At 74.2% G+C, this 41,801-nt stretch carries 38 protein-coding genes; 19 read left to right on the top strand and 19 right to left on the bottom strand.

From position 1 onward, the window contains the following. Together AB0D45_RS27230 and AB0D45_RS27225 are read right to left on the bottom strand one after the other, a co-directional pair. Positions 1-1,502: DEAD/DEAH box helicase (locus tag AB0D45_RS27230; protein ID WP_362463733.1), on the bottom strand; the 1,502-nt coding region annotated here is incomplete at its 3' end. A gap of 4 nt (positions 1,503-1,506) precedes the next feature. Next, positions 1,507-2,355 (bottom strand): class I SAM-dependent methyltransferase, encoded by an 849-nt coding sequence (locus AB0D45_RS27225; RefSeq protein WP_361603132.1) that lies wholly within the window; start codon positions 2,353-2,355, stop codon positions 1,507-1,509. Between the two features lie 364 nt (positions 2,356-2,719). On the opposite strand from AB0D45_RS27225, the gene rpsA reads away from it, so the two are divergent. From rpsA to AB0D45_RS27205, 4 genes are all read left to right on the top strand, one after another. Next, positions 2,720-4,237, top strand: coding sequence for a 30S ribosomal protein S1 (gene rpsA, locus AB0D45_RS27220; RefSeq protein WP_361603129.1), 1,518 nt, complete (start codon positions 2,720-2,722; stop codon positions 4,235-4,237). 174 nt (positions 4,238-4,411) lie between these two features. Next, positions 4,412-5,350, top strand: coding sequence for a PAC2 family protein (locus AB0D45_RS27215; protein ID WP_362463729.1), 939 nt, complete (start codon positions 4,412-4,414; stop codon positions 5,348-5,350). A 60-nt stretch (positions 5,351-5,410) separates the two neighbouring features. Then, on the top strand, positions 5,411-6,040 hold the full coding sequence (coaE, locus tag AB0D45_RS27210; RefSeq protein ID WP_362463727.1) for a dephospho-CoA kinase: 630 nt from the start codon (positions 5,411-5,413) through the stop codon (positions 6,038-6,040). Between the two features lie 135 nt (positions 6,041-6,175). Beyond that, positions 6,176-6,529, top strand: coding sequence for a tetratricopeptide repeat protein (locus AB0D45_RS27205; RefSeq protein WP_361603121.1), 354 nt, complete (start codon positions 6,176-6,178; stop codon positions 6,527-6,529). 30 nt (positions 6,530-6,559) lie between these two features. On the opposite strand, the gene AB0D45_RS27200 is transcribed toward AB0D45_RS27205, so the two are convergent. Further along, a complete protein-coding gene (locus AB0D45_RS27200; RefSeq protein WP_362463724.1) occupies positions 6,560-6,820 on the bottom strand; it encodes a DUF6343 family protein in 261 nt (86 codons plus the stop codon). A gap of 61 nt (positions 6,821-6,881) precedes the next feature. Continuing rightward, the gene (locus AB0D45_RS27195; protein ID WP_362463722.1) at positions 6,882-7,496 is read right to left on the bottom strand and encodes a hypothetical protein; all 615 of its coding nucleotides are present in this window, start codon (positions 7,494-7,496) and stop codon (positions 6,882-6,884) included. Positions 7,497-7,755: 259 nt separating this feature from the next. Between AB0D45_RS27195 and AB0D45_RS27190 the strand changes: the two genes are divergently transcribed. Continuing rightward, the gene (locus tag AB0D45_RS27190; RefSeq protein ID WP_362463719.1) at positions 7,756-10,623 is read left to right on the top strand and encodes a DEAD/DEAH box helicase; all 2,868 of its coding nucleotides are present in this window, start codon (positions 7,756-7,758) and stop codon (positions 10,621-10,623) included. After that, positions 10,620-11,825: an SWIM zinc finger family protein gene (locus AB0D45_RS27185; protein WP_362463717.1), complete on the top strand. Its 1,206-nt coding sequence runs from the start codon at positions 10,620-10,622 to the stop codon at positions 11,823-11,825. The genes AB0D45_RS27190 and AB0D45_RS27185 overlap by 4 nt, the downstream gene beginning before the upstream one ends. On the opposite strand, the gene AB0D45_RS27180 is transcribed toward AB0D45_RS27185, so the two are convergent. Then, positions 11,806-12,354 (bottom strand): hypothetical protein, encoded by a 549-nt coding sequence (locus AB0D45_RS27180; RefSeq protein WP_361603106.1) that lies wholly within the window; start codon positions 12,352-12,354, stop codon positions 11,806-11,808. The genes AB0D45_RS27185 and AB0D45_RS27180 overlap by 20 nt on opposite strands. A 126-nt stretch (positions 12,355-12,480) precedes the next feature. On the opposite strand from AB0D45_RS27180, the gene AB0D45_RS27175 reads away from it, so the two are divergent. Next, positions 12,481-13,188: a chaplin gene (locus AB0D45_RS27175; RefSeq protein ID WP_362463714.1), complete on the top strand. Its 708-nt coding sequence runs from the start codon at positions 12,481-12,483 to the stop codon at positions 13,186-13,188. On the opposite strand, the gene AB0D45_RS27170 is transcribed toward AB0D45_RS27175, so the two are convergent. Further along, a complete protein-coding gene (locus tag AB0D45_RS27170) occupies positions 13,181-13,840 on the bottom strand; it encodes a DUF2293 domain-containing protein (protein WP_362463711.1) in 660 nt (219 codons plus the stop codon). The two genes, AB0D45_RS27175 and AB0D45_RS27170, sit on opposite strands and share 8 nt — an antisense overlap. Before the next feature lie 123 nt (positions 13,841-13,963). On the opposite strand from AB0D45_RS27170, the gene AB0D45_RS27165 reads away from it, so the two are divergent. Beyond that, the gene (locus tag AB0D45_RS27165) at positions 13,964-14,338 is read left to right on the top strand and encodes a cupin domain-containing protein (RefSeq protein WP_361603097.1); all 375 of its coding nucleotides are present in this window, start codon (positions 13,964-13,966) and stop codon (positions 14,336-14,338) included. 10 nt (positions 14,339-14,348) lie between these two features. Beyond that, positions 14,349-14,996 (top strand): uridine kinase, encoded by a 648-nt coding sequence (locus tag AB0D45_RS27160; RefSeq protein WP_362463708.1) that lies wholly within the window; start codon positions 14,349-14,351, stop codon positions 14,994-14,996. Between the two features lie 93 nt (positions 14,997-15,089). Here AB0D45_RS27160 and AB0D45_RS27155 read toward each other — a convergent pair whose 3' ends face one another. Together AB0D45_RS27155 and AB0D45_RS27150 are read right to left on the bottom strand one after the other, a co-directional pair. Further along, positions 15,090-16,001, bottom strand: a complete 912-nt coding sequence (locus tag AB0D45_RS27155) for a PfkB family carbohydrate kinase (protein WP_362463706.1) — start codon at positions 15,999-16,001, stop codon at positions 15,090-15,092. Further along, on the bottom strand, positions 15,998-16,942 hold the full coding sequence (locus AB0D45_RS27150; RefSeq protein WP_361603088.1) for a pseudouridine-5'-phosphate glycosidase: 945 nt from the start codon (positions 16,940-16,942) through the stop codon (positions 15,998-16,000). Before AB0D45_RS27150 ends, AB0D45_RS27155 begins: the two co-directional genes overlap by 4 nt. A 246-nt stretch (positions 16,943-17,188) precedes the next feature. Here AB0D45_RS27150 and AB0D45_RS27145 point away from each other — a divergent pair, with 246 nt between their 5' ends. Further along, entirely contained in the window at positions 17,189-17,569 is a 381-nt protein-coding gene (locus AB0D45_RS27145; RefSeq protein ID WP_362463702.1) for a cupin domain-containing protein, read from the top strand. An 89-nt stretch (positions 17,570-17,658) separates the two neighbouring features. Here AB0D45_RS27145 and AB0D45_RS27140 read toward each other — a convergent pair whose 3' ends face one another. From AB0D45_RS27140 to AB0D45_RS27130, 3 genes are all read right to left on the bottom strand, one after another. Next, a complete protein-coding gene (locus AB0D45_RS27140; protein WP_361603082.1) occupies positions 17,659-18,960 on the bottom strand; it encodes an MFS transporter in 1,302 nt (433 codons plus the stop codon). 169 nt (positions 18,961-19,129) lie between these two features. Then, positions 19,130-19,693, bottom strand: coding sequence for a methylated-DNA--[protein]-cysteine S-methyltransferase (locus AB0D45_RS27135; protein WP_361603079.1), 564 nt, complete (start codon positions 19,691-19,693; stop codon positions 19,130-19,132). A gap of 111 nt (positions 19,694-19,804) precedes the next feature. Next, positions 19,805-20,707 (bottom strand): glycerophosphodiester phosphodiesterase family protein, encoded by a 903-nt coding sequence (locus AB0D45_RS27130; RefSeq protein ID WP_362463699.1) that lies wholly within the window; start codon positions 20,705-20,707, stop codon positions 19,805-19,807. Between the two features lie 247 nt (positions 20,708-20,954). Here AB0D45_RS27130 and uvrB point away from each other — a divergent pair, with 247 nt between their 5' ends. From uvrB to AB0D45_RS27110, 4 genes are all read left to right on the top strand, one after another. Beyond that, a complete protein-coding gene (gene uvrB / locus AB0D45_RS27125; protein ID WP_362463697.1) occupies positions 20,955-23,114 on the top strand; it encodes an excinuclease ABC subunit UvrB in 2,160 nt (719 codons plus the stop codon). An 88-nt stretch (positions 23,115-23,202) separates the two neighbouring features. After that, positions 23,203-23,781, top strand: a complete 579-nt coding sequence (locus AB0D45_RS27120) for a TerD family protein (protein WP_361603072.1) — start codon at positions 23,203-23,205, stop codon at positions 23,779-23,781. Between the two features lie 47 nt (positions 23,782-23,828). Further along, positions 23,829-25,793 (top strand): TerD family protein, encoded by a 1,965-nt coding sequence (locus AB0D45_RS27115; protein WP_362463694.1) that lies wholly within the window; start codon positions 23,829-23,831, stop codon positions 25,791-25,793. Positions 25,794-26,051: 258 nt separating this feature from the next. Beyond that, positions 26,052-27,032, top strand: coding sequence for a TerC family protein (locus AB0D45_RS27110; RefSeq protein ID WP_362463691.1), 981 nt, complete (start codon positions 26,052-26,054; stop codon positions 27,030-27,032). Between the two features lie 61 nt (positions 27,033-27,093). On the opposite strand, the gene AB0D45_RS27105 is transcribed toward AB0D45_RS27110, so the two are convergent. The 5 genes from AB0D45_RS27105 to AB0D45_RS27085 form a co-directional block, all read right to left on the bottom strand. After that, positions 27,094-29,211 (bottom strand): hypothetical protein, encoded by a 2,118-nt coding sequence (locus AB0D45_RS27105; protein WP_362463689.1) that lies wholly within the window; start codon positions 29,209-29,211, stop codon positions 27,094-27,096. 85 nt (positions 29,212-29,296) lie between these two features. Next, positions 29,297-29,659 carry a hypothetical protein gene (locus tag AB0D45_RS27100; protein WP_362463686.1) on the bottom strand — a complete coding sequence of 121 codons (363 nt, stop codon included), beginning with the start codon at positions 29,657-29,659 and terminating at the stop codon, positions 29,297-29,299. A gap of 382 nt (positions 29,660-30,041) precedes the next feature. Then, a complete protein-coding gene (locus AB0D45_RS27095) occupies positions 30,042-31,325 on the bottom strand; it encodes an MFS transporter (protein ID WP_362463683.1) in 1,284 nt (427 codons plus the stop codon). 143 nt (positions 31,326-31,468) lie between these two features. Beyond that, positions 31,469-32,125, bottom strand: coding sequence for an MBL fold metallo-hydrolase (locus AB0D45_RS27090; protein WP_362463680.1), 657 nt, complete (start codon positions 32,123-32,125; stop codon positions 31,469-31,471). 9 nt (positions 32,126-32,134) lie between these two features. Next, positions 32,135-32,830: a maleylpyruvate isomerase family mycothiol-dependent enzyme gene (locus AB0D45_RS27085; RefSeq protein ID WP_362463677.1), complete on the bottom strand. Its 696-nt coding sequence runs from the start codon at positions 32,828-32,830 to the stop codon at positions 32,135-32,137. Positions 32,831-33,018: 188 nt separating this feature from the next. Between AB0D45_RS27085 and uvrA the strand changes: the two genes are divergently transcribed. After that, positions 33,019-35,994, top strand: coding sequence for an excinuclease ABC subunit UvrA (gene uvrA / locus AB0D45_RS27080; RefSeq protein WP_362463674.1), 2,976 nt, complete (start codon positions 33,019-33,021; stop codon positions 35,992-35,994). 358 nt (positions 35,995-36,352) lie between these two features. Here uvrA and AB0D45_RS27075 read toward each other — a convergent pair whose 3' ends face one another. Next, positions 36,353-37,003, bottom strand: a complete 651-nt coding sequence (locus AB0D45_RS27075; protein ID WP_362463671.1) for an NAD(P)H-binding protein — start codon at positions 37,001-37,003, stop codon at positions 36,353-36,355. Between the two features lie 65 nt (positions 37,004-37,068). On the opposite strand from AB0D45_RS27075, the gene AB0D45_RS27070 reads away from it, so the two are divergent. After that, a complete protein-coding gene (locus AB0D45_RS27070) occupies positions 37,069-37,674 on the top strand; it encodes a TetR/AcrR family transcriptional regulator (RefSeq protein WP_362463669.1) in 606 nt (201 codons plus the stop codon). Here AB0D45_RS27070 and AB0D45_RS27065 read toward each other — a convergent pair. Beyond that, a complete protein-coding gene (locus AB0D45_RS27065) occupies positions 37,664-38,557 on the bottom strand; it encodes a carbohydrate kinase (protein ID WP_362463666.1) in 894 nt (297 codons plus the stop codon). The genes AB0D45_RS27070 and AB0D45_RS27065 overlap by 11 nt on opposite strands. An 83-nt stretch (positions 38,558-38,640) precedes the next feature. Between AB0D45_RS27065 and AB0D45_RS27060 the strand changes: the two genes are divergently transcribed. After that, a complete protein-coding gene (locus AB0D45_RS27060; RefSeq protein WP_361606714.1) occupies positions 38,641-39,072 on the top strand; it encodes a Rieske (2Fe-2S) protein in 432 nt (143 codons plus the stop codon). A 20-nt stretch (positions 39,073-39,092) separates the two neighbouring features. Here AB0D45_RS27060 and AB0D45_RS27055 read toward each other — a convergent pair whose 3' ends face one another. After that, a complete protein-coding gene (locus AB0D45_RS27055) occupies positions 39,093-40,052 on the bottom strand; it encodes a hypothetical protein (protein ID WP_362463663.1) in 960 nt (319 codons plus the stop codon). Between the two features lie 236 nt (positions 40,053-40,288). On the opposite strand from AB0D45_RS27055, the gene AB0D45_RS27050 reads away from it, so the two are divergent. After that, positions 40,289-40,909: a papain-like cysteine protease family protein gene (locus AB0D45_RS27050; RefSeq protein WP_361606708.1), complete on the top strand. Its 621-nt coding sequence runs from the start codon at positions 40,289-40,291 to the stop codon at positions 40,907-40,909. A 5-nt stretch (positions 40,910-40,914) separates the two neighbouring features. Continuing rightward, positions 40,915-41,700, top strand: a complete 786-nt coding sequence (locus AB0D45_RS27045) for a hypothetical protein (RefSeq protein ID WP_362463735.1) — start codon at positions 40,915-40,917, stop codon at positions 41,698-41,700. Positions 41,701-41,801 lie beyond the last annotated feature (101 nt).

The raw sequence follows: 41,801 nt of genomic DNA, 5'->3' as shown, positions 1-41,801 counted from the left end.
CTCTGGGGAGGCGACCCACGGCGACCGAGGTGACCGAGGCGGTGACGGGCATGTGGTTCGACTCCGGGCGGGTCTGTCTGGACCTGCTGGCCACTGCGCGCGTCCCCGTACTCCCGCGGCGGCTCCTCGCTCAGCAGCGCCACCACCTCCGCGGCCCGCCGCGCGCCCAGCGCCCCGGCGCCGTCCAGCAGGGCCCGCGCCAGCCGCGGGTGCAGCCCCAGCCGGGCCATCCGCAGCCCGCGCGGGGTCGCCCGCCCGGCGCCGTCCACCGCGCCGACGGCCACCAGCACCTCCCGGGCGGCGGCCATCGCTCCGGCGGGCGGCGCGTCCAGCAGCGCCAGCCCGGCGGCGTCCGGGTCGCCCCAGCAGGCGGCCTGGAGCGCGAACTGCGCCAGGTCCGCGATCCGGATCTCGGGGGAGGGGAAGGCGGGCAGCCGCCCGTCCTCCGCCTCGGACCAGCAGCGGTACACCGTCCCCGGCGCCTCGCGTCCCGCCCGGCCCGCCCGCTGCCGGCCGGCCGCGCGGGAGGCCCGTACGGTCGCCAGCGCGCCCAGCCCCCGGGCGTGGTCCACCCGGGGCTCGCGGGCCAGCCCGGAGTCCACGACCACGCGGACGCCCGGCACGGTCAGGCTCGACTCCGCGACGGCGGTGGACAGGATCACCCGGCGGTGCGCCGAGGCGGTCAGCGCCGCGTCCTGCACCGCCGCCGGAGCCCGGCCGTGGACCTGGAGCACCTCCGCGTCCATGCCGGCCAGCTGCCCCGCGACCCGGGCGATCTCGCCGACGCCGGGCAGGAAGCACAGCACGTCGCCGGACCGTTCCGCCAGGGCCCGGCGCACCACCGAGGCCACGTGCGCGAGCTGCGCCGGATCCACCCGCATCCCGTGCGGCGGCCGCACCGGCCGGGCCGGCGGCGCCCACACCGTCTCCACCGGGTGCGCCACCCCGGCGGCCTCCACCACCGGCGCGTCCCCCAGCAGCCGGGCCCAGCCGGCCGCGTCGGTCGTCGCCGAAGCCGCCACCAGGCGCAGCTCCGGGCGCAGGGTCTCCCGTACGTCCAGCAGGAAGGCGGCGACGGTGTCGGCGTCCAGGTGCCGCTCGTGGCACTCGTCCAGGACCACCACGTCGACGCTGGCCAGCTCCTGGTCGCGCTGGAGGCGCTGGAGCAGCACCCCGGTGGTCACCACCTCCACGACCGTGTCCCGGCCCACGGCCCGCTCGCCGCGCACGGTGAAGCCCACCGCCCCGCCGACGGCCCCGCCCAGCAGCCACGCCATCCGCCGAGCCGCCGCCCGGGCGGCGATCCGGCGGGGCTCGGCGACCACGACCCGGCGCCGTGGCCCGCCGCCCACCAGGCCGGCCAGCACCAGCGGCACCAGCGTGGTCTTGCCGGTGCCGGGCGGCGCGCAGAGCACCGCGGTGCCGTGGGCGTCCAGCGCGGAGACGAGCGCGGGCACCGCCTCCCGTACGGGAAGGGCGTCGAGGGAGGCCTGGCGGATCAAGGGATCAGTCCCTCTCGCACACGAAGATCGCGGTGCCGGGGATCAGGTTGCCGCGCAGCGGGGACCAGCCGCCCCACTCCTGGGCGTTCCAGGCGGGCCACTCCGGCTCGACCAGGTCCACCAGGCGGAACCCGCCCGCGACCACGTCCCGGACCCGGTCGCCGAGGGTGCGGTGGTGCTCCACGTACACCGCGCGGCCCTGTTCGTCCTGCTCGACGTACGGCGTCCGGTCGAAGTAGGAGGCGGAGACCGAGAGCCCCTCGGGGCCCGGCTCGTCGGGGAACGCCCAGCGGAGCGGATGGGTGACGGAGAAGACCCAGCGGCCGCCGGGCCGCAGGACGCGGTGCACCTCCCGCATCACGTTCACCGGGTCGGCGACGAAGGGGACGGCCCCGTACGCGGAGCAGGCGAGGTCGAAGGAGCCGTCGCGGAAGGGCAGCCTCCCCGCGTCGGCCTCCACGAGCGGCACGTCGCCGCCGATGCGCAGGGCGTGCTGGAGCTGGCGGTGGGAGAGGTCCAGGGCGACCGGGCGGGCGCCCCGGGCGGCGAGCCAGCGCGAGCACTGCGCGGCGCCGGCGCCGATCTCCAGGACGTCCTTGCCCTTGAGGGAGGCGGCCGGGCCCAGCAGCGCGGCGTCCGCCTCGTCGAGGCCCTCGGGCCCCCAGACGAAGCGGTCGTCGCCCAGGAACGCGCCGTGCTCGCTCTGGTACTCGTCGGCGTTGCGGTCCCACCAGCCGCGGCTCGCGCGGCTGCTCTCCGCCTCGCCCGCGTCACGCCGCGTGGCCTCGGCGTCCTCCTCGGCGGCGCCGGCCGTCCCGGGCGCGTCTTCGGGGGCGTAGTCCTCTTGGTTCATGGGGCCCGTCGTCGTAGTCTGCGTATGGCTGGAAGATGCGGCTGGCGGGAAGTTTGCGGATCGCTCATCGCCGCGTCACCGCCCACGAATTGCGCCGGTTATGCGGTGATCTGCCCGCGGTGTGCGCCTTCGCGCATTGACCCTGTCCGGCTGCCCCCGTATGCTACAAGTTGCGCTGCGAGCCTGTGCTCCTCAGACCTAGCAGGCTGCGCTTGCTTCTGTTGATGTCCCCTCGGTTTTCGAGGCCCTACCGCTCCAGCGGATTCGGGGCTTCCTTGGCTGTCCGGCTTCGGCAGATGCCGATAAGGGCTCCCGGCGTAGCAGTACCTACGACTTTCTGTCCGTAACCGGAGCCCTTTCCCACATGACGAGCAGCACCGAGACCACCGCCACCACCCCTCCGCAGGTAGCGGTCAACGACATCGGCGACGCGGACGCGTTCCTCGCGGCGATCGACGAGACGATCAAGTACTTCAACGACGGCGACATCGTCGACGGCGTCATCGTCAAGGTGGACCGGGACGAGGTTCTCCTCGACATCGGTTACAAGACGGAAGGCGTGATCCCGAGCCGCGAGCTCTCGATCAAGCACGACGTCGACCCGAACGAGGTCGTCAAGGTCGGCGACGAGATCGAGGCCCTGGTTCTCCAGAAGGAGGACAAGGAAGGCCGCCTGATCCTGTCCAAGAAGCGCGCTCAGTACGAGCGTGCCTGGGGCACGATCGAGAAGATCAAGGAAGAAGACGGCATCGTCACCGGTACCGTCATCGAGGTCGTCAAGGGTGGTCTCATCCTCGACATCGGCCTCCGCGGCTTCCTGCCGGCCTCCCTCGTCGAGATGCGCCGCGTCCGCGACCTCCAGCCCTACGTGGGCAAGGAGCTCGAGGCGAAGATCATCGAGCTGGACAAGAACCGCAACAACGTGGTCCTGTCCCGCCGCGCCTGGCTCGAGCAGACCCAGTCCGAGGTTCGCCAGACGTTCCTCACCACCCTGCAGAAGGGTCAGGTCCGCTCCGGCGTCGTCTCCTCGATCGTCAACTTCGGTGCCTTCGTGGACCTGGGCGGCGTCGACGGTCTCGTGCACGTCTCCGAGCTTTCCTGGAAGCACATCGACCACCCGTCCGAGGTCGTCGAGGTCGGTCAGGAAGTCACCGTCGAGGTCCTCGACGTGGACATGGACCGCGAGCGCGTCTCCCTGTCGCTGAAGGCGACGCAGGAGGACCCGTGGCAGCAGTTCGCCCGGACCCACCAGATCGGCCAGGTCGTCCCGGGTAAGGTCACCAAGCTGGTTCCGTTCGGTGCGTTCGTCCGCGTGGACGAGGGCATCGAGGGTCTGGTCCACATCTCCGAGCTGGCCGAGCGCCACGTGGAGATCCCGGAGCAGGTCGTCCAGGTCAACGACGAGATCTTCGTCAAGGTCATCGACATCGACCTCGAGCGTCGCCGGATCTCGCTGTCCCTGAAGCAGGCCAACGAGTCCTTCGGTGCCGACCCGGCGTCGGTCGAGTTCGACCCGACCCTGTACGGCATGGCCGCGTCCTACGACGACCAGGGCAACTACATCTACCCCGAGGGCTTCGACCCCGAGACCAACGACTGGCTCGAGGGCTACGAGACCCAGCGCGAGACGTGGGAGCGCCAGTACGCCGAGGCGCAGGTCCGCTTCGAGCAGCACCAGGCGCAGGTCATCAAGAGCCGCGAGGCCGACGAGGCCGCTGCCGCCGAGGGCGCTGCCGCCCCGGCCGCCGGTGGCAACGCCGGTGCGGGCGTCTCGGGTGGCGGTTCGTACTCCTCCGAGGGTGCGGACGAGACCTCCGGCGCCCTGGCGTCGGACGAGGCCCTGGCCGCGCTCCGCGAGAAGCTGGCCGGCGGCCAGAGCTGATCGCAGCGCATCGCACTCCGGTGTGAGCTGAGCTGAGCAGAACGACGAGGCCCGTCCCCTTCGGGGGGCGGGCCTCGTCGCGTTGCGTTTCTGTGAATGCGGCCAACCGGGGAATGGGGGCGCGACCTTGGACGTTCTGTGCAGAGAACACGGCGCGAGGGAGGAGTGGTGACGGTGCTTGATCCACAGGGTCTGTACGAATGGGATGCCAAGGGTCTGGCGGTGGCAGACCTGGCGCTCGCCCAGGACTCGGCCGGACTGGTCATGCTCTACCACTTCGAGGGGTACATCGACGCGGGCGAGACCGGCGAGCAGATCGTCGAACGGCTCCTGGACACCCTGCCCCACCAGGTGGTGGCCCGCTTCGACGCGGACCGGCTGGTGGACTACCGGGCGCGCCGCCCCCTGCTGACCTTCCAGCGCGACCACTGGACCGAGTTCGAGGAGCCCCGCCTGGAGGTGCGCCTCGTCCAGGACGCCACCGGCGCGCCCTTCCTGCTGCTCTCCGGCCCCGAGCCGGACGTGGAGTGGGAGCGCTTCGCCGTGGCCGTCCGGCAGATCGTGGAGCGGCTCGGGGTCCGGCTCTCGGTCAACTTCCACGGCATCCCGATGGGCGTGCCGCACACCCGGCCCGTCGGCATCACCCCGCACGGCAACCGCACCGACCTGATGCCCGGCCACCGCAGCCCCTTCGACGAGGCCCAGGTACCGGGCAGCGCGGAGTCGCTGGTCGAGTTCCGCCTCGCCCAGGCCGGGCACGACGTCCTCGGCGTCGCCGCACACGTACCGCACTACGTCGCCCGCTCCCCGTACCCCGACGCGGCCCTGACCGTGCTGGAGGCGATCACGGCCGCCACCGGGCTCGTCCTGCCGGCCGTCGCGCACGCCCTGCGCACCGAGGCGCACCGGACCCAGACGGAGATCGACCGGCAGATCCGCGAGGGCGACGAGGAACTCGTCAGCCTGGTCCAGGGACTGGAGCACCAGTACGACGCCGCGGCCGGGGCCGAGACCCGGGGCAACATGATCGCCGAAGCGGCCGAGATCCCCTCCGCGGACGAGATCGGCCGGGAGTTCGAGCGGTTCCTGGCGGAGCGCGAGGGCGAGGCGTAGCACGCTGCCCGACGCCGGCCGCTGTTCCCCGGCGGCGCGGCACCGCCTAGGGTGCTGACCATGCTGAAAGTGGGCCTGACGGGCGGAATCGGAGCCGGCAAGAGCGAGGTCTCGCGGCTGCTGGCGCAGTACGGGGCGGTCGTCGTGGACGCCGACCGGATCGCGCGGGAGGTCGTGGAGCCGGGCACGCCCGGGCTCGCGGCCGTGGTGGAGGCCTTCGGGGAGTCCGTGCTCACGGCCGACGGCCGCCTGGACCGCCCCGGTCTGGGTGCCGTCGTCTTCGCCGACCCGGCGAAGCTCCGGATCCTGAACGCCATCGTGCACCCGCTCGTGGGGGCCCGGTCCGCCGAGCTGGAGCGGGCGGCGGGGCCCGACGCGATCGTGGTGCACGACGTACCCCTCCTGGCGGAGAACGGGCTCGCGCCGCTGTACGACCTGGTCGTGGTCGTGGACGCGGCCCCCGGCACCCAGCTGGCCCGGCTGACCGCGCTGCGCGGGATGGCCGAGGAGGAGGCGCGGGCCCGGATGGCCGCCCAGGCCACGCGGGAGCAGCGGCTGGCGGTGGCCACCCTCGTGATCGACAACGACGGGCCGCTGGAGGCGCTGGAACCGCAGGTGCGCAAGGTGTGGGAAGAGCTCACCGAGCGGGCCGCGCGGAGCGCCGCCGAGGGCGCCGGGCCCGCGGAATAGGGGGAGCGGCGGGGTGCGTTGAACGCGCCCGTAGAGGGAAGGAAAGACACCGTGTCCGATACCACGCCCCCGCCGCCGTCCACCGGACCCGGATCCGGACCCGGGGAATCGTCCGGAGCCGGATCATCCGGTTCTGTGAGTCCCGAAACGCACGTCATCGACTACCGGGCCGCCGAGCAGCTGCTGGCCGCCCGGGACCCGCGCGGCGCGGTCCGGCTGCTCGACTCCGTCATAGCCGCCCACCCCGAGAACACCGCGGCCCGCCTCCTGCGCGCCCGCGCCTTCTTCGCGGCGGCCCAGCTGCGGCCCGCACAGCTGGAGTTCGAGCTGGTGCTGGAGCGGGAGCCGGACAACGCCTTCGCCCACTTCGCGCTCGCCCGCACCCACGAGCGGTCGGGGCGCCCGGAACAGGCCCGGCGCCACTTCCGGCTCGCCGCCGCCCTCGATCCGCAGCCCGAGTACCTGGAGGCGGCCCGCTTCGAGCGCTGAGCCGGCGCCCGGAAGGGGGACGCCGGCGGTTCAGCGGCTGCGCGGGGGTTCGTACGGGGGGACGTCCGGGCCCGGCTGGTAGTGGGGGCCCTGGTGCATGTGCCGGACGACGACGGCCAGGTCGACGGCCGCCACCAGCGCGAGCGCCGCGCAGGCGGCCGCCCACCCGGTGCGGGCGGCCAGCGAGAACGCGGCCGCCCCGCCGGCGGCCCAGACCAGCCCCCACAGGCTCAGCCAGAACCGCAGCCGCAGCGGACTGCGGGCGGTCACCGGCTCGTTTCCGGTACGCATGGCCATCACCTCGCCCTGGGTGGAAGCCTTGCTTCCATGGTCCCACGCGGGGTGGGGCGGGTCAGGGGTTGAGCTTGTCCACCGCCGTCGTGGTCGTCTTCCTGAAGGCGGGCACGGGCGCGTCGGGCAGGTTGCCCATCTGCCCCCACTTCACGACGGTCACGGTGGAGCCGTCGCGCCCGATCCCGTACAGGTGCACGCCCGGCTCCGAGTCCGGGACGGAGGCGCCGACCCCGTAGACGTGGGCGCCCTCTTCGACGGCCAGCCTGCCGTAGTCCTGCCAGGAGGCCGTCCCGCCCGGGTTCGCGCGCAGCCAGTCGGCGGCGCAGGCGGCCACCTTGCGCTCCAGAGCGGCCGCGAGCCTGGCCGCGGCGGCGTCCGAGGCGGCCCGTACGGAGATCTGCACGGCGCCCGTGTCCAACTCCGTACCGAAGGTCCGGTGCCAGCTGCCGCCCGCCGGCAGGACCCCGTCCAGGCAGAAGGGCGCGTTCTCGGGCAGCCCCCTGGTGACCTTGCCCGGGTACCAGGGGGAGGAGGGGTGCGGCGGCAGGTCGGCGCCGGCCAGGAACCCGGGTGCGGTGGCCGCCGTGGCGGTGGCCGGGGCGGTGAGGACGAGGGCTGCGGCCGCCGCGAGGACGGTGGTGGCGAGGGCCGGGGCGCTGGAACGTCGGAACACGGAGTCTCCCCCTGCGGGATGCGGTCGGGACGGTTCGGGACGCGGCCGGGGTACGACCGCCCGGAGAGCCTTCCCCGGCACGGGCCGCCGCCTGCGGTTCGGGACGGAACCGTGACACGGGGCATCCCCCGGCCGGGCCGGCGCCCACGGAGGGGGCCCGTATGCGCAGGTCAGCGGGGGTTGTCAGTGGGCGCGCCTAGACTCGGCTGGAGTGGATCCGCCATGACCGGGCGGAGCCGAGCAGCAGGGAGGGGGACCCGTGACCGCGCAGCCGCCGCCGCAGCCGTCGTCGCCGCGCCATGCCGCGGTGTTCCTCCCCGCCGCCGTACCCCGGGAGGGGCGGGTGGCCTTCTGGTGCCCCGAGGGCGGCCCGCTGCCCGAGACGGGGACCCCGTACCCGCTCAAGGTGGTCCGGCCGCACGGCGACGGCGTCCGCACCCGTGAGGTGCCCGCGGTGGCGCTGTCCGTGGCCGCCGCCCTGCCGGTGCTGGTGCGGGCGGCCCGCAGCCCCGCCGCCCACCCCGCGGCCCGCGCCTGGGGCACCGCCGCCACGCAGGCGCTCTCCCTCGCCGCCCGGGGCCGTCTGCTGCCCGGGCTCACCGCCGACGGTGTCGACGCCTGGCGCGCCGGGCCGCTGGACGCCGAGGACGTGGGGTACCTGCGCGCCGTCGCCGCCGCCCTGCCGTACGAGGCGTACGCCACCCCGCTCGCCGGCCGCCGCCCGCTCGCGCTGCCCGAACCGGAGGCCCTGGTGCGGGCCTTCCTCGACGCCGTCGCCGACGTGCTGCCCCGGACGCCCGCCGCGCCGTACGCCGCCGGCCGGCCCTTCGCCGCGCTGGAGCCGCAGCGGGTGCCCGGCATACAGGAGTGGGCCGCTCAGGTCGCGGCCGGCGCCGACGCGGGGGTGGGGATCTCGCTGCGGCTCGACCTGTCCTCCTTCCGCCTGTTCGACGAGGCCGAGCCCGAGGAGGTCCGCCGCGCCGGAGCCGCCGTGGTCCAGGTCCACAGCCTCGCCGACCCCACCCTGGTCACCGACGCGGCGCAGCTGTGGGCCGGGGCGGCGGCCGCCGGATTCGGCCCGCGCGCCCGGATCGACGCCGTGCTCGCGCTGCGCCGGGCCGCCCGGGTCTGGCCCCCGCTGCTGCGCCTGCTCGACCAGCCGGTGCCGGACGCCCTCGCGCTGTCCGACCCGGAGCTGGAGGACCTGCTGGGCATCGCCGCGACGCGGCTGGCGGCGGCCGGGGTGGTGGTGCACTGGCCGCGCGAGCTGGCCCGTACGCTCACCGCGACCGCCGTCGTACGGCCGGCCGCGCCCGGCTCCGCCACCGACGGCACCGCCTTCTTCGACGCGGCCGCCCTCTTCTCCTTCTCCTGGGAACTGGCCCTGGGCGGAGACCGGCTCACCCCGGGCGAGATGGACGCCCTCGCGCAGGCCCACCGGCCCGTCGTGCGGCTGCGGGACCAGTGGGTGCGGGTCGATCCCGCGCTCGTGCGCAAGGCGCGCAAGCGGGAGCTGGGACTGCTGGACCCGGTGGACGCGCTCGCCACGGTACTGACCGGCACGGCCGAGGTGGCGGGAGAGACGGTACCGGCGGTCCCCGTGGGGGCGCTGGCCGCGCTGCGGGACCGCCTGACCGGGGACCTGGCCCCGGTGCCGGCGCCCGCCGGCCTGAAGGCGACCCTGCGGGACTACCAGCTGCGGGGGCTGGCCTGGCTGGACCTGATGACCTCGCTGGGGCTGGGCGGCTGCCTCGCCGACGACATGGGACTGGGCAAGACGGTCACCCTGATCGCCCTGCACCTGCACCGGGACCGGCCCGAGCCCACCCTCGTCGTCTGCCCGGCGTCCCTGCTGGGCAACTGGCAGCGCGAGATCGAGAAGTTCGCCCCCGGCACCCCCGTACGCCGTTTCCACGGCGCGGGCCGCAGCCTGGACGGCCTGGCCGGCGGCTTCGTCCTCACCACGTACGGGACGATGCGGGCCGCGGCCGCCCGGCTGGCCGAGCAGGACTGGGGCATGGTCGTCGCGGACGAGGCCCAGCACGTGAAGAACCCGCACTCGGCGACGGCGAAGGCGCTGCGCACCATCCCGGCCCCGGCCCGCGTGGCCCTCACCGGAACCCCCGTCGAGAACAACCTCTCCGAACTGTGGGCGCTGCTCGACTGGACGACCCCGGGGCTGCTGGGCCCGCTCACCGCCTTCCGGGCCCGCCACGCCCGCCCGGTGGAGCACCAGCAGGAGGAGGACGGCGGGAACGAGGCGGCGGTGGCCCGGCTGGCCGCCCTGGTCCGGCCGTTCCTGCTGCGCCGCAAGAAGTCCGACCCCGGCATCGCCCCCGAGCTGCCCCCGAAGACGGAGACGGACCATCCGGTGTCCCTGACCCGCGAGCAGGTCTCCCTCTACCAGGCCGCGGTGGACGAGGCGATGGCCGTGATCGAGGCGAGCGAGGGCATCGAGCGCCGCGGCATGATCATGAAGCTGCTGGCCTCGCTCAAGCAGATCTGCAACCACCCCGCGCAGTACCTGAAGGAACCCGTCCCGCAGGAGCACGGCCGGAGCGGGCACGGCCCGCGGGGGGCCGAGCCGCGCATCGCGCACCGCTCGGGCAAACTCGCCCTGCTGGACGAGCTGCTGGACACGATCCTCGCGGAAGACGGCTCGGTCCTGGTCTTCACCCAGTACGTGACCATGGCCCGGATCCTGGAACAGCACCTCACCGCCCGCGGCATCCCCTGCCAACTCCTGCACGGAGGCACCCCCGTGCCCCGCCGCGAGGAACTCGTCGACCGCTTCCAGTCCGGTGAGGTGCCCGTCTTCCTGCTGTCCCTCAAGGCCGCCGGTACCGGCCTCAACCTCACCCGCGCGGGCCATGTCGTGCACTACGACCGCTGGTGGAACCCCGCCGTCGAGGAGCAGGCCACCGACCGCGCCTACCGCATCGGCCAGACCCAGCCGGTCCAGGTGCACCGCATCATCGCCGAAGGCACCGTCGAGGACCGCATCGCCGAACTGCTGGAGGCCAAGCGGGCCCTGGCCGACGCGGTCCTCGGCTCCGGTGAGTCGGCGCTGACCGAGCTGACCGACCGCGAGCTGGCCGATCTCGTCTCCCTGCGGAGGCCGGCGTGATCACCGCGCGGGACGACCGCCGCCGCACCTTCGAGACCGTTCCCCCGGGGGTGGAGGCCGCGACGTGGTGGGGCCGGGCCTGGGTGGCCGCCCTGGAGGCGCGCGCGCAGGACGCGGCCCGCCTCCAGCGCGGGCACGCGTACGCCGCCGAGGGCCATGTCGAGGCGGTCACGGTCACCCCGGGCCGGATCGTGGCCTACGTCCGCGGCAGCCGGGCCCGCCCCTACCGCACGGAACTGTCCCTGGGCGCCTTCGCCGACGCCGAGTGGTCCGCACTGCTGGAGACGGTGGCCGCGGACCCCTCGGCCCTCGCAGCCCTGCTGGAGCGGGAGGTTCCGCAGTCCCTCGCGCAGACCGTGCTGCCCGGCGCGGGTGAGCTCGTCCCGCGCTGCTCCTGCCCGGACACCGGCCGCCCGCCCTGCAAGCACGCCGCGGCCCTCTGCTACCGGGCGGCCCGGCTCCTCGACGCCGACCCGTTCGTCCTGCTGCTCCTGCGCGGCCGCGGCGAGCGCGAGCTCCTCGACGACCTGGCCCGGCGCAACGCCGCCCACGCGGCGCGCGAACAGCCCGACGCCGCGCCGGACTTCCCCGGCACCCCGGCCCGCGCGGCGCTCGCCCGCACGGGCCCGCCGCCGCTGCCGGCACCGCTCACCGCACCCGCCGCCGCCGGCCTGCCCCCCGCCTACCCCGCCGATCCGGCCGCGCCGGACCCGCTGGCCCTGGACCAGCTCGCCACCGACGCGGCCGCCCGCGCCCTGGCCCTGCTCGCGACCGGCGAGGACCCCCTCGCCGGGCTCACCCTCTGGCAGGACGCCGTCCGGCTGGCCTCCGGGCACCCCACCTCGGGCCTCACCGGCTCCGCCCGCACCCTCTACCGCGACCTGGCCCGGGCCACCGGCCGCAGCACCACGGACCTGGCCCGCGCCGCCGCGGCCTGGCGCCAGGGCGGCCTGCCCGCGCTCGTCGTCCTCGACGAGCTCTGGGACCCCCCGGCCGGCCCCTTCGACCGGGCCCGCCCCGCCCTGCTCGCCGCCGGCCAGGGCTCCTTCCGCCCCGAGCACAACCGCCTCACCGCCCGCACCCGCCAGCTGCGCCTGAGCCGCGAGGGCCTCTGGTACGCCTACGAGTCCCGCCCGGACGCCGCCGACTGGTGGCCCACCGGCACCCCGTCACCCGACCCGGTCACCGCCCTGCTGCGCTGATCCCGCCCGCCCAGGCGGCCAGGGTGGCGAAGTCCCGCTCGCGCAGCCCGTGGCGGGGGTGGATGCGCAGCAGGAGGCTCGGAGCCGGGTGGTGCGCGGCGACCCAGGCCCGGTCCTGCGCGGTGATCATGTCGTCGACCCAGGCGAACGGCCGGCCGGCCGCCCAGGCGAGGATCGGGCGGGTCTTCCAGAAGAGGCCGTCCGGGTCCCGGGCGAAGAGCTCCGGCCACTCCACCACCGGGAGATCGGCGGGGAGCCCGATGTGCGGGGCGATCAGGGTGTTGGCCTCGTGCGTCCAGGCCGTGGCCCAGGCGAGGTCGTAGGGCAGGGCCCGCAGCCGGGCGCCGTGGGCGGGATGCAGGCGCACCCGGACGCCGCGCCTCGCCCGGCGGGACCGCGGGTCGCGGTAGGAGAGCCAGACCTCCGGCCGCATCCGGTGGCTCGTATAGCCGCGCAGACCGGCGAGGCGGGACCGGAAGGGGTTGAGCGGGCCGTCCACGTCGAGCAGGAGGAGCGGTCGTTCCGTCATGACGTAGGCACTACCCAGTACACGATGGAGTGAAATGCCTATCGGCTCTATAACCCGAATGGGTTTACCGCGTTGTCTCCGGTGCGGGCGCGATGCCCTTGAACCCTCCGGAAGGCAGGAAAACTGATGCGTCACAGTCGTCGGAACGGCTTGATCGCGGCGATGGTCGCCGGTGGCGGACTGGCGGTCGCGGGGGTGGGCGGCCTCGCGCACGCCGACGCCGACGCGGCCGGGCAGGCCGAGCGCTCCCCGGGGCTGCTCTCCGGGAACCTGGTGCAGCTGCCCGTGCACACCCCGGTGAACGTGTGCGGGAACACCGTGAACGTGGTCGGCCTCCTCAACCCCGCCGCCGGCAACGGCTGTACGAACGCCGCGCCTGAGGCGGGGAAGCCGGACCCGCGGCCCTCCCATCCCTCGAAACCGGGGTCCGGCCACGGGGGAGGGGCGACAGCCGGGGGAAGCGCGCAGGGCTCCCCCGGCCTGCTGTCCGGCAACGGGATCCAGCTTCCCGTCGATCTCCCGCTGAACGTCAGCGGGAACTCGGTCAACGTCGTCGGCGTCGGCAACGGCACCCACGGGAACACCTCCGTGAACGGCGAGACCCCGACCGGCGGGAAGCCGGCCCAGCCGCCCGCCGTCCAGCCGCCCGCCGCCCAGCCGCCCGTCGCCCCGCGGCCCGCGACCCCTCCGGCACCGCCCGCCTCCTCCCACCAGGGGCAGGCTCCGGCGGCCCTGGCCCACACCGGTTCCGACGGCCTCGGCTACCTGGTGCCCGGCGGCGGTGCCCTGCTGCTCGGCGGAGCGCTCCTCTACCGCCGCTTCCGCCTCAACTGAGGGGCCCCGCGCGCCAGCCGTCCAGGATCGCGTCGATCCGCGCCGCCAGCCGGGCCCGCGCCGCGAACCGGGGCACCCCCGCCATCAGCAGCGCGTCGTACTCGGTGTCGGTGTGCCGCACCGCGGCCCGTACCGCCACCGACACCGCCTGCTCGTCGAGCGCCCGGCCGGCGGCGGTACGCCCGACCCGGCCGCTGCCGCGCACCGAGGCGTGGGCGGCGATCGCCTGGGCGCGGTCGGCCGGGCATCCGGGGAACAGCCGCCGTATCTCCGCGGCGAACGCCGCGGTGAACCGGACGTCCTCGGCCGCGCGGCGCAGCCGGTCCCGCTCCCGGCGGCGGGCCCGGGCATCGGCGTCGGCGAGGCAGGCGCGCTCGGCGCGGACCAGCGCGGCGTCCTCCACCAGCAGCCCCTGGCGCTCGTAGCGGCGGCGGCCGCGGTGCCGGCGCACCACGACGGCGTGCAGCGAACTGGCCTCGCGCGCCCGGCGCGTGAGCGCCGCGTCGCCGCGCGGCAGGTAGACGAGATGGCCGAGGTCGGCGCAGTCCAGGCAGCGGGGCACCCCGGACTCGCGGACGAGGTGCCGCAGCGGCCCCCGCCGGCACGCGGCGCAGTGGATCGGCTTCTGTACCTCGAAGACGACGAGACTCATGGGGTGGGGATACCGCCCGCCGAGCCCCTTATCACCTCGCGGGGCAAGGTCGTTGGTCTTTCATAAAATCCGACTGAATGTCATGAGGTCCGTCTACCGTGAGCCCCTGGCGAGGAGGAGCACATGGGGGGACGACAGGCGACGGCACGCCGCACGAGAGCGGCGGTGCCCTCGGGCCTCACCGGCCGGGAGGTCGTCATAGCACCTGGTGAGTGCACGGGATGGCACTACCACCACGTGCCGCTCATGGCGGTGGTCAAGTCCGGGACCCTGACCAGGTTCCTGCCCGACGGCACCGTCGAGGTGCATCCGGCGGGGGCCACCTTCGTCGAGCCGGCGGGTGTCCGGAACACGCACGCCGGCCGCAACCTCGGCTCCCGGCCCGTCGTCCTCCAGGTGACCTGCGCGCTCGCCGACGACGACCCGTGGTCGGTCCCCGCGCCGGCCCCGCCGGGCGCCGCGCCCTGCCTCTGCCCGGCGGCCGGCGCCCACGGCTGACAATGGTCCGGTGAAGCTCGAAGCGATCACCTGGCAGCGGATGGCCGAGCGGCTCGCCGGCCGCCTCGACGGCTCCCCGGCCCCCGCCGGGCAGGCGGCCTGGCAGCGCGTCGGCATCGACGGGGCGCCCGCCGCCGGAACCGGCATCCTCGCGGAGGAACTCGCCGGCGCGCTGCGCCTGCGCGGCCGGTCGGTGCTCGTGGTACCGGTCGGCGGCTTCCTGCGGCCGGCCTCGCTCCGCTACGAGTTCGGGCGCGAGGACGTGGACGCGTACCTCGGCGGCTGGTACGACACCGGAGCCCTGTGGCGGGAGGTGTTCGGCCCGACGGATCCCGGCGGCAGCGGGCGGGTCCTGCCCGACCTGTGGGACCCGGTGACCGACCGGGCCACCCGCAGCCCCTACGCCGAACTCCCGCCGGGCGGTGTGCTGATCGTGCACGGGCCGCTGCTGCTGGGGCACTGGTTCCCCTTCGACCTCAGCGTGCACATCAGCCTCTCCGCCGGTGCGCTGTCCCGCCGGACGGAGGAGTCCGAGCGGTGGACGCTGCCCGCGTTCGCCCGCTACGCGCGGGAGACGGACCCGGAGTCGGCCGCCGACGTGCTGGTCCGCGCCGACGACCCGCGGCACCCGGCATGGACGGGACTCCGGGACACCTAGGGGGTTTCCGCCCAGTCCCGCCTGCCTTGCGGGCGGTCGGCGCTACTGTGCGGACACCCCTAGGCCCGCGCCGCGACGCTCACCGGGCGGGGCCTACGGGCGGCCGCCCATGCGGGTCACCGCGCCGGCCGCCGCGCGGCAGCCCGCGCGGGCCGACTCCGCCGGGGTGGCCCCCGACAGGCGGGCCGAGAGGAAGCCGCCGGTGAAGGCGTCCCCGGCGCCCGTGGTGTCCACCGCCTCGGCCGGCTCCGCCTCGACCTCGGCGGTGATCCGGCCGCCCTCCGCGACGAGCGCTCCGCCGGTGCCCCGGGTGACCACCACCAGCGGCACCCGCCGGCTCAGCTCCTCGGCCGCCCGGGCCGTTCCGGCCGGCCCCCGCACCCCGGCCAGCAGCCGGGCCTCGTCCTCGTTCGGCAGCAGTACGCCGGCCCCCGCCACCGCCTCCAGGAACCGCTCCGGCCCCAGCTCGGCCAGGAACCCCGCCGAGGCGGGGTCCACGCTGACGGGCACCCCCCGCGCCCGGGCGGCCCGCAGCGCGACCAGGGCCAGCTCCCGGCTGCTGTCCGAGAAGAACAGGTAGCCCGACAGGTGCAGGTGCCCGGCACCGTCCAGCAGCGCCGGCACCCAGTCGGCCGGGCACAGCCGCAGCGAGGCCCCGCTGTCGGTGAGGAACGTGCGCTGCGCGTCCTCGCCGACCAGCGCCACCACCGTCCCCGTCGGCTCCGCCGGATCCACCACCAGCCGGGGCCGCACCCCCGCTTCGACCAGCGCCCGCTCGTGCCAGCGGGCCGACTCCGCACCCACCCGCGCGAGGAGGCGTACCTCCGCCGTACCCGTACGGGCCGCCCAGCAGGCCGCGTTGGCCCCTGCGCCGCCCGGGAGGGTGCGGATGCGGGCGGCGGTGTCGGTGGCCGGGGCCAGGGGTTCGCGGTGCACCGCCACCACGTCCGTCACCACGTCGCCGACCACCAGCAGCGCCCCCGGTGCGGACACCGCCCCCGTCATGCCCGGGCCGCCCAGGCCCGGGCGATGCGGGCGCCGAGCCGCACGTTGCCCCGTACCGCCGCCAGGTTCGCCTCCAGCGAGGCACCGCCGGTCGCGCGGACCAGGAACGCCAGCAGGAACGGCGTCACCGCCTGCCCCGTGATGCCCCGCTCCCGGCACTCGGCCAGGGCCTCGGCCAGCACCGCGTCGTGCAGCGCCGGATCCAGCTGATCCGCCTCCGCCACCGGATGGGCCACCAGCAGCGCCGACTCCGGTCCGCCCACGGCGTCCTGGGCGGCCATCACCGCAGCCACCTCCTCCGGCTCCTCCACCGTCCAGTCCACCGGCTCGCCGGAGTCGGCCAGGTAGAACCCGGGGAAGCGCTGCGTGCGGTAGCCGACCACACCGACGCCCAGCGTCTCCAGCCGCTGGAGCGTGGCCGGTACGTCCAGGATCGACTTGACCCCCGCGCACACGACCGTGATCCGGGTCCGGGCGAGCAGCGATAGGTCCGCCGACTCGTCCTGCGAGCGCGTCCACTCCCGGTGCACGCCGCCCAGCCCGCCCGTGGCGAACACCCGCAGCCCCGCCCGCGCGGCCAGCGACGCCGTCGCCGACACCGTCGTCGCGCCGGTCGCGCCCGCCGCGACGGCGGGAGCGAGGTCCCGGTGGCCCAGTTTGCGCACGCCCACGCCCGCCGCGATCCGCTCCAGCGCGGCCTTGTCGAGCCCCACCCGGGCCACGCCGTCCAGCACGGCCACGGTCGCCGGGACCGCGCCCTCTGCCCGGACCAGGGCCTCCAGTTCGAGACCCACCTCCAGATTGCGCGGGCGCGGCAGGCCGTGCGCGATGATCGTCGACTCCAGGGCGACGACGGGCCGGCGCGCGGCGAGCGCCTCGCGCACCTCGTCCGACAGGACCGGTCCACCGGACGGGGATGCAGTTGCTCCGTGCTGTGACATGTCCCCATCCCTGGCACGGGATCCGCGCCCCCAAACACCCCGGTCCCGCTCCGGCGCGAACCTGTCCGAGTAGCGTTCCCGCATCGGCCACCCGGGGCTTCGACGACGAACTCGATTCCGCCAGCCCGTGCTCGGTGCGCGCCCCCCTGGGGCGCGCGCGGTCGACGGAGTGACGCGTCGGACGCGCCCGTGCTGGACGCTCTGGTCACCCCGCGGGGCCGGTGGGCGGCCCTAGGGTGACGGATCATGAGCACCAGTGACCGCGGCCCCGCCGCCCCCGGCTCCTTCGCCGTGCCCGTCGCCGACCTCCCCGACTCCGAGCTGGAGGCCGAGGACCTCGACCCCGCACAGATCGTCTCCGGCGCCCCGGTCGTGACGGGCAAGGTGCTGTGGGAGTCGCCGGACGGCTCGCAGATCCGGGGGATCTGGCAGATCACCCCCGGGGTGGTCACCGACACCGAGGCCGACGAGCTGTTCGTGGTGGTCAGCGGCCGCGCCACCATCGAGGTCGAGGGCGGGGAGACGCTGGAGGTGGGCCCCGGCTCCGCCTGCGTGCTCCGGGAGGGCGACCGGACCACCTGGACGGTCCACGAGACGCTGCGCAAGGCCTACCACATCAACTGCTGACCCCGCCCGGGACGCCGTGCTGCCGCACGGCGCCCGTCGACCGGCGGGCGGGGACCGTCGTACCCGGGCCCCACCGGCCACGACACCGGCTAGGAGCCGGACTTCGGCGGCGCGGCGTGCCGCCGGGCTGTGAACAGGGCGAGCGCCGCCATCGGCAGGAGCAGCGCCGCGCCGATCGCGTTGAGCCAGCCGTAGCCGGCCTGGGCCATGACCAGGCCCGCTGCGGCGCCGCCCACGCCGGCCGCGGTGTTCATCGTCAGGTCGCTCAGCCCCTGTACGGCGGCCCGCGCGGCCTGCGGCACCGAGTCGGTCAGCAGCGCCGAGCCGGAGACCATCCCGGCGGACCAGCCGAGGCCGAGCAGGAAGAGGCCGGCGGCGCTCTGGGCGTGGTGGCCGTCCGCGGTGCCGGCGAGCAGCGCGGCGACCGAGAGCAGCCCGGCGGCGAGCCCGATCACGGACAGCCGGCCGAGGCGGTCGGCGAGCCAGCCCATGACCGGGGAGAAGGCGAACATCCCGGCGATGTGGCCGCTGATCACCAGGCCGACGAGCTTGAGGCCGGCGCCGTGGTGGCCGAGGTCGACCGGGGTCATGACCATGATCGAGACCATGGTGGTGTGCGACACGGCGACCGTCAGCAGCGCGAGCCGTGCCCGCGGCGAGGCCTTCACGGCGGCGAAGCCGGCGCGCAGGGAGCGGGCGTGACGGGACTGTTCGCCGGTCCCGGCCAGCGCGCGGGCGGTCAGCAGCGGGTCCGGCCGCAGGAACACGGCGATCAGCGTGCCGGTGAGGACGAAGACGGCGGCGGCCCAGACGAAGGGACCCGCCGTCTGGGGTATGGAGGTGCCGGCGAAGCTGTCGCTGGCCGGAGCGGAGAGGTTGGGGCCGAGCACCGCACCGAGGGTGGAGGACCAGACGACCAGCGAGATCGCGCGGGCCCGCCGGTCGGGCGCGGCGAGGTCGGCGGCGGCGAAGCGGGCCTGGAGGTTGGCGGAGGAGGCCGCTCCGAAGGCGGCCATGCCGAGCATCAGCAGCGGGAAGCTCTTGACCGAGGCGGCCAGGACCACCAGGGCCGCGCCGAGCGTGCCGATCGCGTACGCCACCACCAGGCCCGGCCGGCGTCCGCGCGCGGTCATCAGGGCGGCGAGCGGCAGCGAGACCAGCGCGGTGCCGATCACGGAGGCGGTGGAGGCGAGGCCGGACAGGGCCTCGGTGCCGCTGATCTCGGTGGCGAGTACGGGGGCCAGGGCGATGCTGATCGGCACACCCAGGCCGCCCAGCATCTGGCTGGCCATGAGCACGGCGGATATCCGGCGCTGCAGGCGGGGCAGCGCGGCCGCGTCGACCGGCGCGGCGCCCGTCGTACCGGCGGAGGTGCCGGGGGAGGCGGTCACGCCGCGCACCCCCGTCGCGGGAGTTCGGCGGGGGCGGACGGAGCGGGGCCTGGTGCGGAGGGAGTGGTCACGGCGGCAGTTTCCCACCGCGGGCCGCCCGGGGAAACCGGGTATGGACGATCGCGGTCCGGCCGGCACCGGCTGCCGGCGGGGCGGGAGACGGCGCAGGTCAGAAGAGGGGCTGCGGGAGCACGCCCTCCAGCGCGAGCAGGATCCGCTTGGTCTCCACGCCGCCCCCGAAGCCCCCGATCCCGCCGTCGTTCTCCACCACGCGGTGGCAGGGCACGACCACCGGCAGCGGATTCGAGCCCATGGCGTTGCCCACCGCCTGGGCCGCCCCCGGCTGTCCGGCCCGGGCGGCCAGCTCCCCGTACCCGACGACCGAGCCGTAGGGCACCGAGCGGTCGAGCTCCAGCAGCACCTGGCGGTTGAAGCCGGAGCTGAGCCGCCAGTCCAGCGGCAGCTCGAAGCGGCGCAGCGAACCGGCGAAGTACGCGTCCAGCTGTCGTATCGGCTCGGCCAGCAGCACCTCCTCGCCCGGGGCCGGGCGCCAGGCGTCGGCGCCGAGCCGGGAGACGAGCGAGCCGATCATCCGGCCGGCCCGGTCGGGGCCCGCGTGGAACTCGACCCGGACCAGGCCCTCGGGGGTCGCGGCCAGGAGCAGGGGGCCGATGTCGCTGGGGACGACGGTCCATTCGAGGTGCGGCCCGCGCGGCCGCTCGGTGCTGTCCACGCCCCCACGGTACGGCCCCCCACCGACAGCGCCGCCGCCCCGCCCCGGGAGGCCCGCCCCGCCTCGCCCGCGCCCCGCGCCGCCGTCCCCGGTCCGCCCCCGCCCCGCTCCTCAGAAGCCGGTCACGGCGTTCTGCACGACGTCGGGGGCGTTCGTGATGATCCCGTCCACGCCCATGTCCTGGACCCTGCGGGCCGTGGCCGCGTCGTCCACGATCCAGGTGTCCACCTCCAGGGCCCGGCCGTGGGCCCCCAGCAGCGCGTGGACCGCCCGCACCCAATCCGCCGAGATCGTCGTGTGCCACGGGTTGATCCGGTCCGTGAACTCCGCGTACCGCGGCAGGTCCGCCACGGCGGGGGTGCCCAGGAAGGCCGTCACCAGGTCCGGGCGCAGGCCGTGCACGGTCCGTACCGAGTCGGCGCTGAAGCTCTGCACCACCAGCCGGCGGGCCACGTGCTCCTCGTCGAGCCAGCCCGTCTCGTCCAGGAGCTCCAGCGTCTCCTCCTCGATCCCGGGGTAGAGCTCCGGCTTCTTGATCTCCAGCAGCAGCCGCTGCCGGTTCTGCTGGGCCCGCCGCAGGTACGCGCGCAGCGTCGGCACGCGGGCGCCCGCGAACCGCGGCGCGAACCAGCTCCCCGCGTCGAGCCGCGCGATCTCCGCCGCCGTGAAGTCCTTCACCCGCCAGGGCCGGCGGCCGGGGAAGAGCTCCTCGACGTCGGTGGTGCGGGCCAGGGTGTCGTCGTGGACCACCACCAGCTGGCCGTCGCGGGTCCGCTGGACGTCGTTCTCGACCCAGTCGAAGCCCAGCCGCCTCGCCAGGTCGACCGCCTCGAGGGTGTTCTCCGGGGCGTACGCGGAGGCCCCCCGGTGGGCGTACACGACGGGGACCAGCAGCCCGGTCGTGCCGGCGGGGGAGCCGGGGCCGGTGGCGGCCGGGGAGGCCGTCCCGCCCAGCACCGCGAGGGTGAGGCCCAGGATCGCGGCGGCGGCCGCGGCGGCGGGTCGGACGTACATGTGCTCTCTCCTCGGGTCGTGAGCCCTGTTCCTGCGTCAGACGGCGGCGCGGAGGCAGACGTTGTGGCGGTGCACTTCACGGCGGAGCGTTCACGGCGATCATCGGCGCGAAGATCACCGGGCCGCCACCGGACTACGACAAAAGGACCGGAAAGGGGGAGATCCGCTCCGCCCGCCGGACCTGTGGCGGGGCACCGCGGCCCGGCGGGGGGACGTGAGTGTCAGTGCGGAGTCGTACGGTGGAGTCATGCGGCCCGTATCGAAGATCGAACGCACGGTGGCACCCTTTGAGGTCGTCAGCCCGTACCAGCCCAGCGGTGACCAGCCGGCGGCCATCGCCGAGCTGGAGAAGCGCATCCGCGCAGGTGAGAAGGACGTCGTACTGCTCGGTGCGACCGGCACGGGCAAGTCCGCGACCACGGCCTGGATGATCGAGAAGCTCCAGCGCCCCACGCTGGTGATGGCGCCGAACAAGACGCTGGCCGCCCAGCTGGCGAACGAGTTCCGCGAGCTCCTGCCGAACAACGCCGTCGAGTACTTCGTCTCGTACTACGACTACTACCAGCCCGAGGCCTACGTTCCGCAGTCGGACACCTACATCGAGAAGGACTCCTCGATCAACGAGGAGGTGGAGCGGCTGCGCCACTCCGCGACCAACTCGCTGCTGACCCGGCGCGACGTCATCGTCGTCGCCTCCGTCTCCTGCATCTACGGCCTCGGCACCCCGCAGGAGTACGTGGACCGGATGGTCCCCCTCAAGGTGGGCGAGGAGATCGACCGGGACCAGCTGCTGCGCCGCTTCGTCGACATCCAGTACACGCGCAACGACCTCGCCTTCACCCGGGGCACCTTCCGGGTGCGCGGCGACACCATCGAGATCTTCCCGGTCTACGAGGAACTGGCCGTCCGCATCGAGATGTTCGGCGACGAGATCGAGGCGCTGTCCACCCTGCACCCGCTGACCGGCGAGGTCATCAGCGCGGACCGCGAGCTGTACGTCTTCCCCGCCAGCCACTACGTCGCCGGCCCCGAGCGCATGCAGAAGGCGATCGCCGGCATCGAGGCCGAGCTCGCCGAGCGCCTCGCCGAGCTGGAGAAGCAGGGCAAGCTGCTGGAGGCCCAGCGGCTGCGCATGCGCACCACGTACGACCTGGAGATGATGCGCCAGATCGGCTCCTGCTCCGGCATCGAGAACTACTCGCTGCACATGGACGACCGCGAGCGGGGCTCGGCGCCCAACACCCTCATCGACTACTTCCCCGAGGACTTCCTCCTCGTCATCGACGAGTCCCACGTCACCGTGCCGCAGATCGGGGCGATGTACGAGGGCGACGCCTCGCGCAAGCGGACCCTGGTCGACCACGGGTTCCGGCTGCCGTCCGCCCTGGACAACCGGCCCCTGAAGTGGGAGGAGTTCCTGGAGCGGGTCGGCCAGACCGTCTACCTGTCGGCCACCCCCGGCAAGTACGAGCTCTCCCGCTCCGACGGCTTCGTCGAGCAGATCATCCGCCCCACCGGCCTCGTCGACCCCGAGGTCGTGGTCAAGCCCACCGAGGGCCAGATCGACGACCTCGTGCACGAGATCCGCAGCCGGGTGGAGAAGGACGAGCGCGTCCTGGTCACCACCCTCACCAAGAAGATGGCCGAGGATCTCACCGACTACTTCCTGGAGCTCGGCATCCAGGTCCGCTACCTGCACAGCGACGTCGACACGCTGCGCCGCATCGAGCTGCTGCGCGAGCTGCGGGCCGGCGAGTACGACGTCCTGGTCGGCATCAACCTGCTGCGCGAGGGCCTCGACCTGCCCGAGGTGTCGCTCGTGGCGATCCTCGACGCGGACAAGGAGGGCTTCCTGCGCTCGGGGACCTCCCTCATCCAGACCATCGGCCGCGCCGCCCGCAACGTCTCCGGCCAGGTCCACATGTACGCGGACAAGATGACCCCGGCGATGGAGAAGGCCATCGAGGAGACCAACCGGCGCCGCGAGAAGCAGATCGCCTACAACACGGCCAGGGGGATCGACCCCCAGCCGCTGCGCAAGAAGATCAACGACATCGTCGCCACCATCGCCCGCGAGGAGCTGGACACCGAGGAGCTGCTCGGCACCGGCTACCGGCAGGCCAAGGACGGCAAGGGGCCCAAGGCCCCCGTCCCGGCGCTCGGCGGGGCGGCGACGGCATCGGCCAAGGGCGGCAGGGCCAAGGGCGGCAAGGCGGCCAAGGGCGCGGCGGCCGCCGTGCCGACCGACCGGCCCGCCGCCGAACTCGCGGCGCTCATCGAGCAGATGACCGACCGGATGAGGGGGGCGGCGGCGGAGCTCCAGTTCGAGGTGGCCGCCCGGATCCGCGACGAGGTGGGCGAACTGAAGAAGGAGCTTCGGCAGATGAGGGAAGCGGGCCTCGCCTGACCCGGGGGCGGTCAGTAGGGTGTGGAACCAGCCGCAGGTGCACGCTGCGGGCCCTTTTAGGGGGCGGGCTATGGAGAGGGGAACGCGCGTGACGGTCAACATGACCAAGGGTCAGGCCATCAGTCTGCAGAAGACGGACGGTGGCACGCTGACCGCGGTCCGGATGGGCCTCGGCTGGCAGGCGGCCAAGCGCCGGGGTCTGTTCGGCTCGCGGACGCGGGAGATCGACCTGGACGCGTCGGCGGTGCTGTTCGCCGACAAGCAGCCGGTGGACGTGGTGTTCTTCCGCCACCTCCAGAGCGACGACGGCTCGGTCCGGCACACCGGCGACAACCTCGTCGGCGGCGTCGGCCAGGGCGGGGACGACGAGGCCATCCTCGTCGACCTCCAGCGGGTCCCGGTCCACATCGACCAGATCGTCTTCACGGTGAACTCGTTCACCGGGCAGACCTTCCAGGAGGTGCAGAACGCGTTCTGCCGCATCGTCGACGAGACCAACGGCCAGGAGCTGGCCCGCTACACCCTCGACGGCGGCGGCCAGTACACCGCCCAGATCATGGCGAAGGTGTCCCGGGCCGGCGCCGGATGGCAGATGACGGCCCTCGGCAACCCGGCCAACGGCCGGACCTTCCAGGACCTGATGCCGGCGATCCTGCCGCACCTGTAAGAGCACGACGGGGACAAGAGAAGAAGGCACGGGGGAGGGGCTGCACGATGACGGCCGAACTGGTCCGGGGGCAGAACCTCCCCGTGCCCCACGAGAGGATCGAGGTCAGGGTCTCGGCGGGCACCCCGGTGCTCGCCCTGGCCGCGCTGGCCGACGAGGAGGGCCGCCTCGCGGGCCCCGGGGCGCTGGCCCATCCGGGAGCCCCGGCCCCGTCCTGGCTCGGGCTGCCGGGGGAGGCCGCCGACCGGCACACGCTGGCCGTCGACCTCGGCGCCGTCGCGGCGGAGGTCCACCGGATCGGCGTGCTCCTCGTGCTGCCGCCCGGCGGGCCGTCGCGCTTCGGCGCCGTGCCGGCCGCGCACGCCGCGGTGGCCGCGCCGGGCGGGCCCGAGTTCGCCGGCTTCACCCTCACCGGTCTCGACGCCGAGACCGCCGTGGTGGCCCTGGAGCTCTACCGGCGCCAGGGTGCCTGGAAGGTCCGGGCCGTGGGCCAGGGGTACGCCGACGGACTGGGCGCGCTGCTCACCGACGGCGGCCTGGCCGCGCCGCAGGCCGCCGAGCTGGCCGGCGCCGCCCTGCGCGCGGCCGCCCGGACCGCCGGGGACGGCCACGCCCTCGCCTCCCTCCCCCCGCAGGCCGGGGCGGAGCCGCAGGACGGCGGCGCCGGCCGGCCCCCCGCCCCGCAGGCGCCCGCGGCCGTCCCCGGACCGCCGGAGCCGGTCCCGGTCTCCGGGGCGCCCTACGCCGGCACCCCGGGGCCCGCGCCCGCCGCGGGACCGCCCACCATCGACTACGCCCACCCGCGCCGGCGCCGCACCAGCGCCGAGGCGCCCGAACCGGCCCCGCGCCCCGCGCCCGCCGCCGAGCCCGGCCGGCCCCCGGCCCCCGTCGCCGGGGACGCCGCCGGCTGGTCCATGGACGAGCGGCTCTACAACCAGGTCTGGGGCATGTTCGAGGACCTGGCCCGGACCGTCGCCGCCTACCGCAGCGCCGTCGACTTCGCCGACTCGCGCCTCGACCGCGAACTGGACGAAGCCCTGTCCGACCCGCGCCACCGCATCGGCGGCGCCGCGGACGCCGCCCGCGACACCGCCCGGGCCCGCCGCGACGACCTGGTCGCGCAGGCCCGGGCCGTCCTCGACCGGGACCTGGCCCAGCTGGTCGCCGAGTCCGAGGTGGTCGAGCCCGCGCTGCCGCCCGCGTACGCCCGCTGGGACAACCCCGTCTGGCACGGCCGGGACGTCCCCGAGGAGGCCCCGCTGGCGCTGCGCCTGGGCAACCTGAGCCTGCCCGAGATGCCCGGCCTGCGGATCCCGATGCTGATGCGGGTGCCGCTGGAGCGCGGCCTCTGGATCGACAACGGCCGTACCGGCTCCGAGGCCGCCATGGCGATGGACACCGACCGGCTGCGCCGGACCGCCATGGACATGGCCGTCGCGCACGCCGTGCGGCTGCTCGCGGTGCACCCGGCCGACCGGATCTCCGTCCACGTCATCGACGCCGCCGGGGCGGGCGCCGCCTCCCTGGCCCCGCTGGTGCGCGCCGGAGTGCTGGCGGCGCCGCCGGCCGCCGGCGCCGAGGGCGTCAGCCGGACCCTCGCGCAGCTCACGCGGCGCGTGGACCTCGTCCAGATGGCGCTGCGCGCCGACGCCCCCGAGGACCTGCCCGCGGACGTGGACCGGGCCGAGCAGCTGCTGCTGGTGCACGACTTCCCGCACGGCTTCGACGACCGGGCGGTGACCCAGCTGCGCTACCTGGCCGACGAGGGCCCGGCGGTCGGGGTGCACCTGCTGATGGTCGCCGACCGGGACGAGGCCTCCGCGTACGGGCCGCTGCTGGACCCGCTGTGGCGCTCGCTGATGCGGCTCTCGCCGGTGCCGGACAGCCACCTCGCCGACCCCTGGGTCCAGCACGCCTGGACCTTCGAGCCGGACCTGCCCCCGCAGGGCAGCACGGTCCTCGACCAGGCGCTGGACCGAGTGAGGGAGGCCCGCCGCGCGGCCCGCCCGTGAAGCGCCCATGACCGATCGGTGACCCCTTCTTGGGGAGCCCTTTACCTTTCACCCCTTCCGCCGGTACTGTGGGACCCGCGGAGGGGAGTATTCCTGCTATTTCTGCGCGGCGTGCCCGTCAATACGGACCTGTGTGCTGATGTGACGCAGTCGGTCCCGGGGCGCCGGCCCGCGGCCTCCCGGCCGCCGGGTGGAAGAGACCTCCGGCAGCGATGACGCTGACCCTGTGCTGAGCCATCCGCCGGAGGCGTGAATACCGTGGACGTTTCGATGAACCTGTGGGTGCTGACCGTTGCCGGTCTGTGCATCCTCATCGGCGCCGATTTCCTCATCGGCCGCAAACCGCACGACGTTTCGATCAAGGAAGCGGGCATCTGGACGGTCGTCTGGATCGTGCTCGCCGTCCTCTTCGGGCTCGGCCTGCTGTTCTTCGGCAACGGCCAGGCCTCCCAGGAGTTCTTCGCCGGCTTCATCACCGAGAAGTCCCTGAGCGTGGACAACCTCTTCGTCTTCGTCCTGATCATGGCGAAGTTCTCCGTACCCTCCCACCTCCAGCAGCGCGTCCTGCTGGTGGGCGTACTGATCGCCCTCGTGCTGCGCGCCGTCTTCATCGCCGCCGGCGCCGCGATCATCACCACCTTCTCGTGGGTCTTCTACCTCTTCGGCGCCTTCCTGATCTACACCGCCTGGAAGCTGATCCAGGAGGCCCGCAAGGACGAGGAGGACGAGGAGTTCGAGGAGAACCGCCTCCTGAAGACGATCGAGAAGAAGTTCGGCGTCGCCGACCGCTACCACGGCACCAAGCTCTTCATCCGCAGCAACGGCAAGCGCGTGCTGACCCCGCTGATGGTCGTCATGCTGGCCATCGGCACCACCGACGTGCTCTTCGCCCTGGACTCGATCCCCGCGATCTTCGGCCTCACCCAGGACCCGTACATCGTCTTCACCGCCAACGCCTTCGCCCTGATGGGCCTGCGCCAGCTGTACTTCCTGATCGGCGGCCTGCTCAAGAAGCTGGTCCACCTCAGCTACGGCCTGTCCGTCATCCTCGGCTTCATCGGCGTCAAGCTGGTGCTGCACGCCCTGCACGAATCCGGGGTGCACGTCCCGCAGATCTCGATCCCGCTCTCCCTGGGCGTCATCTGCGGCGTCCTCGCGATCACCACCGTCACGAGCCTGATGGCCTCCAGGAAGCAGCAGGCCGCCGAGGAGGCGCAGGCCAAGAGCGTCGACGCCTGACCGGCGGCCGCACGCCCGACGGGCCCGGGAGCACGCTCCCGGGCCCGTCCCGTCTTCGCCGCTACAGCGGGCCGAGGTCGGCGATCGTCTCCGGGATCTTCCGGAGCCGGCGGAGTATCGCGGTCACCCGCACGGCGAGCTCGTCCGCTTCCGTCGTCTCCAGTGCGTGGTCCAGGCCCGCCGCCGTCGCCGCCTCCCCCACGTCCCTGACGTTCTCGGCCAGGTCGGTCACCGCCTCGGCGGTCGTGGTGACCTGGCGCTCCAGCTCCTGCAGCAGCCGGCGCAGCGTCTGGGTCGGCGTCTCCTCCGGGGCGTCGGCGGATCCCGCGGGGTCCGCGACGTGTGAGCCGACGCCCGCGTCCGCTTCGGCCGTCCCCGGATCGGAGCCGTCGCTGCCGCCAGGACCCCGCCTGGTGTACGCACGGGTGCCGGACTCCTTCGTGAAGGTCCGGTTGAACCAGGCCCGCGTGGCGGTGCCGTTCGCCGGGGCACCCGTCGCGTCGACCTGGCTCGGCTTGCGGTCGCCCTCGTTCATGGCGGCGAAGATCTCCCGCAGCAGCCCGACGGCCATCACCGGGTTCTTGCGCATCGCCTCCAGGACGTTCGACACGGTACGGCGGACCTTCTGCGCCTCCTTGCCCTCGTCGTCCTCGCGCTGGCCGGCGATCGAGCCGCGGTCGGCGTCGATGATGTCGAACGCGGCCAGCCAGTGGGGGGTCCGGAAGAGGAGCAGCTCCTCGAACGCCTCGCGGTCCGTGTCGGCCGCGGCGAGCAGCTCCGGGAGCCGGCGGCCGGACAGCGTGACGCCCTTGTGGCCGTGCGCCTTCGTGAGGACCTCCGCGACACGGGGGTTCCACGGGCCGGCGAAGGACTCCGAGGTCAACGCGGACCAGGCCCGGACCCGCCGGTTGATGTCCTTGCCGACGAGCTGCGACGCCGCTGGCTCCCCCAGGGCGGAACGGATCTGTGCACGCTTGGCGGCCTGCGACTGCACGGGGAACAGCTCCGTGAGCAACCGCATCGACCGGATGTCGCGCAGCTCCGCGGTCGTCGCGTCGGCGGGAAGGCCCGGGAGCTCGGTCACCGGGGCGAGGCCGGCGAGTACGTCGGCGGTCCGGTCGTCGAGCAGTCCGTGGGCGGAGTACGCGCCGAGCACACCGCGCCCCAGGGCCCGCCCGCGGTCGTTGGGCCCGAACTCGAGCGGCGGGTGGACGTGGTCGCGGCGGTTGCTGCCCTGCACGATGCGGAACAGGCGCTCGGGCGCGGACGAGCCGATCACCAGGTGCGACTCGACCGAGGCGATCGCCTTGGCGCGGTGCGCCCGGCTGTCCGTGTGCCCCGCCTCCTCGGCGGCGGCGTACTCCTGGTTGAGGAGCTCCGACAGCGCGGCCAGCCAGTAGCTCGGATTGACCGAGATGCGGTTGTCGTCCTGCCCCAGCTTCTTGAAGGGGACCCCGGTGAGCACCTCGGAGGACGAGACCTCGAAGAGCTGCTGGCGGTACTTCGTCCGGTTGTTGCCGCGTACGGCCATCCAGCCCCAGTAGGACGAGGGGTAGCGCGACCGGCCGTCCGGCTGCTCCGGGGGCTCCTCGCTCAGGCCGAAGTGCTGGGCGACGTACATACCGGGCTCGACCTGGCCGTTGAGGGCGAGGTCCTCCATCAGGTCGTACGTGCGCATGCCGTCGTGGTTCTCCAGCGAGTTGGCGGCCTGGTCCACCCTCGCGACCAGCGCGTCACGGGTGACCGCGGTGCTCTCCAGGGCCGTGAACGTCCGCTCGGACCCGTCTTCCGTCAGCCGCGTCCACGGCTTGACGCGGGAGGGGGTGGGGGAGCCGTGGGGCTGGGCGGGGTTCACCACGGAGTGCCATTCGGAGCTGATGCGTTCGTTGTGCTCCCATACGACGCCCCCGACGCCGTGCATGTTCACGGTCGCCAGCATCATCTGGCCGGCGTCGGTGCGGACCCATCGGTACCGGTCCGGCCGCAGCCGGCGGACGCCGTCGGGTTCGTCCTCGGGATTCGTCAGGGAGTCCTTGGGGCGGACGACGAACGGCGCGATGTTCTCCAGTGCGGCCCTGGGGGCGGTGACGCCCTTGGTGGCCAGGACGGCGTCCACCCACTTCTCCTGCCATTCACGGGTGGGAGGCTGGGGGAAGGGGCCGGGGGGCGGCGTGGACATGGTCGGTTCTCCACTCTGCGGGACTGGCTCGAGACGGCGGCGCCCGGCCGCCGTACGGCGGAGTCCGCACGGCGGCCGGGCACGGTTACTTCTTCAGGAAGAGCGCCACGACGGCTGCGGCCGCGGCCAGCCCGGCGATGACGACCGTGACCACCTGGATCGGCCAGCGGCGGCTCTCCAGCGCCCTCAGGCGGGACTCGTGGTCCGTGATCCGGTCGGCGGCATCCCGGATCCCGTCGAGCTTCGAGGACATGGTGGCGAGGGAGTCCCGCACGGCCCGCAGCTCCGAGTGGAACTCCGCGCCCGGATACGCCGGGGCCTGCGGCCAGGGCTGGGGCAGGAGGACCGGCTGCTGCGGCCCGTACGGCGGGGCGAAGAAGGCCGCCGGTAAATGCCGGATGCCGCCGTGGACCGGCGGAATGGAAGGGTCGTCGGGTGCGGGCGTCATGAGTGGTCCTCGTTGCGATGCGGTCGCCACGTCAGGCCGGTCTGTTCCGGCTCGTCCACCGGCGCGCCCGGTCGGGGCGCCGGGGAGTGGGCTGATGGCCGCACACACGCCTGGCCGGTGGCCGTCAGCGGTCCGCTGCCGCCTGATGGCGGTATGAGCCGAACACCGACCGCCTCTCCATGCGCTGCCCCCGCCATCCTGACGCCGCGCCAGGACGGGCGGAGCGCATGCAGGACCTGGCCCTCCGGGTGATCTCCCGTACGGGCCGCGGGAGTTCGGCCCGGCATGAGGCGCGCTCCGTGCATATGAATACACCATGTGCCTCATGCCGGTCCGACATACCGTCAACTTGGCGCCGTGCCACGTCCGACGGCCCGAAGGGTCAGGCCACCGCCGGTTCGGTCCCGGGTACCCGGGCCGGCGCCGGGTGGGTGTTCGGGAGCAGGGCGAAGCAGCCGAGGCTGGTCAGTGAGAGCAGCGTCAGGTACACCGCCACGCCCCAGGGCGGTCCGGAGCCGTCCGCCAGTGCCGTCGCCACGACCGGGGTCAGCGCGCCGCCCAGCACGCCGCCCAGGTTGTAGCCGACCGCCGCGCCCGTGCAGCGGAGGCGCGGGGCGTACAGCTCGGGCAGGTAGGCGCCGACCACGGCGAACATCACCGCCATCGCCAGCAGCGCGACGACGCAGCCCAGGGTCATCAGCAGCGGGTCCCCCGTGCTCAGCAGCGCCACGAAGGGGAAGGTCCACACCGCGCACGCCGCGCTGCCGGCCAGGCACAGCGGCCGCCGTCCCCAGCGGTCGCCCAGCACCGCCAGCGGCGGGGTGACCAGCCCCATGAGCAGGACCGCCGCCATCACGACGGCCAGCATCACGGTGCGGTCCACGCCCGGGCGGCCGGTGGCGTACGCGAGGGACCAGGTGGTGACCGAGTAGAAGACGGCGTACCCGACCGCCATCGCCCCGCCGGTCAGCAGGAGCAGCCGCCAGTGGCCGCGTACCACCTCGGTGAGGGGGGCGTCGGCCTGCCGGCCGGCCTCGGCGAGCGCCCGGAACTCGGGGGTCTCCTCGACCGACCGGCGCAGCCACAACCCGGCCAACGCCAGCAGCCCGGCCGCCCAGAACGGCACCCGCCAGCCCCAGGCGGCGAACCGGGCCTCGCTGAGGGCCCCGGACAGGGCCAGCGTCAGGCCGTTGGCGAGCAGGAAGCCCACGGCGGGGCCCATCTGCGGGAAGCTCGACCACAGTCCGCGCCGCCGCTCGGGGGCGTGCTCGGCGGTCAGCAGTACGGCTCCGCCCCATTCGCCGCCCAGGCCCAGCCCCTGGAGGAAGCGCAGCAGGAGCAGCAGCACGGGCGCGGCGAGGCCGATGGAGGCGAAGGAGGGCACGCATCCGACGGCCACCGTGGCCAGGCCGGTCAGGAGCAGGGAGCCGAGCAGCACCGGACGGCGCCCGTAGCGGTCGCCGATGTGGCCGAAGAGGGCGGAGCCGAGCGGGCGGGCGAGGAAGCCGACGCCGAACGTGCCGAAGGCGGCGAGGGTTCCGGCGAGCGGGGAGAACGAGGGGAAGAAGAGCGGGCCGAGCACCAGGGCGGCGGCCGTGCCGTAGACGAAGAAGTCGTAGAACTCGATGGCGGTGCCGACCAGGGCGGCGGTGGCCAGCCGCAGCATCGAGGGGGAGGAAGGGGAAGGGAAAGGGGACGGGGAGGGGTGTTGCTGCATGGTGCAGCAACTACCCCGGCCCGCCCCCCTGGGACATGCGTTCGGTCAAGGTCGACCGGAAGGAGTGCACGGCCCCGCGGCGTTGACCGCGGTCACCAGCCGCGCTCGCGCCACTCCGCGAGGTGCGGCCGCTCGGTGCCGAGCGTGGTGTCGTTCCCGTGGCCCGGGTAGACCCAGGTCTCGTCCGGCAGCTGCTCGAAGAGCTTGTGCTGGACGTCGTCGATGAGGCTGGCGAAGTTCTTCGCGTCGCCCCCCGTGTTGCCGACGCCGCCCGGGAAGAGGCAGTCGCCGGTGAACACGTGCGGGTGCCCGTGCGGGTCGTCGTAGACCAGCGCGATCGAGCCCGGGGTGTGCCCGACCAGGTGGCGCGCGGTCAGGGAGACCCGCCCGACCCGGATCGTGTCCCCGTCCCCGACCGGGACGTCCGTGGGGACCGGGATCCCCTCGGCGTCGAGGGCGCCCGCGTAGGTCCGCGCGCCGGTGGCGTCGACGACGGCCTGGAGCGCGCCCCAGTGGTCGCCGTGCTGGTGCGTGGTGACGACGGACGCGATGCCGTCGTCGCCGATCAGGTGCAGCAGCGTTTCCGCCTCGGCCGCCGCGTCGATCAGCAGCTGCTCGCCGGTGGCCCGGCAGCGCAGCAGGTACGCGTTGTTGTTCATCGGGCCGACCGCGACCTTGGAGATCATCAGGTCCGCGAGTTCGTGCACGTCGGCGGGGCCGCCGACCTTGACCGTTCCGCTGTACGTCATGTCGGCATCCTAGAGCGCGGGGAGCTGGGGCAGGCCGTCTCCGGCCTCGACGGTGAGGTGGGCGCCCTTGGGGCCGCGGCCGGCCAGCCAGCCGAGCAGCTCGTCCTTGGGGCCGCTGAGGGTGACCGGGGTGCCCTCGGTGCCGCCCGTGCGCGCGACCGGCTCGCCGTCGGACAGGGTGAGGGTGACCGGCGGGACCTCGGGGCGCCCCGACCAGCGGTCGGCGAGGAAGGCGATCTCGCGGTCGGTGAACTCCTCCGGGAGGTCGCTGAGCCCGTAGCCGATGTTCAGGTCGACGTGGTGGAGCTCGACCTCGACGAGCCGGCGGAACGGCACGTTGGCGGCGAGGTCGGTGATCCCGTTGCGCAGCTCGACGGTGCGCTGCCAGTCCTGGGCGGCCTCGGTGGTGGCGAGGAAGCGGGCCGCGGAATCACGGAGGTCCGTCAGGTGTTCTTCCAGGGGCCGGCCGGAGTCGCGTTCGATGTCCGCGTCGCGGGCGGCGCCGCTCTCGTACATGGGGCGGCCCTCGAAGACGTTGACCAGGGCGTCGGCGTTGCGTGCCAGGTGGGCCAGGATGTGGCCGCGGGTCCAGCCCGGGAGGTGTGACTCCTCGGACAGGGAGGCGTTGTCCATTTTCGCGACCGCGGTCAGCAGCCGGTCCGTGGCTTCACGTACAGAGGCCAGGTCGTGCACATGATCAGTCATGGATCCGAGCCTAGTGGCCCGCGGGCGTCGGCCACACGATCGGGTGAAGCGCTCTTGCGAGTGCCGTAAATCGAATGTGCGTGCTATACGCTCGGAAGACCAGACCCACTCCATCGCAGAGGCGCCCCCCATACCCTGGACAGCCGGGGGCCCGTGCCCCCGCTCTCTCAAGAAAGGTGCGGACCGGCGTGACCGACCGTCTCATCGTTCGTGGCGCTCGCGAGCACAACCTGAAGAACGTCTCGCTCGACCTGCCCCGCGATTCCCTCATCGTCTTCACCGGACTCTCCGGCTCGGGCAAGTCCTCCCTGGCCTTCGACACGATCTTCGCCGAGGGCCAGCGCCGCTACGTCGAGTCGCTCTCGTCGTACGCCCGCCAGTTCCTGGGGCAGATGGACAAGCCCGACGTCGACTTCATCGAGGGCCTCTCCCCGGCCGTCTCGATCGACCAGAAGTCGACCTCGCGCAACCCCCGCTCCACCGTCGGCACCATCACCGAGGTCTACGACTACCTCCGCCTGCTCTTCGCCCGCATCGGCAAGCCGCACTGCCCCGAGTGCCGCCGTCCGATCTCCCGCCAGTCGCCGCAGGCGATCGTCGACAAGGTCCTCGCGCTCCCCGAGGGCAGCCGCTTCCAGGTGCTGTCCCCGCTGGTCCGCGAGCGCAAGGGCGAATTCGCCGACCTCTTCGCCGACCTCCAGACCAAGGGCTACAGCCGGGCGCGGGTGGACGGGGAGACGATCCAGCTCGCCGAGCCGCCCGTGCTGAAGAAGCAGGAGAAGCACACCATCGAGGTGGTCGTCGACCGCCTCACCGTCAAGGACAGCGCCAAGCGCCGGCTCACCGACTCCGTCGAGACCGCGCTGGGGCTCTCCGGCGGCATGGTCATCCTGGACTTCGTCGACCTCGCCGAGGACGACCCCGAGCGCGAGCGGATGTTCTCCGAGCACCTGTACTGCCCGTACGACGACCTCTCCTTCGAGGAGCTGGAGCCGCGCTCCTTCTCCTTCAACTCGCCCTTCGGCGCCTGCCCCGAGTGCACCGGCATCGGCACGCGCATGGAGGTGGACCCGGAACTGATCGTCCCGGACGAGGACAAGTCCCTGGACGAGGGCGCCGTCTCGCCGTGGTCGCTCGGCCACACCAAGGACTACTTCCAGCGGCTGATCGGCGCGCTCGCCGGGGAGCTGGGCTTCCGCACCGACATCCCCTGGGCCGGGCTGCCGCAGCGCGCCAGGAAGGCCCTGCTGTACGGGCACAAGACCCAGATCGAGGTCCGCTACCGCAACCGGTACGGGCGCGAGCGGGCGTACACGACGGCCTTCGAGGGCGCCGTCCCGTTCGTCAAGCGCCGGCACGCCGAGTCCGAGAGCGACGCCAGCCGCGAGCGCTTCGAGGGCTACATGCGCGAGGTGCCCTGCCCGACCTGTGAGGGCACCCGGCTCAAGCCGATCGTGCTCGCGGTGACGGTGATGGAGCGCTCCATCGCCGAGGTGGCCGCCATGTCGATCAGCGAGTGCGCGGACTTCCTGGGCAGGCTGCGGCTGGACGCCCGCGACAAGAAGATCGCCGAGCGGGTCCTCAAGGAGGTCAACGAGCGGCTGCGCTTCCTGGTGGACGTGGGCCTGGACTACCTCTCGCTGAACCGCGCCGCCGGCACCCTGTCGGGCGGCGAGGCCCAGCGCATCCGGCTGGCCACGCAGATCGGCTCCGGCCTGGTCGGCGTGCTGTACGTACTGGACGAGCCGTCCATCGGCCTGCACCAGCGGGACAACCACCGGCTGATCGAGACGCTGGTGCGGCTGCGGGACATGGGCAACACGCTCATCGTGGTCGAGCACGACGAGGACACCATCAAGGTGGCCGACTGGGTCGTGGACATCGGCCCCGGCGCCGGCGAGCACGGCGGCAAGGTGGTGCACAGCGGCTCGCTGAAGGAGCTGCTGGCGAACACCGAGTCGATGACCGGCCAGTACCTGTCCGGCAAGAAGTCCATCCCCGTGCCGGACGTGCGCCGCCCCGTGAACGGCGAGCGCAGGCTGACCGTCCACGGCGCCAAGGAGAACAACCTGCGGGACATCGACGTGTCCTTCCCGCTGGGCGTCCTCACGGCCGTCACCGGTGTCTCCGGTTCCGGCAAGTCGACGCTGGTCAACGACATCCTGTACACGCACCTGGCGCGCGAGCTGAACGGCGCCCGGTCGGTACCGGGCCGCCACACGCGGGTGGAGGGCGACGACCTCGTCGACAAGGTGGTGCACGTCGACCAGTCGCCGATCGGCCGGACCCCGCGGTCCAACCCGGCGACGTACACGGGCGTCTTCGACCACGTGCGCAGGCTCTTCGCGGAGACGATGGAGGCGAAGGTGCGCGGCTACCTGCCGGGCCGCTTCTCCTTCAACGTCAAGGGCGGCCGGTGCGAGAACTGCTCCGGTGACGGCACCATCAAGATCGAGATGAACTTCCTGCCGGACGTGTACGTCCCGTGCGAGGTGTGCCACGGCGACCGGTACAACCGGGAGACGCTGGAGGTGCACTACAAGGGCAAGTCCATCGCCGAGGTCCTGAACATGCCGATCGAGGAGGCGCTGGACTTCTTCGAGGCCGTCCCGACGATCGCGCGGCACCTGCGCACGCTGAACGAGGTGGGGCTGGGGTACGTCCGCCTCGGCCAGTCGGCGCCGACGCTGTCGGGCGGTGAGGCGCAGCGCGTGAAGCTGGCGTCGGAGCTGCAGAAGCGGTCGACGGGCCGGACGGTCTACGTACTGGACGAGCCGACGACGGGCCTGCACTTCGAGGACATCTCGAAGCTGATCAAGGTGCTGTCCGGGCTGGTGGACAAGGGGAACTCGGTGATCGTCATCGAGCACAACCTCGACGTCATCAAGACGGCGGACTGGGTCGTCGACATGGGCCCCGAGGGCGGGTACGGCGGCGGCCTCGTGGTGGCCGAGGGCACGCCGGAGCAGGTCGCGTCGGTGGGTGCGAGCCACACCGGCAAGTTCCTGCGGGACATCCTGGGGGCGGAGCGGGTATCGGACGCGGGGGCGCCTCCGGCGCCGGCCCGGCGGACGAAGAAGACGGCCGCTACCGCCAAGAAGGCGACCCCGGCGAAGAAGGCGACCCCGGCCAAGAAGGCGGCGCCCCGCCCCCGCAAGGCATAGCCGCCTCCGGCAGGCGTGGGGCTGGAGTGCCCGGAGGGCACTTCCAGCCCCGCCGGCGCTTGAGGCGCGGGCGCGGGACGCCGTGGCCCGTGGACCCCGGCGGGTCTTTCAGCCCCGCCGGCGCTTGAGGCGCGGGCGCGGGGTGCCGTGGCCCGTGGACCCCGGCGGGTCTTTCAGCCCCCGGCGCTTGAGGCGTGGGTGCGGGGTGCCGTGGCCCGTGATCCCGGCGGGTCTTCCAGCCGCGCCGGCGACTGAGGCGAGAACGGTTGAAGGGCGGGTAGGGGGCCGCTCCGCGCAGCGGCCACCCAGCCCGCCACGCCCCCGCCGGACGGCGGGCGGCGCGTCGGGATGTGGCCGGTCAGGCCGCGATGCCGAGGGCGTGGCCCGCCGTCGCCGGGTCGGTCAGCGTCGTCAGCAGCGCGTCCGCGACATCCGCGCGGGCGATGACCTTCCCGCCCGGCACATTGGCGTCCAGGGCGCGCCGGTACGCCCCCGTGCGGGGCCGGTCCAGCAGGCGTGGCGGCCGGACCACCGTCCACCGGGCCCGGCTCGCGCCGATCGCGGCCTCCATCACCGCCAGGTCCGCGTACACGTCCCGCAGCAGCCGCCGCAGCAACGGGTAGACCACCACCCGCATCAGCGCCCCGTCCCCCGGCGCATCCGGCCCCAGCGGTGCGGCGCTGACCGCGGACAGCCGGCTCACCCCGGCGCGGTCCATCGCGGAGACGATCGCCCGCAGCGCCGGGCCGGCGACCGGGGTCAGCCGGGCCTGCTTGTTGCTCGAGGGGCCGAGGGCCGAGACCACCGCCTCCCGGCCCGCCAGGACGGGCACCAGCGCGTCCTCGTCGGTCAGGTCGGCCACCACCGCCACCAGGAGCCGGTCGTGCGGCGGCACGTCCAGCCGGGCCGGGTCGCGTACGACGGCCGTCACCTCATGGCCCGCGTCGAGGGCCTGCCGGACCACCTCGCGACCGACCCCGCCCGTCGCTCCGAACACCGTGATCTTCATCGTGGACCCCGTCGAAGATGGGTGGGTGAGCATTTACTCACCCCTCGGTCCACTAGGGTGAGTGAATGCCCACCCCCACGTCAAGCCGCCCCACCCCCGAGCGCCTCCTGGACGCCGCCGAGGCCCTCATGCGCACCGTCGGCCTCGCCAACACCACCACCAAGGCCATCGCCCGCGAAGCGGGCTGCTCGGAGGCGGCGCTCTACAAGCACTACGCCAACAAGGAAGAGCTGTTCGTACGCGTGCTGCTGGAGCGCACCCCCAACGCGGGCCCGCTCATGGCCGCCCTCACCGCCGAGCCCGGCGGGGGCGGGGTCGAGGAGGCGCTGGCCGGCATCGCCCGGCACGCCTCGCTGTTCTACGCCGAGGCCATGCCGATGGCCGCCTCCCTCTTCGCGGAGCCGGCCCTCCTCATGCGCCACCGCGAGGGCATCCAGGAGATCGGCACGGGCCCCCACGTGGTGCTGGACGCCCTGGAGGGGAGGCTGCGCCGCGAGCTCGCCGCCGGCCGGCTCCGGGAGGGCGCCGACCCGCGGGCCGCCGCCCAGCTGCTGCTCGGTGCCTGCTTCCAACGGGCCTTCTTCCTGCACTTCTCCGGAGCCGAGTCCGTGCAGCCGGCCGAGGAGTTCGCCGCGGCGCTCGCCCGGACGCTGTGGGCCGCTATCGGCTGAGCTCCAGCTCCGCCGCGTACGGGGGCTCGGCGCCCGCCCGGGTACAGGTCAGCGCGGCCGCGCGGGCCGCGTAGGCGAGGACGTCGGGCCAGTCTGCTCCGGCCGCGCCGGGGTCCGTGGCCGCCGTGAGGCGGTGCAGCAGCGCCGCGTTGACGGTGTCGCCCGCGCCGATGGTGTCCGCCACGGCGACCGGGCGGGCCGCCGCGCCGTACTCGGCGCCGTCCGCGGTCCACACCGTCAGCCCCGCCGCGCCCCGGGTCAGCACCACCGCCGACGGGCCGGCCGCCAGCCAGTCGCCGGGCCTGCCGCCCAGCCAGGCCGCGTCCTCCTCCGAGAGCTTGAGCACCGACACGTACGGCAGCCACTCCAGGAACCGCCTCCGGTACGCCGCCGGGTCCGCGATCAGCGCCGGGCGGACGTTCGGGTCCAGCAGGGTCAGCAGCCCACGCCGCGACTCCCGCCGCAGCAGCGCCTCGTACGCCGACGCGCCGGGCTCCAGCACCAGCGAGCACGTGCCGAGCGCGAGGGCCCGTACCGCCGGGGGCAGCGCGGGCGGCAGGGCGAAGAGCCGGTCGGCGGTCCCCTCGACGTAGAAGCGGTACGCGGCCGAGCCGTCCGGGGCCAGCGAGGGCACCGCCAGAGTCGTCGGCTCGGGCCCGCGCTGCACCAGCGAGAGGTCCACCCCGGCGGCCCGCAGCCCGGCGAGCAGGCTCTCGCCGAAACCGTCCTGCGACACCCGGGAGCAGAAGGCGGCCTCCGCCCCGAGCCGGCCCAGCGCCAGAGCGGTGTTGTAGGGCCCGCCACCGGGCCGGGGCAGCAGCGCGCCCGGCGGCCGCTCGACGGGCACGAGGTCGATCAGGGCTTCTCCACCGACGACGATCACGCGGGGGAAGGTATCCCATCCGGCGCCGGTATCGTCGGGTGGACCCCGCCCCCGGGGCCCGTCACTCGTGCCAGGAGAACCACATGTCCGCGTCGCAGCCCGCCGCCCGCCGTACCGTCCTGAAGGGCGCCGCCGCGCTCGCCGGGGCCGTGGGCGCGGGGACGGCGCTCACCGCGTGCTCCACCGAGGGCAACAGCGGCGCCGGCAGCCCGGCCGTCCCGAAGGAGCCGGTCGAGCTGGGCGGCGTGGCGGACGTCCCGGTCGGCGGCGCGAAGCTGTTCCGCGAGCGGAAGGTCATCGTCAGCTGCCCGGCGGAGGGGCAGTACAAGGCGTTCAGCGCCCAGTGCACGCACGCCGGCTGCGTCCTGGACAAGATCGTCGAGGGTGAGGGCAACTGCCCCTGCCACGGCAGCCGATTCGACGTCGCCACCGGCAAGGTCCTGCGCGGCCCGGCCACCGACCCGCTGCCGGCCGTCCCGGTCAAGGCGGAGAACGGCAAGCTGATCGCCGGCTAGCCGGGAGTGCGGCCGACGGGCTACTCCCAGTCCCAGGCGATCCCCAGGATCCCGCGCCGCACGGCCTGTTCGACCAGGTGGACCGCGCGGTGGCGGCCGCTCGGGGTGAGGTCGTGCAGGGCGGTGCGGGGGGCGTGGGGGCCCGTGCGGGCGAAGCGGCGGCAGCGCACCGGCAGGGCCGCCTCGTCGAAGCGGACCTGGAGCATGTACTGCCCGCCCGCGTAGCTGAAGCCCCGTACGTACTCGGTGCTGCGCCCGCCCGTGGCGTCCTCGATGCCGTAGCCGAAGACGTACGTGTCCCCGCACCGCAGCCGCGTGTCGAACAGCAGCTCCGCCACCACCACCCCGGCCTCGGGGTGGCAGCGCACCCGGCCCGTGCGGCAGTTCTCGTACGCCGTCACCCGCACCCGCGCCGCGTCGCAGCCCGGGTCGCCGTGGTGGACGGCCAGGTAGCGGTCCACGCCGTCGCGGTGGGCCCGCACGATCTGCTGCGACTCGCGCGTGCGCAGCTCGCCCCCCGGGCCGATGCGGACGCGCTCGTGGTGGCCGACCGAGTGCAGGCCGCCGTCCGCCGGGAGTTCCATGCCGGCCAGCAGCCGCTCCACCGCCGCGCCGACGCTCACCAGCGCCCGGTAGGAGCGGGCGGCCGGGCGGGCCGGTCCGGCGGCGGGCAGGGGGTCGGCCAGCAGGCGCAGCAGGGCGCCCGATGGCAGGTCCAGGATCTCCTCCAGGGCGGACACCGCCCGCAGGGACTCGGAGTGGCGCGGCCGCCGGGCGCCCTGCTGCCAGTAACTCAGGCTGGTCACGCCGACCTTGATGCCGCGCGCCGCGAGCCGGTGCTGCACCCGGTGCAGGGGCAGGCCGCGGGCGGCGAGGGCGGCGCGCAGGGCGAGGTGGAAGGGGCCGCCGCGCAGGAGCTCGTGCAGCTCCGCCGTGCCTGCCGTGCCCGTCGTGCCGGGACGGTCGCCGTCAGGCCGCATGGCGACTCCTCTGTGAACGTTCACACGCGCCGGGTGGGGGGCCGGGCCGGTGGTGCCGGGGGACCTGGTGGAACGGCAGCACCCGTTCACACCACAGCCCCACCGTTCACACTGCAATGTCACCGCGTATTGAAGCGTGTTGACCTGGTCGCGACAACACCCTGATGCTCCTCCACAGCGTCCGGACGCGCTCCCCCCCACTTCCCACACCGGGTCCCCACCTCGGGAGGAACGCGATGCGCAACAGAAGCGGGCGGCTGTCCCTGGCCGCCCTGATCTCCGCCCTGCTCCTCGTCCTGCTGCCCGTCGGCACCGGCGCCGGTACCGCCACCGCCGCCACCGCCACGGGCGGCTCCGACACCCCGAACGCCGCGCTGGCCTCCAAGCGGCTCGACATCACCATGCAGGCCCAGCAGAAGAACAACTGGTGCTGGGCCGCAGGCGGCAACACCATCGCCACCTGGTTCGGCCGCACCTACAGCCAGAACCAGTTCTGCAACGCCGCCTTCAACCGCCAGCAGGGCACCGAGTGCCCCAACAACCAGGCCACCCTGGGCAACGTCCAGACCGCCCTGCGCTGGGCCGGCATCAACTCCGGCAGCTACGTCAACGGCTGGCTCCAGTACTCGACCGTCCAGACCGAGATCAACGCCGGCCGGCCCGTCGAGACCCGTATCCAGTGGTCCAACGGCGGCGGCCACATGCACGTGCTCTACGGGTACGACACGGCCAGCAGCTGGGTCTACTGGGGCGACCCCTGGCCCTCCAGCAACCGCTACAACTGGGCCTCCCACGCCTGGTACGTCGACAACGGCACCTTCTCCTGGACCCACTCCCTCTACCGGATCGGGGCGTGACCGCCATGACCCTGCGCGCCTCCGCCGCCGCCGCGGTCCTCGCGGCCGCCGCCCTCCTCTCCCTGGGCGGTCAGGCCTCCGCCTCCCCCGTACCCCAGCCCCGGGCCGCCACCGCCGAGCACCGGGCGGCCGCCCACGAGGCCGCCACCGCGCCCGGCACCCTGGCGACGCTCTCCCGGTTCTTCGCCCGCGAGGGGAGGCTGTCGGCGGCCGACACCCGGCCCCGGATCGAGGGCGAGGCCGTCCCCGTGCACTACCTGTCGCCCGACTTCGTCGCGGGCAAGGCCGGTGCGCCGGTCGCCCGGCTGGAGTTCCTGGCGAGCGAGGCCGTCTCCGCCGACGGGCAGAAGGCGGCCCTGTGGACCGCGAGGACGGAAGCCGGCTGGCAGGTGGTGAACATCGCCACCGGCGACGACGAGTTCCGCTACGCGCGGCTGGGCGAGCGGAAGCTGCCCGGCGGGACGGTGTTCCGCGAGCCGCAGACCGACGCCTGGTACGTGGCCCGGGGCGACCGGGTGCTGCCGCTGGACGAGGACGCCGCGGGGGCGGTGGGCGAGCGGGGCACGACGCTGGCCGGGTACCGGGCCCGGGTGACGACGCTGTACGGGGACAAGCTGCCGGGGTCCGCGTACGCCGAGCGGGGCGTGGCCGGGGGCTTCGACGGCCCCGGCGGCGGCCGGGCCGGCGGTGTGCCGGCGGTGGCGGCCGCAGGGGGCGCCGGGGCGCTGGCGCTGGGCGCGGGCGGGGCGGTCGTCCTGCTGCGGCGGCGCCGCACCGCCGCCGGGGGGTAGCCCGCGCACCCGCGGGGTCCGGCCGCCCGCCGTCGGCCGGGCCCCGCGGGGCCCTCCCCTCCCCCCCCCGCCCGGGGTGCCAGCGGGGCCCCCGGGCCGGC

The sequence above is a fragment of the Streptomyces sp. NPDC048352 genome (assembly GCF_040651895.1).
Lineage (GTDB): Bacteria > Actinomycetota > Actinomycetes > Streptomycetales > Streptomycetaceae > Streptomyces.
This window is presented reverse-complemented; position numbering and strand designations above follow the sequence as displayed.

Bases quoted from the DNA above. Each gene is read 5' to 3' on its own strand.
- AB0D45_RS27090 (WP_362463680.1), bottom strand. From the start codon at position 32,125: ATGACGTACAGCGGAACGGTCAAGGTCGGCGGCCCCGCCGACGTGCAC.
- AB0D45_RS27155 (WP_362463706.1), bottom strand. From the start codon at position 16,001: ATGACGGGGGCGGTGTCCGCACCGGGGGCGCTGCTGGTGGTCGGCGAC.
- uvrB (WP_362463697.1), top strand. From the start codon at position 20,955: ATGCGGCCCGTATCGAAGATCGAACGCACGGTGGCACCCTTTGAGGTC.
- AB0D45_RS27100 (WP_362463686.1), bottom strand. From the start codon at position 29,659: ATGACGCCCGCACCCGACGACCCTTCCATTCCGCCGGTCCACGGCGGC.
- AB0D45_RS27175 (WP_362463714.1), top strand. From the start codon at position 12,481: ATGCGTCACAGTCGTCGGAACGGCTTGATCGCGGCGATGGTCGCCGGT.
- rpsA (WP_361603129.1), top strand. From the start codon at position 2,720: ATGACGAGCAGCACCGAGACCACCGCCACCACCCCTCCGCAGGTAGCG.
- AB0D45_RS27060 (WP_361606714.1), top strand. From the start codon at position 38,641: ATGTCCGCGTCGCAGCCCGCCGCCCGCCGTACCGTCCTGAAGGGCGCC.
- AB0D45_RS27225 (WP_361603132.1), bottom strand. From the start codon at position 2,355: ATGAACCAAGAGGACTACGCCCCCGAAGACGCGCCCGGGACGGCCGGC.
- AB0D45_RS27085 (WP_362463677.1), bottom strand. From the start codon at position 32,830: ATGACTGATCATGTGCACGACCTGGCCTCTGTACGTGAAGCCACGGAC.
- AB0D45_RS27050 (WP_361606708.1), top strand. From the start codon at position 40,289: ATGCGCAACAGAAGCGGGCGGCTGTCCCTGGCCGCCCTGATCTCCGCC.
- AB0D45_RS27115 (WP_362463694.1), top strand. From the start codon at position 23,829: ATGACGGCCGAACTGGTCCGGGGGCAGAACCTCCCCGTGCCCCACGAG.
- AB0D45_RS27105 (WP_362463689.1), bottom strand. From the start codon at position 29,211: ATGTCCACGCCGCCCCCCGGCCCCTTCCCCCAGCCTCCCACCCGTGAA.
- AB0D45_RS27045 (WP_362463735.1), top strand. From the start codon at position 40,915: ATGACCCTGCGCGCCTCCGCCGCCGCCGCGGTCCTCGCGGCCGCCGCC.
- AB0D45_RS27075 (WP_362463671.1), bottom strand. From the start codon at position 37,003: ATGAAGATCACGGTGTTCGGAGCGACGGGCGGGGTCGGTCGCGAGGTG.
- AB0D45_RS27070 (WP_362463669.1), top strand. From the start codon at position 37,069: ATGCCCACCCCCACGTCAAGCCGCCCCACCCCCGAGCGCCTCCTGGAC.
- coaE (WP_362463727.1), top strand. From the start codon at position 5,411: ATGCTGAAAGTGGGCCTGACGGGCGGAATCGGAGCCGGCAAGAGCGAG.
- AB0D45_RS27200 (WP_362463724.1), bottom strand. From the start codon at position 6,820: ATGCGTACCGGAAACGAGCCGGTGACCGCCCGCAGTCCGCTGCGGCTG.
- AB0D45_RS27180 (WP_361603106.1), bottom strand. From the start codon at position 12,354: ATGACGGAACGACCGCTCCTCCTGCTCGACGTGGACGGCCCGCTCAAC.
- AB0D45_RS27145 (WP_362463702.1), top strand. From the start codon at position 17,189: ATGAGCACCAGTGACCGCGGCCCCGCCGCCCCCGGCTCCTTCGCCGTG.
- AB0D45_RS27170 (WP_362463711.1), bottom strand. From the start codon at position 13,840: ATGAGTCTCGTCGTCTTCGAGGTACAGAAGCCGATCCACTGCGCCGCG.
- AB0D45_RS27165 (WP_361603097.1), top strand. From the start codon at position 13,964: ATGGGGGGACGACAGGCGACGGCACGCCGCACGAGAGCGGCGGTGCCC.
- AB0D45_RS27150 (WP_361603088.1), bottom strand. From the start codon at position 16,942: ATGTCACAGCACGGAGCAACTGCATCCCCGTCCGGTGGACCGGTCCTG.
- AB0D45_RS27055 (WP_362463663.1), bottom strand. From the start codon at position 40,052: ATGCGGCCTGACGGCGACCGTCCCGGCACGACGGGCACGGCAGGCACG.
- AB0D45_RS27095 (WP_362463683.1), bottom strand. From the start codon at position 31,325: ATGCTGCGGCTGGCCACCGCCGCCCTGGTCGGCACCGCCATCGAGTTC.
- AB0D45_RS27130 (WP_362463699.1), bottom strand. From the start codon at position 20,707: ATGTACGTCCGACCCGCCGCCGCGGCCGCCGCCGCGATCCTGGGCCTC.